This window comes from Glycomyces endophyticus, from assembly GCF_039531525.1.
Lineage (GTDB): Bacteria > Actinomycetota > Actinomycetes > Mycobacteriales > Micromonosporaceae > Glycomyces > Glycomyces endophyticus.
The window spans coordinates 113,430-169,505 of record NZ_BAAAQF010000034.1 but is presented as its reverse complement, the minus strand read 5'-3'; the positions used below and the strand labels follow the sequence as shown (position 1 = coordinate 169,505).

Genomic DNA, 56,076 nt, shown 5'->3' with positions numbered 1-56,076 from the left:
GGCCCCCGCGACCCGCGCGGGCCCTCGCGCGTGGGCCGGCCCCCGCGAATCGCCGCGGCGCCGCCGCCGCGCCGGTACCCTACGGGCTCTACCCGCCGCGCGGCCGGCGGCGGGGGAAGGAGGCCGAGCGTGCGCGAACCCGACCGCTTCGCCGAGGTCCTGACCCCCAGCGGACGCCTCCGGGGCCGCTGGCGCGGCGAACCCGGCACGCCCGGCGCCAGCGCGGCCTTCCTGGGCGTCCCCTTCGCCGAGGCCCCGACCGGCGAGCGCCGCTACGGGGCCCCGGTCCCGCAGGCCCCCTGGGACGGCGTGCGCGACGCCCTCGAACCCGGGCCCACGCCCTATCGCAAAGGGGGCACCGCGAACCTCCTCCCCGAGGCCGCCGTCCCCGGCGACGCCACGCTCAACGTCGACGTCTTCACCCCCGACCCGGGCCCCGGCGCGAACCTGCCGGTCCTGGTCTGGATCCACGGCGGCGCGTTCACCGCCGGGTCCCCGGCCTCGCCCTGGTACGACGGGGCCGCGTTCTGCCGCGACGGGGTCGTCACCGCCAACCTCTCCTACCGGCTCGGCTTCGACGGGTTCGCCCCGATCCAGGGCGCGCCCGCCAACCGCGGCGTCCTCGACTGGATCGCCGCCCTCGCATGGGTCCAGGACCACATCGCCGCGTTCGGCGGCGACCCCTCGCGGGTCACGGTCGCGGGCCAGTCCGCCGGCGGCACCGCCGTCCTCACCCTCCTCGCCTCGCCCCGCGCGAAGGGCCTGCTCGCCCGCGGCTGGGCGCTCTCGCCCGCGCCCGCGTACGGCGACCCCGCCGCGGCCGAGGCGCTCACCCGCCTCATCGCCGAACGCGCCGGGGCCCTGCCCACCCGCGAGTCGCTCACCGCCGTCGCCGAGAAGCGCCTGCTCAAGCTCCAGCGCAAGGAGATGGGCCTGAAGTCGGGGAACATCACGACGGCGATCACCGCCGCGCTCGACGAGGGCCTCCCGTACGGCCCCGTCGTCGACGGCGACCTCCTCCCCGCGGCGGTGCCCGACGCGCTCGCCGCCGGGCACGGCGCCGAGGTCCCGCTCGTGGTCGGCACCTGCGACGACGAACTCGTGCCCGCCTTCCGCAACGCGAAGCGGTTCCTGCGGTTCCTCCCCGCCCGGTTCCTGCTCGGCCGGATCGGGCTCACCGGCGCCGCCCGCCGCGCCTGGCTGGCCGACAACGCCGACGTCCGCCGCCGCGGCACCATCCCGACGCTCGCCCGGTACACCACCGACCGGGCCTTCCGGGCCGCGATCCCCGGCCTGCTCGCGGCCCGCGAGGGGGCGGCCCCGACCCGGCTGTACCGCTTCGCGTGGCGTTCGCCGGTGTACGGCGCCGCCGTCCACTGCCTCGACATCCCGTTCTTCTTCGACCACCTCGACGCCGTCGGCATCGACCGCCTCACCGGGAGCGCGCCGCCGCGGGCCCTCGCCGCCGAGGTCCACGGCGCCGCGGTCGCGTTCGCCCGCACCGGCGACCCCGGCTGGCCCGCCGCCACCGCCGCGTCGCCGCGCACCCGCGTGTTCGACACGCCGTCCGCGACGGTCCCCGACGGCTACGCGGGCGTCCGCGCCCTCCGGTAGCCGCTCAGCAGATCAGCCGCGACCGGAACGCCTCGGCCACGGCGTGCGCCCGGTCGTGGACGCCGAGCTTGCGGAACAGGCGCTTCGCGTGGCACTTGACGGTGTCCACCGACAGGAACAGCTCGGTCGCGATCTGCGCGTTCGACTTGCCGTCGCTCATCGCCCGCAGCACCTGCACCTCCCGCGGCGTCAACCGGTCTCGGCGCGGCCGCATCGCCTGGAGGGGGATCGCCGCGGCCGCCCGCACCGCCCCCGGGAACGTCAGGATGATCGACCGCGCGACCGAGGCGGTGAGCCCGTCCGGCTCCCCGTTCGGCCCGCACACCAGCGCCGCGGCCCCCGACGCCATCGCGCGCGAGGCCGTGAACGGCGAGAACGGGCCCGTCAGCACGACCTGCGTGTACCGGCTCTGCGCGTGCACGGCCCCGGCGAAGACGACCGGATCCGTCCCGGCGAAGGCGAGGTCCGCCACCACCAGGTCGGAGGGGGTGCGGCGGTGGAGCTCGAGCAGCTCTCCGGCGTCGGCGACCGTCGCGACCGACCGCCCGACGCCCATGTACTCGGCGCACGCGGCGATCCGGTCCCTGGCCTCCTCGGTCGCCAGTCCCACGATCATCGTCTTCACGGATTCCCGCCCTTCGGTGGTGCCTGCAATGGAGCGCGCCTATCACCCGGCCGGGTTGTCAATGCCCGCCGGAGCAGCGCGGACCGGCCACAGTGCGCCACGCCGTATAGATTGACGCTTGAACGCGGTCCAGGTCGTTGGCAGGCGGGACAGTGTTTCGACCGGCGCGTTGTCCTGGGAGACAGTTCGCGCGACGAGCGGGCCGGGCCCGGACTGGGGAGGTGGCGGGAATGACGGTCGATCTCATCGAGTCGACAAGCAGGACAGCGGAGAAGGTGATCGCCCGCGTCGGATCGGGCGTCGCCGGGATCGCCGACCGCATCACCGGCCGGCTCTTCGCCGAGATCCCGGTCTACGCCGCGGGCGCGGTGGGGAGCCGGGAGTTCGTGCACGCCTCCGTCGTCGCCAACGTCGAGGACGCGTTCGACCGGTTGTGCGGCCGCAAGTTCGACCTCGCGACCGCCGTCAAGACCGGCCGCGTGCGGGCCCAGCAGGGCGTCCCCCTCGCCGACCTCCTGTCCTCCTTCCGCATCGGCTACGACGAGGCCTGGAGCGCCCTCATCCAGGCCGCGCGCACCGCCCCGGCCATGCCCGCCGACGAGATCGTCGACCTGTCCCGCAACTGGTTCCACCTCCACAACCTCGTCGGCGACACCCTCATCCACGCCTACCGCGAAGAGGCCCAGCACCTCCTGCTCACCCGCGAGCGCGAACGCGCCGCGCTGGTGAGCGTCCTGCTCGCCGACAACGTCGGCCTCGCGACCGTGGTCGAGGTCGCCGAGAAGCTGCGCCTGTCCGCCGAAGGCGCCTTCGTCGTCGTCGCGGCCGCCACCGGACTCGGCCGGGACCCCATCCCGCGCGTCGACTCCCACCTCTCCGCGATCGACGTGGCCTCGGTCTGGCACCTCACCCAGGACTCCCTGGTCGGCGTCCTGTCGCTGGAGCGGGCCGCCCGGATGGGAGCCGTGCTCGACGTGCTGCGGCGCCACGCCTCCGGACCGATCGGCGTCAGCCCCGTGTTCACCCCGCTGCGGCGCGCCTCCTGGGCGCTCGGGCTCGCCCGCCTGGTGCTCCGGCGCCACCCCGGGACCAGCACCGTCGAGCAGTTCCGCGACAACCCCATGAACGTCCTCGTCGCGTCCGCCCCCGACGCCGCGCAGGAGACCTCCCGGACCATCCTCGGCGGCCTCCTCGACCTGCCCGCCGACCGCCGGGACATGCTCCTGGAGACCTTCGAGGCCTGGATCGAGTCCGGCGGCTCCGCGCAGGCCACCGGCGGCCTCCTCACCTGCCACCCCAACACCGTCCGGCACCGCCTGCGGCGCATCGAGGTCGCCACCGGGCGGAGCCTCACCCGACCGGGCGACGTCGCCGAGCTCGTCGCCGCCTGCCACGCCTGGACCCAGCTCCCCCCGCAGTCCTGGGACTGAGCCCGCCCACGGTGAACCCGCACCGGCCCCGCGCCCCGCCGCGCCGGTCCGCGGACGGAACGGACACGTGCTCTTCACCGACTCGACGGCCGTTCTTCATGCCACCTCGTACCCGGATACGCCAGTCTGATCGTGCATCCGTCCCGTGCCTGCGCACTCGCCCCTGCCGCGATCCGACCTTCGCCGTCATGCGGTCCGAGAGGAATCCATGCTGATCCTTGCCATCGTCCTCGCCGCCGTCGGCGCCTGCTGCCTGGCCGCCGCGGCCTGCCTCCAGCACGGCGCCGTCCACCGGTCGGCGACCGAGCCGGTGCTGCGGCTGCCCGCCGTCCTGACGATCCTGCGCACGCCCGCCTGGTACGTCGGGAACGGCCTCGTCGTCCTCGGCTCCGGCCTGCACATCATCGCCCTCACCCTGGCCCCGCTCGCCGTCGTGCAGCCCATCGGCATGATCGCCCTCGTCCTCACCGCGGTCCTCTCCGGGATCGCGCTCACCCGCTCCGTCGTCGCCGCGATGGCGCTCAGCGTCACCGGCATCGCCGCGCTCACCGTGTGCGCCGCCCTCGGCACCGGGACCGTCGTCCCCGCGCCCGACGTCGCCGCCGCCCACTGGGCCCTCCCCGCCGCGGCCGCACTCGCCCTCGGCGCCCGCTTCGCGAAGGGCCGCACCAGGTGCCTGCTCCTCGCCGTCGCCGCGGCCGTCCTCTTCGGATTCACCTCGGCGCTCGTCAGGGCCGCCGCCGTCGCCCCGATCGCGCCCGAACTCGTCGCCGTCGTTATCGCCGAGGCCGCCGCGGCCGCCCTCGCCGGGGCGTGGCTGGTCCACCAGGCCTACGCCGCCGGGCCCGCCGCCACGGTCGTCGGCGCCCTCACCGTCGTCGACCCCCTGGTCGCCGTCCTCATCGGCGCCTTCGCCTACGGGGAGACCGGCACCGGCACCCTCGCCGCCATGGTCGTCCCCGCGCTCGCCGCCGTCGCCGGACTCGCCGTCCTCGCTCGCGTCCTCCCGCCGCGCGACCCCGCCGCGCCCGCCCGGGAGCGCCGACCCGAAGGCCCCCTTCGCATCGCGCTCACCGCCGACACCTACTGGCCCGACGTCAACGGCGCCGCGAACTTCGCGCACCGCCTCGCCACCGGCCTCGCCGAACGCGGCCACGACGTGCACGTCGTCTGCCCCTCCACCACCGCCTCCGGACTCACCGAGACCGTCGGCGGCGTGACCGTCCACCGCATCGGCTCCACGGGCACCCCGTTCCACCCCGACTTCCGGTTCTGCTGGCCCTGGCGCGCCGACAAGGCCGTGCCCGCACTGCTCGACGCGATCGCGCCCGACGTCGTCCACACCCAGGCCCACTTCATCGTCGGCCGCGCCGCCGTCCGCGCCGCCACCGCCGCGGGCATCCCCGTCGTCGCCACCAACCACTTCATGCCCGAGAACCTCCTCGGCTTCGGACCGCTGCCGCGCTGGTCCCACCGCCTCGTCGCCGCGCTCGCCTGGCGCGACCTCGCCCGCGTCTACGGCCGGGCCACCGTCTGCACCACCCCCACCCCGCGCGCCGCGGAACTCCTGGAGCGCAACGGGCTCGACCGCCCCGTCATGGCGATCTCCTGCGGCATCGACCGGGCCCGCTACGCCGGCGACGCCGCGCGCCCCGACGCCCCGACCCTGCTCTTCGTCGGCCGGCTCGAAGCCGAGAAGAACGTCCACGAACTCCTCGAAGCCGCCGCGCTCCTGCCGCAGACCCGCGTCGAGATCGTCGGCGACGGCAGCGTCCGCCCCCGCCTGGAGGCGCTGGCCGCCGAACTCGGCGTCGCCGAGCGCGTGCGCTTCCACGGGTTCGTCGCCGACCGCGAACTGGTGCAGGCGTACCAGCGGGCCGACGTGTTCTGCATGCCCGGCACGGCCGAGCTCCAGAGCATCGCGACCATGGAGGCCATGGCCGCGGGTCGGCCGGTCGTCGCCGCCGACGCCATGGCCCTCCCGCACCTGGTGCGGCCCGGGCGCAACGGCTGGCTCTACCCGCCCGGCGACACCGCCGAGATGGCGCGGTGCATCGCGGCCGTCATCGCCGACGAGTCGACCCTCGCCGCGATGGGCAGGGCCAGCCTCGACCTGATCGCCTCCCACGACCTCGAATCGACCCTCGCCGAGTACGAGCGCGTCTACCTCGACATCGCCGCGGTCCCCGCGCCGTCGGTCAGGAACGCCGCGGTCGCCCGCTGACGCCCGGCACCCCGGCGACGGCGGCGATGTCCGCGGCGACCTGCTCCACCGTGCGGTCGCTCGTGTCCACGCACGAGTCGCCGACCCCCTCGGCCGCGAGCCGGGCGGCCTCGTCCTGCGCCTCCGCCACGGCGCGGGCGAGGTCCGCGCCCGCGAGGCCCCGCAGCGCGTCGCCCGGCAGCTCGACGCCGATACCGTTGCTGCGCATCTGAATCCGCTCGGCGAGGACGTCCGGCCGGGCGTCGAGGCGCACCACGACGGGATCGCAGTCGGGCACCGCGCCGAGGTACCCGCGCATCGCGGCCGCGCCGCCCCCGGCGCCGGACACGACGAGGCACCGCGACCCGGCGTCCCGGTGCGCCCGCCACAGCGCCCCGAGGTTGTGCGCGCGGAGGCGGTGGCCGCCGGGGTCGTCCGGCGTCTCCGGTGCGGCCCAGCCGATCTGGGCCAGATCGACATAGGACGCCCGCACGCCCGACGCGAGGAGCCGCAGGAAGACGGGGAACGCGGTGGTGGACTTGCCGACCCCGGCCGCCCCGCACACCCACACCATCGGGGCCCGTTCCTCCTCAGTGGACTCCACTGCGGGGAACGAACGTGCCGGCCACGGTCCCGGCGCCGCCCCGGGCCAGTCGCCGACGCGCTCGCGGACCAGCGCCACCACCTCGGCGACCGTGCGGCCGCCCGTGTCGACGCGGTGCGCCGTCAGCGGGTTCCGGGCCAGCTCGGCCGCGTGCGCCGCGGCCGGCTCGATCAGGTACTCGGAGTTCCCGCGCCCGAGGAGGCGCCTGCGCCGCTCCGCCGCGTCCACGGCGAGCTCCACCAGCGTCATCGCCGCGCCCGGCACCTGGCCGGCGTAGTCGGCGACCACGGCCGCGCTCCCGACTCCGCCGGAGACGACGACGCACTGCGCCCCGGCGGCCCGGAAGCCCGACCACACCGCACCGAGGCCGCGGGCCTTGACGCGCTCGTTGTCCGGGTCGCCGGCCGGGGCCGGGTAGGCCATGCCGACCTGGTCGCCGTCCACGTAAGCGGCCCGCACGCCCGCGTCGGCCAGCTGCCGGAACAGCGCCCAAGCGGTCGCGGTCTTCCCCGAACCGGCGGCGCCGACGAGCCAGAGGAGCGCGGTGGTGTCCATGCGGCGAGCCTAGATCCGCCGTCAACCGCTTTCACCGGGCCGCCCGCGGCCCCGGTCTTGCGCGAAGCGCGGACTGGGGACGGACGCCGGTGTAGCGTCCCAGCCAGGAAGTGACCGCACGGGTGGGGGAGCAGCGCATGGCAGGAAACGCACCGGTCGACCTGGTCCTGGTCGAGTTCTCCGGCGACCGGTTCGACGGGCGGGTGCTCGCCGAGCTCGAACGGCTCGCCGCCGACGGCACGATCACCGTCCTGGACGCCCTGCTCGTCTCGCGCGGGCCCGACGGCGCCGTGACCTGGATGGAGGCCGCGAACGTCGACGAGCGGCTGGCCTCCCTGGTCGGCGAGCCCTCCGGGGTCCTCGCCGCCGAGGACGCCGAGCTCATCGCCGAGGAGCTCCAGCCCGACACCGCGATCGGGATGCTCGTCTTCGAGCACACCTGGGCCGCCACGCTCGCCGAGGCCGTGCGCGGCGTCGGCGGCCGCCTCGTCGACTGGCAGCGCGTCCCGGCCACCGCACTGACCGCGCTCGCCGAGGAGGCCTCGTCATGATCCGCCGCGTGGGCAGGCCCGGCCTGCTGGGCACCATGGCCCGCACCGCCGTCATCGCCGGCACCGCCGGAGCGGTCAACCGCTCCATGAACCGCGCCGCCGACAACCGCCAGCAGACCCAGGCCGACGCCGAGGCCTACCGGCAGCAGCAGGCCGCGCCGCCTCCGGCCGCCGCACCGCAGCCGGCGGGCGGGGACGACCTGTTCGCCAAGCTCGACCGCCTCGCGCAGCTGCACGCCACCGGCGTCCTCGACGACGCCGAGTTCGCCGCGGCCAAAGCGAAGCTCCTGGCCTGAGAGGCGGCGCCGTGCGATTCCTGATCCGGACGCTCATCACCGCCGCCGCGCTCGCCCTGGCGGCGCTGATGCTGGACGGCATCCGCGTCGACGCCTCGGGGCCGGTGCGCAACACGCTCACGCTCATCGGGGTCGCGCTCGTGTTCGGCCTCGTCAACGCCACCCTCAAACCGCTGTTCCGCAAGGCGGGCGGGTGCGTCTACTGGGTGACGCTCGGCCTCGCCGCGCTGGTGGTCAACGCGCTGCTGTTCCTGCTCACCGAGTGGATCGCGGGCCTGCTGGGCCTGCCGTTCAGCATCGACGGGTTCTGGCCCGCGTTCTGGGGCGCGGTCATCGTCGGCGTCGTCTCCTGGGTCGTCGGCCTCGCCGTCCCCGACCGCGAGTCCTCCTGACCGCGCGAACCGGGCGCGGTGTCGGACCCCGGCGGTAGCATCGCGCCATGGGCGCACTTCGATACTCGATCAACACCACACTGGACGGCTGCTGCGCGCACGACGCGATGGACGGCACCGAGGAGATGCACCGCTACGCGGCCGAGGGCTTCGACCGGGTCGAGGCCCTCCTCTTCGGCCGGGTCGTCTACTCCATGATGGAGGAGGCCTGGCGCCTCCCGCCCTCGGGCGAGACCCCGGAGTGGATGCAGGACGCCGCGACGGTCGCGTTCGCCCGCCGCATCGACGCCATGCCGAAGTACGTCGTGTCGAGCACCCTCGACCGGGTCGACTGGAACGCCGAACTCGTGCACGGCGACCTCGCCGACGCCGTCCGCCGGATCAAGGCGGCGCACGAGGGCGGCGTCTACGTGGGCGGCGTGACCCTCCCGCTCGCCCTCGCCGGCCTCGGCCTCATCGACGAGTACGAGTTCATCGTGCACCCCCGCATCGCCGGCCGCGGCCCCGCGCCGTTCGCCGGACTCACCGAGCACCTCGACCTCGAACTCGTGCAGCGCAGGGAGTTCCTCTCGGGCGCGACGGCCCTGCGCTTCGTCCCCAAGCGGTGACCTGAGGCCCCCGGGGCCCGTCCCGATCGGCGCGCCCCCGCCGCGGCGGACGCTCATGCGGGGCGGTTTGCCGGTTCCGCAAGAAACCTTGCCGGATGCGGCTCCGGTGCGGGAAGGTCGGAGGACCGGCGGGAGACAGGGAGAGCGATGGACGCGCGGTTCTGGGACGACAGGTACGGCAGCCGGGAGCGGCTGTTCAGCGGCAGGCCGAACCCCGTGCTCGTGCACGAGGTCGAGGACCTCGACGCCGGCCAGGCACTCGACGTCGGCTGCGGCGAGGGCGGGGACGCGATCTGGCTGGCCGAGCGCGGCTGGCGCGTCACCGCCGTCGACCTCTCGCGGGTCGCGCTCGAACGCGCCGCCGCGGCCGGCGCCCACGTCGCCGACCGCGTCTCGTGGTCGCAGGGCGACCTCGTGACCGCCCCGCCGCCCGCGAGGGTGTTCGACCTGGTCTCGGCGCAGTACTTCCCGATCCTGCGCGCCGACGGCGAGGGCGTCGTGCGCGCGCTCCTCGACGCCGTCGCCCCCGGCGGGACGCTGCTCGTGGTCGGGCACGCCCGGCCGCCGGGCCCCGACGCGGGCGGCGACTTCGCGTTCGACGACTTCGTGCACCCCGGCGACATCGCGGCCGCGCTCGGCGACGGCTGGACCGTCGAGGCCGACGAGACCCGCCCGCGCACCACGCCGCCGCCGGAGGGCGCGCACCACACCCACGACACCGTCCTCCTGGCCCGGCGCACCGGCGCTTAGGGCCTGTCCGGTGCATCCGGACGGGCGGTGTCCGGGTCCCTAGCCCGCGAGCAGCGCTTGGAGCCGGTCGGCCGCCACGTTCGCGCCGAACACCGGCGTGCCCGGCTCCATGCGGACGCCCTCGGCGAGCGGTCCGGCGACGACCGGGTCGAAGCCGAGGGCGTCCACGAAGGACGCCGCCGCGGCCACGTCCGCGCCGTCGTCCCCGGCGACCGCGATCGCCTTGCGGCCCGGCGCGCCCGCAGGCCGCGCCTCCGCCTCGAGATCGTGGTAGCCCATGTGGTTGAACGCCTTGACCACCCGGCGCGTACCAAGGAAGCTCTGCACGGCCTCGCTCGACGACGTGCCCGGATCGAGTACGCGCTCGCGCGGGCCGTCGACCTCCCACCAGTGGTTCATGGCGTCGACGACGAGCGCGTCGCCGACCGCCGGGATCGCGCGGTACTTCCCCAGCGGCAGCGCGAGGACCACGACGTCGGCCTCGCGCGCGGCCTCGGCCGCGGTCACCGCTGCGGCGCCGGGCACGAGGACCTCGACGGTGAGCGCGATCCGGTCCGGATCGCCCGAGCCCGCCACGAGGACCCGGTACCCGGCCGCGACCGCGAGGCGCGCCAGGACGGTGCCGACCTTGCCCGCGCCGAGGACGCCGACGGTCTGCCGCGGCCCGCTCATCGGCCGTCGGCCAGCATGTCGCGCACCATCGGGACGACCTTGGCGCCGTACAGCTCCACGGCCCGCAGCCGCGCGCTCGCGGACATCGCGCCGCCCGCGGAGTAGATCATGTCGAAGCGGCCGACGTCGAGCGCGCGCACGGCGGCCGCGACCTTGCGGGCCACCGTCTCGGGCGATCCGATGTAGAGCGAGCCGTGCTCGACCTCGTGCTCGAACTCCTCGCGGCGCAGCGGCTGCCAGCCGCGGAGCTTCCCGATGCGGTCGCGGACCACCTTGTAGCCCGGGTAGAACAGCTCCCTGGCCTCCTCGTCGGTGTCGGCGACCAGGCCGGGGGAGTGGAGCCCGACGGGGTGCGCCTCGGTGCCGAGCTGGTCGGTCGCGCGCCGGTAGAGGTCGACGTACGGCGCGAAGCGCTCGGGCGCGCCGCCGATGACGGCGAGCATGAGCCGGAACCCGTACTTCGCGGTGCGGATCACCGACTGGGGGCTGCCGCCGACGCCGACCCAGGTGGGGAGGCGCCCGGACTCGGTCTTGGGGAAGACGTCCTGGTCGACCAGGGCCGCGCGCTGCGTGCCGCTCCAGGTCACGGGCTTCTCGTCGAGGAGCCGGTGGAAGAGGTCGATCTTCTCCTCGAACAGCGCGTCGTAGTCGGCCAGGTCGTAGCCGAACAGCGGGAACGACTCGGTGAACGAGCCGCGGCCGAGGATGATCTCGGCGCGCCCGTTCGAGAGCGCGTCGACGGTGGCGAAGCGCTGGAACACCCGCACCGGGTCGTCGGAGCTGAGCACGGTCACGCCGGAGGAGAGGCGGATGCGGGAGGTCCGGGTCGCGATGCCCGCCAGGACCGTCTCGGGGGAGGAGATCGCGAACTCGGGCCGGTGGTGCTCGCCGAGCGCGACCACGTCGATGCCGACCTGGTCGGCGAGGACCGCCTCGTCCACGGTGGCGCGGATGGCCTGGGCGAACGAGGTGACATTGCCCTGGTCGTCCCGGGGCAGGTCCCCGAAGCTGTCGATGCCGAACTCGATGCCGTTCACGGTGCTCTCCTCGATCGCCGGCGCGGACGCCGGGAACTGATTGACATGTCAATCGTAGGTCGAGGTGGCTGACGCGTCAACCATCCGGGGCCGAGTGCGACGAGCGGCACGTACGGGCCCGTCCCGGAGCGGATCCGCCGCCGCGCGCCGCCGCGGGGCTATGCTCGGGATGGCTGACATGACAATCAACTCGGCGCACGGGAGGCCCAGGTGAGCAACGCGGAAGCGGCGCCCCAGGAGACGCGGTGCGGGGCCTCGGCCCCCGCCGGGACCGGGATCGAGGTGCTGGAGGCGCGGGAGGTGCCGCTGGGCGGCCCGCGGGCGCTCCAGGTGCGCCGCACGCTGCCCCAGCGTGCCCGGAGCCTCATCGGCGCCTGGTGCTTCGCCGACCACTACGGCCCGGTCGAAGTGCCCCGCTCGGGCGGCATGGACGTCCCGCCGCATCCGCACACCGGCCTCCAGACCGTCTCGTGGCTCTTCGCCGGCGAGGTCGAGCACCGCGACAGCCTCGGCACCCACGCGATCGTGCGCCCCGGCGAGATGAACCTGATGACCGGCGGCCTGGGCATCGCCCACTCCGAGGTCTCCACTCCCGACACGACCGTCCTCCACGGCGTCCAGCTCTGGGTCGCCCTCCCCGAGTCCGACCGGGACGCGCCGCGCGCCTTCGAGCACCACGTGCCCGCCCCGGTCCGCGCCGGCGGCGCCGAGATCCGGGTCTTCCTCGGCTCGCTCGCCGGGTCCACCTCCCCGGTCCGCACGTTCACGCCGCTGCTGGGCGCCCAGATCGACCTCGACCCGCACGCGAGCGCCACCCTCGCCGTCGACCCGGCCTTCGAGCACGGCCTGCTCGTCGACACCGGCGACCTCAGCCTCGACGGGACCGCGCTCCGCCCGGCCGAACTCGGCTACGCGCCCACCGGATCCGACACGCTGACGCTCGTCAACGACTCCGGCGCGGCGGCGCGCGCGATCCTGCTCGGCGGGCCGCCGTTCGAGGAGGCGATCGTCATGTGGTGGAACTTCATCGGCCGCAGCCACGACGACATCGTGCGGGCCCGCGAGGACTGGGAGGCCGCCGCCGACCGCTTCGGCGCCGTCGAGGGCTACCCCGGCCGCCGCCTGCCCGCGCCGGCCCTGCCCAACGCCGTCATCATGCCCCGCCGCAACCCGCGGTGACTACGTCCGGCGCGCCGCGAGGTGGTCGCGGAGCGTCTCGGCGACGTCCCGCGCCGCGGCGAGCTGCGCCGGTGTGAGCGCGTCGAGGAAGAGCTCGCGGATGGCGTGGAAGTGCGGGACGCTCGACCGCCGCAGCGCGTCGCGCCCCTCGTCGGTGAGCACGGCCTCCGCCCCGCGGTTGTCGCCCGCCGCGGCCTCGCGGCGGATCAGTCCGCGCTTCTCCATGCGCCCCAGATGATGCGAGAGCCGGCTGCGCTCCCAGCAGATCGCCTCGGCGAGATGCGAGGACCGCATCCGCCGCCCCGGCGCCTCGCTCAGCTCCAGCAGCACCCGGTAGTCGCCGGTCGAGATCCCGCTGTCGGCCTGGAGCCGCCCGCCCAGCGCCGAGCGCAGGTCCTCGGTCGTCTCGATGAACACGCGCCAGCTGTCGAGCTCGGTGCGGGTGAGCGCGGTGCGACCCTTGCGCTGCGGCATCGTGACCTCCTCGGGAATGTAGCTGACGCGTCAATCATAGCCGCGCGCGCCGATCCGGATCGCGGCCCGGCTCATCCGGCGCGTACGAGCCCGCACTCGTAGGCGAGGATCACCGCCTGCACCCGGTCCCGCAGGCCGAGCTTGGTGAAGACGCGGCCGACGTGCCCTTTCACCGTGCCCTCGGCGAGGAAGAGGCGGGCGGCGATCTCGGCGTTGGACAGGCCGCGGGCGACCAGTTCGAGCACCTCGCGCTCGCGCGCGGTCAGGACCCGGAGGTCGTCCCCGGTCCGGGGGAGCGGGTCGCCCGCCGCGCCGATGTGGCGCTCGATGAGCCGCCGGGTGACCGGCGGCGCGACGATGGCGTCGCCCCGGGCCACGGCCCGGATGCCGGACAGCAGGTCGGCGGTGAGCGCGTCCTTGAGCAGGAAGCCGCTCGCGCCCGCGCGGAGCGAGGCGTACACGTACTCGTCGAGGTCGAACGTGGTCAGGATGAGGATGCGCGGCCCGTCCGGGAGCAGCGCGCGGAGGCGGACGGTGGCCTCCAGGCCGTCGACGCCGGGCATCCGGACGTCCATGAGGATTACGTCGGGCGCGGTCTCGACCGCGAGGGCGACCGCGGCGGCGCCGTCGTCCGCTTCGCCGACCACGTCCATGTCGTCGGCGGCCTCCAGGATCATCCGCAGCCCCTCGCGCAGGAGGGCCTGGTCGTCGGCCAGCAGGACCCGGATCACGGCGACTCCTCGAGCGGGAAGCGGGCGCTCACGGCGAAACCGCCCGGGACCGGCCCCGCGGTCACCTCGCCGCCGAGCGCCGCCGCGCGCTCGCGCATGCCCCGCATGCCGTTCCCGCCGTCGGCCGAGACCGGCCCGCCGACGCCGTCGTCGACCACCTCGATCGTCAATCCCTCATGGCCGCAGTCGATCTCGACCGACACTCCGGCCCCGGGGCCCGCGTGCTTCATGCTGTTGGTCAGCGCCTCCTGCACGACCCGGTACGCGGCGGCGCCGACGTCCCCGGGTACCGACCGAGTCCCTCTGGTGCGCAACCGGACCGGCGTGCCCGCGTCCCGGACCCGCTCGACCAGGGCGGGCAGGTCCGCCAGGCCCGGCACCGGGTCGTCCGGGTCCGGCTCGGCCAGCACCTGCCGGATGTCGGCCAGCGATGCGCGGCCGGTCGCGGCGATGGTGTCGAGTGCGGCGAGCGTGGCCTCGGGCCGCTTGCCGAACGCGGCCGCACCGCCCTGCGCCTGCATCACGATGACGGCCAGGCCGTGCGCGACCACGTCGTGCAGCTCCCTGGTGATCCGCGCCCGCTCCTGCGCCACCGCCAGTGCGGCCCGCTGCTCGCGCTCGCGCTCCAGACCGCGTTCGCGGTCCCTGACCTGGGCGAGGTACGCGCGCCGACTGCGGACGCCCCACCCGACCGCCCACGCCACGACCAGGCAGGCCCCGAGCACGGGGACGCCGCCCCAGTCGGTCGGCCCCAGTTCGGCGTCCGGTGCCTGCTCGCGGCCGCCCGCGCCGAACGGCCAGCCCGCGTACGTCCAGCCGTTCGCCTTCCCGTCGAGCGCGGTGTATAGCGACCATGCGACGGCCGGCGCCGACAGGGCGCCGAGGAGCGCGAGCGAGGTGCTCGGGCGCAGACGCGCTGCGGCCGTGTAGAGGACGATCGGCACGGCGGCGGCGACCGGCAGCGGCTCCAGGGCCAGCGCCATCTGCGCCGCGGCGACCGCCGCCGCGACCGCGAGCGCCGGGACCGTCCGGATGCGCCTGACCGCGACGGCGGCGGCGGCGATCGCGACCAGCGTCCACTGCGCCGCCGGCTCCCGGAGCCAGACGGCCTGGGGGAGCAGGCCGCTGTGCGCGGATGCGGCGGCGGTGTCGATCACCGCCCCGGTGGCGGCGAGCAGCACGGCGGCCAGGGCGGCGTCCCGGAGGACCGGCCGCCGCAGGGCGGCGCGCAGCGCGGAGGGGTGGTGTGCCATGTCAGACGCCATCTTAGGTGCCGAGGCCGCGGCGCGGAACCCGACTGGAGTCAGGTTCGCGACCATGACTCCAGGCAGGCGCGCGTTCGCCTCCGCGCTGCGCACACTGGGCCGATGAAGTATCCGTTCCGCGGCCCCCGCCGCGTCCCGCTCCTCCTGCTGCTCGCGATGTCCTTGGCGCTCAGCGGGTGCGCCCTGTTCAGCGACCGCGAACCGCTGGAGTGGACGCAGGTCGTGCCGGAGGGCGACTGCCGGTGCGCCGACGGCAGCCCCTTCGCGTTCTGGGAGCGCCGCGCCGACACCACGAAGGTGGTGCTCTTCCTCAACGGCGGCGGCGTGTGCTGGACGGCCGCGACCTGCGCGTTCACCGGCGAACGCGGGGAGAGCGACGCATACACCTGGAGCGTGCAGGGCGTCGAGCCGGAGAACCGGAGCGGCATGTTCGACACCACCAGGGGCGACAACCCGTTCGCGGACTTCTCCTTCGTGTACGTGCCCGCCTGCACGGGGGACGCGCACCTCGGCGACGCGGTGCGGGAGTACGCGCCGGGCCTGACGGTCGCGCACCGCGGCGCCGCCAACGGCGCGGCCGCGCTCGCGCACCTCGCCGCGCAGTACCCGGACGCCGAGGAGGTCGTGGTCGTCGGCAAGACCGCGGGCTCGGTCGCGGCCCCGGTCTACGGCGGCCTCGTCGCCGACCTGCTGCCCGACGCCGAGGTGACGGTGTTCGGCGCCCAGTCCGGGGCCTGGCCCGACCACCCGGGCTTCAACACCGAGGTCCTTGACACCGCCTGGGGCGCTTACGATGCGGCGCCCGCCTGGGCGACGGACGGCCTCACCGCCGACGAGTGGGGCGTCCCGCAGCTCTGGGTCCGGGCCGGCCTGCACCGGCCCGACCTCGTCCTGGGCCGCTTCGACTTCGCGTACGACCCCAACGCCACCTCCGAACTCACCGAGTGGCTCGCGGACCCGCCGGACCTCCTCGCCGAGATCGACCGCAACGAGGCCTTCATCGAGGGTGAAGGGGTGCCCCTGCACAGCTTCACCGCGCCCGGCGCCGACCACCAGATCTTCGAGCCCGACAAGTTCTACGACCTCGAGGTCGAGGGCGTCGGCCTTGCCGAGTGGGTCGAGGCCCTGGTCGGGGACGATCCCCCGGCCGACGTCCACTGCAGCGAGTGCAGCGGGTGACCGGGCGCCGGTGAGGCAGGCCCCACCACCGAACCGGCAGGCAGCGTCAGTGCGGTCGGGCGGGATCCTCCATAGCGTCAGGGGCATGAACCACACCCCTTCATCCGCGGCCGGCGTCCTCGCCGGCCGCGCCGCCGACGCCGGACTGGCGCTCACGCACGGCGGGCGCCGGTGGCACCGGCCGCTCGTCGCCCTCGCGGTCTTCGGCGGCGCGGTCGCCCTGTGCTCGCTCGCCGCCATGCCCTTCGACGACCGGACGCTCCTGGGCGACAGCGTCTGGTCCAAGCCCTTCAAGTTCGGCTTCGCGTTCTTCGCGTACGGGCTCAGCCTCGCGTGGCTCCTGTCGCACATGACGAAGCTGCGCCGCACCGGCTGGGTCGTCGGCACCGTGTTCGCGGTCGTCAGCGCCGTCGACTTCGCGGTCGTCGTCGCCGCGGCCGCGGCGGGCACCTTCAGCCACTTCAACGACACCGACACCGTGTTGAACCAGGTCGTCCAGCTCGCGTTCGACTTCGTGCCGCTCCTGTTCCTCACGAACGCCGCGATCGCGGTCCTGGTCCTGTTCCAGCGCATCGGCGACCGCGCGGTGACCGCCGTGATCCGCTGGGGCCTCGCGCTGTCGAGCCTCGGCATGTTCGCCGCGTTCTTCATCCTCGCCGTCGCCGAGCAGCACGACCGCACCCGCACCGACGCGAACGGCGACACGATCCCGCTCAGCGGCGGCCACGGCGTCGGCGACCCCGACGGCAACGGCATGGTTCTCACCGGCTGGTCCACCACCGGCGGCGACCTGCGCGTCTCCCACTTCATCGGCCTCCACGGCATCCAGGTCCTCATCGGCCTGGCGATGCTCCTGAGCCTCCTCGCCGCGCGCCGCGCCTGGCTGCGCGACGACCGGGTCCGCGGCGCGATCGTCCGGTGGGCCGCCGTCGGCTACCTCGGGGTCTTCGCGATCACGGTGTGGCAGGCCGTCCGCGGCCAGGCCTTCACCGCCCCCGACGCCGCCTCGCTCGCCGCCTACGCCGCCGCCGTGCTCACCGCGGCCGCGGGCGTCGCGGTCACCGCGGCCCGGGCCCGCCGGAGGGCTTCGACCGCGGCCGCCTAGCGCCCGCGTGCTAGCGTTGCGGCGATCGCGACCCGACCGCAGGAGGTGAGACCCATGACCGCAGTGTCCGCAATGGGTGCTCCCCTGCACGTCACGATCCCGCGACCGAGCTAGTCGCCAGGAGCGCCCCCCGCAACCCGCGAAAGGCGACTCCCATGAACGAATCCTCACCGCTCCACGCCGTACCGGCGGCCTCCGGCCCGCCGCTCGACGCCACCGCGCGCGTGCCCTCCGGCACGCGCGCGCTCGTCCTCGGCGGCGGCGGATCGGCCGGCAACGCCTGGCTGATCGGCGTCGTCGCCGGCCTGGCCGAGGCCGGGCTCGACGTCACCGGCGCCGACCTCGTCGTCGGCACCTCCGCCGGCGCCACGGCCGCCACCCAGATCACCGGCGCGAACCCCGCCGACCTGCTCACCGCCACCCTCGCCCCACCCCCGCCGCGACCCGGCCCGGCCGCCGACCGGATCGCGGCCGCCGTGGCCGCGCACATGGACCGCATGCGCCGCCTCATCGCCGCCGCGACCGGCCCCGACGACCTGCGCCGCGCACTGGCCGCGGCGGCGATGGACCTGGACGCCGGCGCCGACGGCACCAGGTCCGCCCAGTGGCGCGCCACCGTCGCCGCCCGGCTGCCCGCACCGGACTGGCCCGACCGGGCCGTGCTCCTCACCGCCGTCGACGCCCGCACCGGCGAACCGGTCGTCCTCGACCGCCGCAGCGGCGTCGACCTCGCCGACGCCGTCGCCGCCAGCTGCTCCAGCGGCCCGCCCCACCGCGTCGGCGGCCACCGGTTCATCGACGGCGGCTTCCGCCGCAACGACAACGCCGACCTCGCCGCCGGCTGCGAGCGCGTCCTCGTCCTCTCGCCCCTCGGCGGCACGACCCTGACGCCGCCGGCATGGGGCATGCACCTCGCCGCGCAGACCGACGAGCTCCGCGCCGCCGGCAGCCGCGTCGCCACCGTCCTCCCCGACGACGACGCCCGCGCCGCCTTCGGCGACAGCCTCATGGACCCCGCGGCCCGCCCGCCCTCCGCCCGCGCCGGCCACCGCCAGGGCCTCGCCCTCGCCGAGCACCTCGCCGAACTCTGGCGATGACCGCGACCGGGGCCGCCGCGAGGCGGCCCCGAACAGCGGCCTGACCGGTTCCGTTCCGTGACGGTCCGGTGCCGACGATTGAAGGGCCGATCGACCGACCCCGCAGAGGTGCACCATGACCTACCCCCTCACTCCGAGCGCGCCGCCGCTCCCGCTCATCGCGTCAACGGTCCGCGTGCTGCTCTGGGTCCAGTTCGCACTGTCGCTCCCGTACTGCGGGCTGGCGTTCACACTGGGCTTCTTCGCCGACTCCTACTACGTCGAACCCGCGGCGCCGCGAGGCGCCGACGGCGACCTCCCCACCGGCATGCTGCTGCTGTTCCCGCTGGTGCTCCTGGCCGCGGCACCGCAGCTGGCCGTCCTGGCGGCCAACCTGGCCCCCGCCCGCACCGCCTGGCGCAGGTGGGCCTACGGCACGCTGGCCGCACCGCTGCCGATCCTCGCCGCGCTCGTGTCCCCGCTGGTCCGCGACGGCCGCGTGCACGAGGGCACGCTCATGTTCACGGTCTGCGCCGCGGTCTGCTACGCGCTGCTGCCGATCGCCACGATCACATGCCTCTCGATCGCGGCCCGCCACGGCCGGACGAGCGCCGCGTGAGTCCGACTGCCGTGCCGGTCGCGTGCCCGCGAGCTCACCGCTCGGCGAGCCCGCGCGCAGAGCGGTCGCTGCGTGGCCGTGTTCAGCGCTCGTCGTCGCGCTCGGCCACTGCCAGGCGGCCGAGCCGGTCGAGGGACTCGCGGTTCCGAGGCGCGATCAGGCGGTCCTGCGCCCGTACGGGGAGCAGCGCGAGTGGGCCGGCGGTCGCGAGCTCGCGCATGGTGATCGCGGTGCCGCCCTCGACGGCGGTCAGATCGAACCTGACACGGGCCGTGCCGAGCGGCCACATGCGGGCGTCGAGCACCAGCAGGCGCGGTGGCCGGACTTCGACCACGCGGGTCGTGTCCTCGATGAGCAGTGGCCACGGCCCGACGCTGTGGTGGAGTCGGGCGCCTCGCGCGGGCCAGTCCTCGTCGGCGTCGCGGATGCGGGACGCGCCCACGACCCAGGACGCGTAGCTCCAGCCGTCGGCGAGGACCGCGAAGACGTCGTCGATGGGGGCGCGCACCGCGGCGGTGACGCCGCGGACCCGGTTCACGCCGCACTCCGCTCGTAGAGCCAGCGGTGGGCCCGGTCGACACCGGCGCGGTACCAGCTTCCGGCGAGGCCGTTGCGCACCAGGGCGGCGCGGGCCGCGTTCGCGCCCGGGGCGCCGTGGACGGCGCCGCCGGGATGCGCCGCCGCGCTCGCCAGGTAGAGGCGGTCCAAGGGCGTGTCGGCCCGGCCGAGGCCCGGGACGGGTCGGAAGACGAGCTGCTGGTGGATCGCGGCCGTGCCGCCGTTGATGGCGCCCTGGTCGAGGTTCCGGTCGCGGTCCTGGAGTTCGCGCGGACCGGAGACGTGGCGGCCGACGACGCGGTCGCGGAAGCCGGGTGCCTGCCGCTCGACGGCCTCCTCGATCCGGTCGACGCGCCGCCGGGCCTGATCGGCGCTCCAGTCGAGACCGCGCGGCAGCCGCGTGTACGCCCACAGCGTCTCGGTGCCCGCGGGCGACCGGGTCGGGTCGGTGGTCGTCATCTGCCCGGCGAGGAGCAGCGGCCGCTCGGGGTCGAGCCCGGCCGCCAGCGCCAGGCCGTGTCGCGAGAGGTCGTCGAGGTCCGCGCCGAGGTGCACCGTCCCCGCCCCGGCGACCTCCGCGGCCTTCCACGGCACCGGCCCGTCGAGGGCCCAGTCGACTTTGAGCGTCGCGGCGTCCCACTCGAACGCGTCGAGGTCGGCGGCGAAGCGGCGCGGGAGGTGCTCGACGCCCACGAGGTCCCGGTAGAGCTGCGGCGCACCGGTGTCGGCGAGGACGGCGCGCCTGGCGCGGATCGGCGTGCCCTCGCCGTCGCGCACGCCCACCGCGACGCCGCGCGCATGGAGGACCTTCGACGCGGGCCTGCCGCAGTGGATCCGCCCGCCCTTCGACGCGAGCCGCGCGACCAGGGCCGCCGTCAGGCTTCCGGCGCCCCCTTCGGGGACGGGGAAGCCCGCGTCCTGGCCGACCATCGACAGCAGCCACCCGAACAGGGCTCCGGCGGACTGGTCGGGGCCGAGGCCGCTGTGCATCGCGTTGCCCGCGAACAGGAGTCGGGCGCCCTCGCCCGCGAAGCGCTCCTCCGCGAGGCGTCGGGACGTCGTCACCGCGGTCCTGGCGAACCGGAGCGCGTCGCCGGGGCCGAGGGCCCGCAGCAGCCGCGTGGACGCGCGGACCGGCGGGAACGGGCGCAGCAGCGCGTCGACCAGCGGCTCGCGCACGCGCCGCCACAGCGCGAACTCCGCGCGCCAGGCGTCGCCGTCGCCCGGTGCGAACGCGTCGAGGGAGGCGGCGGTGCGGTCGAGGTCCCGCGACAGGACCGCGGCGCGGCCGTCGGGCAGCACGTGCGCGAGCACGTCCGGCGCGCTCCGCCACCTCAGCCCGAACGACTCCAGGCGCAGCCCGGCGATCACCGGTGAGATCGCGCCCAGCGGGTAGAAGGCGCTGCACACGTCGGCGCGGAAGCCCGGCGCGGCGAGCTCGGCGGTGCGGACCGCCCCGCCCGGTTCGGCCTCGGTCTCCAGGACCAGCACGTCCCAGCCCGCATCGGCCAGTAGGTTCGCGGCCACGAGCCCGTTCGGGCCGGCCCCGATCACGACCGCGTCGACGGTCTCGACTTCTCCCACGGTGCGATCCCCCTGTCTCGACGTGCCCGGATACCCGGGCGCGCGGCATCGATGCGCCCGGCCGCCCGCGAGTGCGGGCATAGGGGATTTTTCCTCATCTTGCAGGTGAACGGCGCATTTCGTGGATACCGTGAAACCGAATGACAGGTCCGAAACGGAGGCAGGACGATGGCACAGACGGAGAGACGAGCGGCATGGGCGGCCGGGGGCACGACGTTCGCCGCCTGCCTGATGGTCATGGTCGGCGTCTGGCAGGTGATCATGGGCATCGCCGCGGTCGCCGCGGACGACATCTTCGTGACCACCCCGAACTACGTGCTCCAACTCGACCTCACCGCCTGGGGCTGGACCCACCTGATCCTCGGCGCGCTCGCGGCCGTGACCGGTGCGTTCATCTTCACCGGGCGGGCGTGGGCCCGCTGGGCCGGCATCATGCTCGCGGTCCTCTCGGCGACCGCGCAGTTCTTCTGGATGCCCTACCAGCCGCTGTGGGCGATGGTCGTGATCGCGATCGACGTGTTCGTCATCTGGTCCCTGGCGGCGTCCAGCACCGCGGCCGAGGCCGAGTACGACGGCTACCGGGCGTCCGAGGCCCCGGACTGGTCCACCAAGGACACCCAGCCGGGGGAGCCGTTCGCGAACCCGAGCCGCACCATGTACGACCGCCAGACCGAGGCGCCCGCGGCCGCCGACGCCGAGGCCGCCGCCCGCAGGGAGGCGCGCCCGCCGGCCGAGTGACCGGCCCGCCGCGACACCGTCGCCCCGCGACCCAACCGGCCGCGGGGCGCCGTTTCGCGGTATTTCGGTCGCAGCGGCATCGATCCACTGGAAATCCGTACGAAATACTGGTAAACCAAGACGCGAGTCGGGCGAACCCCGAACGACGCAGGAGGCGGCACCGGATCCTCGGTATAGAGACATCTACATAATTTCGGAGCGTGCGACGGCCCGGCCGCGCGCCCCGGCTCCCCGACAACCCCTCGGCCCAGGGGCCGAAGACTCGGAGGACGACATGACCATCCCCGACACCACCAGAACCAGGCCCAGCTGGCGGTCCATCCTCGTCTGGACGGCGATCTCCATCGCCGGCGCCGTCGCCTGGGGCATCATCGCCCTGGTCCGCGGCGAGGAGATCTCCGCGTTCTGGCTCGTCGTGGCGGCCCTCGGCACCTACGCCATCGGCTACCGCTTCTACGCCCGCTTCATCGCCCGCAGGGTCCTGCAGGTCGACGACACCCGCGCCACCCCCGCCGAACGGCTCGACGACGGCGTCGACTACCAGCCCACCGACCGCCGCGTCCTCCTCGGCCACCACTTCGCCGCCATCGCCGGCGCCGGACCGCTCGTCGGCCCCGTGCTCGCCGCCCAGATGGGCTACCTCCCCGGCACCATGTGGATCATCATCGGCGTCGTCTTCGCCGGCGCCGTCCAGGACATGGTCGTCCTCTTCATCTCCATGCGCCGCAACGGCAGAAGCCTCGGCCAGCTCGCCCGCGACGAGATCGGCCCGATCGGCGGCGTCGCCGCCCTCGTCGGCGTCTTCTCCATCATGATCATCCTCCTCGCGGTCCTCGCGCTCGTCGTCGTCAACGCGCTCGCCGAATCCCCGTGGGGCACCTTCTCCATCGCCATGACCATCCCGATCGCCCTCCTCATGGGCTTCTACCTGCGCACCCTGCGACCGGGCCGGGTCATCGAGACCAGCCTCATCGGCGTCGCCCTGCTCATCCTCGCCATCGTCGCCGGCGGCTGGGTCCAGGCCTCGTCCTGGGCCGACGCGTTCACGCTCAGCCCCCAGACGCTCGTCTTCTGCCTGGTGGCCTACGGCTTCGTCGCCGCGGTCCTGCCGGTGTGGATGCTCCTAGCGCCGCGCGACTACCTCTCCACGTTCATGAAGATCGGCACCATCGGCCTCCTCGCGATCGGGGTGCTCATCGTCGCCCCGACCCTCCAGACCGAGGCCGTCACCCAGTTCGCCCTCGACGGCACCGGACCGGTCTTCGCCGGCTCCCTCTTCCCGTTCGTGTTCATCACCATCGCCTGCGGCGCCCTCTCCGGATTCCACGCGCTCATCGCCTCCGGCACCACGCCGAAGATGATCCAGAAGGAGTCGCAGGTCCGCATGATCGGCTACGGCGCCATGCTCATGGAGTCGTTCGTCGCCATCATGGCCCTCATCGCCGCGTGCATCCTCGACCCCGGCCTGTACTACGCCATGAACGCCCCGGCAGGGGTGCTCGGCACCACCGTCGAGTCCGCGTCCACCGCCGTGGCCAACCTCGGGTTCACCATCAGCCCGCAGGACCTCCAGGCGGCCGCCGACGCCGTCGGCGAGGAGTCCCTCGTCGCCCGCACCGGCGGCGCGCCGACCCTCGCGGTCGGCATGTCCGAGATCCTCTCCTCCGTCTTCGGCGGCGACGGGCTCAAGGCCTTCTGGTACCACTTCGCGATCATGTTCGAGGCCCTCTTCATCCTGACCACCGTGGACGCCGGGACCCGCGTCGGGCGCTTCATGCTCCAGGACACCCTCGGCAACGTCTGGAAGCCCCTCGGCCGCGTCGGCTGGAAGCCCGGCATCTGGGCGACCAGCGCGATCGTGGTCGCCGCGTGGGGGTACTTCCTCTACGCCGGCGTCAACGACCCGCTCGGCGGCATCAACCAGCTCTTCCCGCTGTTCGGCATCGCCAACCAGCTCCTCGCCGCCATCGCCCTCACCGTCGCCACCACGGTGCTCGTCAAGACCGGACGCCTCAGATGGGCCTGGGTGACGGCCGCGCCGCTCGCCTGGACCGCCGTGGTCACGCTGACCGCCAGCTGGCAGAAGGTCTTCTCCGACGACCCGCGGATCGGGTTCTTCGCACAGCGCGAGCGGTACGCCGACGCGCTGGCGAACGGCGAGGTCCTCGCCCCCGCGAAGGACCTCGACCAGATGCGGACCGTGGTCGTCAACTCCACGGTCGACGGCGTCCTGGCCGCGTTCTTCGCGCTGCTCGTCGTCATCGTCATCCTCAACGCGGCGTGGGTCTGCTGGCGCGCGGTCCGCGCCCCCGAGCCGCTGCCGACGACCGAGGCCCCGTACGTGGAGTCGAAGCTGCTGGTCTCGGCCGGCGCCGCCCGCTCCGCCCCGGAGCCCGCCGGCCCGCCGGCCCCGGACGACCGTCCGTGACCCCGCGCCGCCTCTTCGGCCTCGTCCGGTGGTACCTGCGGGAACTCACCGGCGAGGCCGCCTACGACCGCTACCTGGAGCGGCACCGCCTCGCCCACCCGGGGTCGCCGGTCCTGCCGCGCCGCGAGTTCGAACGCCGCCGCACCGACCGGGGCGACGCGCATCCGGGGGCGCGCTGCTGCTGACGCCCGGTCGGCACGATCTGGCGGCTGCGTCCGCAGCGCCTAGGGCCTGCCGGCGGTGCGGAGCTCGGGGTTCGGGGACTCGAGGAGGTTGCGCAGGACGACGGCCGCGCCGCCGAGGGCCGCGGCCTGCGCGACGTCGTCGGCGAGCTCGACCTCGACGGTGTGGACGTGCCGCATGAACACCGAGCGGTTGAGCCACTCCTCGAGGACGTCGCGGTACGCCTGCCCCGACTCGGCGAAGGCCTGCCCGGCGAGGACCACCCGGCCCACGTCGAACATGTTGACCAGGGTGACGGTCCCGACCGCGAGGCGCTGCGCCGAGTCCGCGATGAGCGCGGCCGCGTCGGCGTCGCCCTCGCGGGCGCCGCGGCCGATCAGGTTGAAGTCGGTGAGGGTGTCGGCGCCGAGCCCGAGGCGGGCGGCGAGCGCCGGGTTCTCAAGGGCCCGTTCGACGACCGGCCGCGGGCCGGCGACGGGGTCGAGGCAGCCGCGGTTGCCGCAGGAGCAGTCCTCGCCGAGGGCGTCGACCGAGATGTGGCCGAGCTCGACGCCGTTGGAGGTCACGCCCCGGTAGGGGTGGCCGTCGAGGATGACGCCGCCGCCGATGCCGCCGGACATGAACACGACCGCGAAGCTCGACCCGGACCCGGCCAGGGTCTGCACGCCGAGCCCCGCCGCCGTCGCGTCGTTCTCCAGGGCCACCGGCAGACCGGTCGCCTCCGCGAGCGTCTCGGCGAGCGGGTAGCCGGTCCACTCGGGAGTCGGGTGGGGCGTGATGACCACGCCGGCCTCGCGGTCCTGCGGCCCGTAGGTGGCGAGGCCGATGCCGAGGACCTTGTCGCGGGGCACGGCCGCGTCCCCGAGCATGTCCCGCACGTGCCCGGCGAGGTCGGCCACGACCGAGGCCAGGGCCCGCTTGCCCGCGCCGGGCATGTCGTGGCGGACCACGACCCGCCCTGCCAGGTCGACGACGACGCCGACGGCCGCGAACTGGTCGAGCTGGACGCCGACCATGTAGCAGGCGTCCTCCCTGATGCCGATGAGCCGCCGCGGGGTGCCGCGGTTGGCCTGGACGGTGCCGACCTCGTGGACCAGGCCCAGGGCCGTGAGCTTGCGGACCGCGTGAGTCATGGTCGCCGGGGTCATGCCCGTGGTGTCGGCGAGCTCCACCCGGCTGACGGCACCGCGCTCGCGGATGATGTCGAGCACGACCGCCAGGGTGGGCAGCCGCGTGTCGGCGCCGAACGAGCGCAATGCGGACTCCTTACTCGGGGCGGGCGGGCAGGTATCACCTTACTGGACACGCCCGTCCGGTGACCGGGCGAAATCGGCCGAGTCCACGGGGGTCGGCGGCCGCCCGCCCCGATCCGGCGGGCGGCCCGGGGCGTCAGACCGCGGTGGCGTGGAGCAGGAGCGCCTGGACCGGCCACAGGACCGGCAGCTGGAGTCCCGCCTCGGCCAGGACCCGCCCGGAGAGGACGGTCTCGCCGCCGTCGAGCCAGCCCGGGTGCACCCAGCCCCAGCGCGCGGCGCCGATCTCGTCGCGCATCCGGACCCGGTAGCGCCGTTCGGGATCGAGCCCCGGCAGGCACAGCCGCTCGGCGAGCGCGTCCTCCAGCGACGCCACCGTGGCGACGGTGAAGACCGCTTCTGACCGGTCGGGGGCGACGACGCCGCGGACCCGCAGCGCGGGGTCGAGCACGTCGGGGCGCACGACCGTACCGGAGTGCAGCAGCCCCCGCAGCTCCTTGTACAGCGCGGCGAACGCGGTGACCTGCGCGGTCTCCTCCTCGTTGCAGGACAGCAGGTCCCATTCGAAGCCCGAGGAGCCCTGGAGCGAGGTCGCGATCCGGTACGGCAGGGGCGTGGCCCGGCCCGAGGAGTGCGCGGGGGAGGGGCCGACGTGCGCGCCGATGAGCTCGGGCGGGAGGACGAGCTCGGTCCAGCGCTGGATGTCCTGGCGTTCGACCGGGTCGTTGGAGTCGGAGGCCCAGACGCGGTCGGTGTGGGCGAGGATGCCGAGGTCGGTGCGGGCGCCGCCGGAGGAGCACGACTCGATCTCGAGGCCGGGGTGGTCGGCCTTGAGGCGGGCGATCAGCCGGTACGCGGCGAGGGTCTGCTCGTGCGTGCCGGGCCGGCCCTCGTGGACGGCCTCGACGAGGTCGCGGTTGTGGTCCCACTTGATGAAGTCGATGCCGAGGTCCCGCACCAGGGCCGACATCTGCGACCTGACGTGCTCGAACGCGTCGTGGTTCGCGAGGTCGAGCACGTACTGGGTCCGGAACGACAGTCCCGCGGGCGAGGGCACGGACGCGGGGCTCGCCAGCAGCCACTCGGGGTGGGCGCGGGCGAGGTCGGAGTCGAGGTTGACCATCTCGGGCTCGAACCACAGTCCGAACTGCATGCCGAGGTCGTGGACGAGGCCGGCGAGCGGTTCGAGGCCGTCGGGCCAGACCGAGCGGTCGACGGTCCAGTCGCCGAGGCCGGCGGTGTCGTCGCGGCGGGCGGGGAACCAGCCGTCGTCGAGGACGAAGCGCTCCACGCCGACTTCGGCGGCCTTGCGCGCCAAAGCCTCCAGCCGCGACCGGTCGTGGTCGAAGTAGACCGCCTCCCAGGTGTTGAGGACCAGCGGGCGCGGCGTCGACGGGTGCTGCGGGCGGGCGCGCATCCAGGTGTGGAACCGGTCGGCGACGCCGTCGAGGCCGGCCGCGGACCACGCGAAGTACGCGGTCGGCGTGCGGTACGACTCGCCCGCCGCGAGGCGGATCTCGCCGGGCCGGACCAGCTCCCCGGCGCCGATGGCGGTGAGGTGCTCGTTGACGCGGTCGACGCGGTGGCGCACGTCGGCGCTCCAGCCCAGGTGCACGGCCCACACCGCGCCGTCGCGGTTGCGCGGGGTCCCCTTGGACGCCAAAGTGACCCACGGGGCGTCGTGCCCGCCGCGGCCGCGCCGCGACTCGCGCACGGTGGTGCCGCGCGGCATCGGCGTCGTCAGCGGGGACTTCTCGCGGGTCCAGCGGCCCGCGAACTGCGTCAGGCTGTCGGCGGCCTTCGGCACCGGGAGGGTCGCCTCCAGCCAGGCCACGTCCAGGTCGCCGCCGCCGGTGTTGGCGACCTCGTGGTCGAGGAGGACCAGGCCGCCCGCGCCGATCGCGATCGCGGTGCGCAGGACCAGACCGGAGTCCGCGTCGGTGGCGGTGAGCCGCAGTTCGGTGCCGCTCTCGTGCTCGACCTCGGTGGTCCAGCGGGGGAAGACGGGGCGGCCGTCGCGGGTGGCGAGGAGGCCGGGGCGGCCGGACCAGCCGTCGGCGTCCTGGGGGACGAGCGGCAGGCGCCAGGCGGCGTCGAGGGTGCCGGGCGCGGTCTGGCGGCTGGTGGCGCGGTCGAGGGCCGCGAGGTCGTCCGGGCCGAGGTCGCCGAGGTCGGCGCCCCAGTGCAGCACGGCGGGCAGTCCCGCCTCCGGGTGGGCGAGGACCAGCGACACGCCGTCGCGGCGCAGGACGGTCCAGGATCGTGTGTTCACAGTGCTCCTTCGGTGGCGGTCGCCAGTGGGTCGGTTCGGGCGGGCGGGCTCGGCGGTGCGCCGATGTGCACGGTGCGGAGCACGTGCAGGGCGCCGCCGAGCGCGGCGGCGGAGCCGGCGTCGGAGGACACCAGCACCTTGGGGCGGATGAGCGCGCGGCTGAGCGCCAGCCGCTCCAGCTCGGCCGCGACGTGGTCGCGGTACAGGTTCCCGGCGACGGTGAACGCCGGGCCCGCGAGGACGACGGTGTCGAGGTCGAACAGGTTCACCAGTGTGACGGCGGCCTGGCCGATCCAGCGCGCGGACTGCTCCAGCATCGCGGCGGCGACGCGGTCGCCCGCGCGCCAGGCCCGCGCGATCCGGTCGAAGTCGGCGAGCGCGCCGTCCCGGGCGCCGGTCACGGCGAAGCGCCGGGCGAGGTCGGCGTCGGCGAGGACCCGCGCGACCACGGCCTGGGGCGCGGCCTCGGCCTGCGCGCATCCGGAGCCGCCGCAGACGCACGGCGTGCTGCCGCCGGCGAGGGCCACGTGCCCGATCTCGACGGCGTTGGAGGCGCGCCCGCGGTAGACCTCGCCGTCGACGATGACGCCGCCGCCTATCCCCGAGGACATGTAGACCAGGCCGAACGTGTCGGTCTCGGGCGCGCCGGCCCAGAGCTCGCCGACCGCGGCGGCGGTGGCGTCGTTCTCCAGCAGCACCGGCAGGTCCAGGCGCGCGGCGAGCGTCGCGGTGAGCGGGTACTCCAGCCAGTCGGGGCCGGGCTGGGCGGTCAGCAGGATGCCCCGGTCGAGGTCCTGGGGCCCGTGGGTCACCAGGCCGACGCCGAGGACGCGGGAGCGGGGGACGCCGGCGCGGTCGAGCAGCGCGTCCACGTGGCCGGCGAGGACCGCGACGGTCTCGTCGGGGCCGGCGCCGCCGGTGCCGGGGAGGTTCGCGGTCGCGGTGCGGCCGCCGGCGAAGTCGAGGACCTCGATCGTGGTGGTGGTGCGGTCGAGCTGGATGCCGACGGCGTGCCAGGCGCCGGCGACGAGCTGGAGGAGGCGGCGCGGCTGGCCGCGGCCGGGTTGCGGGTCGCGGCCGACCTCGCGGACGAGGCCGTCGGCGATGAGCGGTCGCACGGTGTTGGTGATGGTCGCGGGGGTCAGTCCGGTGCGCTCGGCGAGCTCGACGCGGCTGAAGGTGCCCTCGACCCGGAGCAGGTCGAGGACGCGTCTGGCCGCGCCGGCGCGGGCCCCGGCAGGGGTGGGCATCGAGCGGCCTCCTCGCGAAACTTCATCCGTTCTTATTCTTGACACGTTAAATTTAACAGGTTAATAATTGCCCCGACGCCCAAGCGGGCGCATCCCCTCCAGTTCCGCGGGCGACGGCGCCCCGGACTCGAAAGGACGACGATGTCACCCAAGAACGGATTGCGGCGCCGCGCCGCGGCCGCCCTCGCGGGCGCGGCCGTGCTCGGCATGGCGCTGAGCGCGTGCGGCGGGGCCTCCGGCGGTTCCGGCTCCAGCGACACGCTCGTGGTCTACACCGGCCAGGCCGGCGACTACCAGATCAACTTCAACCCCTTCTCGCCCACCAAGATCGGCGGCATGGGGACGATCTACGAGTCCCTCTTCTTCTACAACAAGGCCCAGGTCCAGGACCCGGTCCCGCTGCTGGGCACCGAGGAGGCGTGGAACGAGGACGGCACCGTCCTGTCGATCACGCTCCGCGAGGGCGTCGAGTGGACCGACGGCGAGGCGTTCACCGCCGACGACGTGGTCTTCACCTTCGACATGCTCAAGGCCACCCCCGCCATCAACGGCGGCGGCTACGACGGCACCGCCGCGGCGGTCGACGACACGCACGTGACCCTCACCTTCGCGACGCCGATGTTCACCAAGTCCCCCGACCTGCTGAGCACCCCGATCGTGCCCGAGCACCTGTGGTCGGAGATCGACCCGACGGCCGACGTCGTCGAGAAGCCGGTCGGCACGGGCGCGTTCACGCTCAAGGAGTTCAAGCCGCAGGCCTACACGCTCGCGTCCAACCCCGACTACTGGGGCGGCGAGCCGAAGGTCAAGGAGATCCGCTACCTGTCGCTCTCGGGCAACCAGGCCGGCGCCGACGCGATCGCGGCCGGGACCATCGACTGGCAGACCGGGCCCATCCCGGACATCCAGAACACGAACAAGAACTTCCCGAACTACGACGCGTACACGCAGTGGCAGAACCAGATGGTCCTCGGCACCTGCTCCAACCCGGACCTCGGCTGCGAAGGGCCGCAGACCGACCCGGCCGTGCGCAAGGCCCTCTACTACGCGATGGACCGCGACCAGCTGAACTCGCTGGCGTTCATGGACACCGCCAATGACGTCTCCCCGGTGTTCACCCTGACCCCGAGCCAGGACGGGTTCGTCTCGGCCGCGATCGAGGAGCCCGTCGCCCCGTCGACCGCGCAGGCCGACACCGCCACCCAGACCCTCGAGGCCGCCGGCTGGACCAAGGGCTCGGACGGCATCTACGAGAAGGACGGCGAGCGCCTCTCGCTCACCGTCGAGGTCGTGACCGGCTGGACCGACTACATCACCGCCGTCGACACCATCGCCTCCCAGGCCAAGACCGCGGGCATCGAGATCACCGCCGCCCAGTCGTCCTGGAACGAGTGGACCGACAAGCGCCTCAAGGGCGAGTTCCAGCTCGCGATCGACTCCCTGTGGCAGGGCCCCACGGCCGACCCGTACTACCTGTACAACTACTTCTTCGTCTCCACCGCGACCGCGCAGGTCGGCGAGTCGGCGGGCAACAACTACGCGCGCTTCAGCGACCCCGACGTGGACGAGGCCCTCGCCACGCTCTCGTCGCTGCCGCTGGACGACGTGGCCGCCCGCCAGCCGTACTTCGACACCATCCAGGCCGCGATCTGGGAGGACATGCCGTACGTGCCGATCATGACCGGCGGCACCACCAGCGTGTGGAACACGGCCGAGTTCACCGGCTGGCCCTCCGACGAGGACCTCTACGCGTTCCCGGCGGTCTGGTCCGCCTGGGACTGCGCCGAGATCTTCAAGCACCTCGAACCGAAGGGCTAGCGGGCCTTCGCCCCCGAGGAGGAGTCGAGACACAGTGAACTATTTCCTGCGCAAACTGAGCTTCTACGCCGTCGCCCTGTGGGCGGCGCTGACGCTGAACTTCGCCATCCCGCGCCTGCTGCCGGGCAACCCCGTCGACATCCTGCTGGCCAAGCTCCAGCAGCGAGGCGAGACGGTGACCCCGGAGACGCGGAAGGCGTACGCGCTCCTCCTCGGGGGCGACAGCTCGGACCCCCTGTGGGTCCAGTACTGGGACTACCTGAAGAACCTCGTCCACGGGGACCTCGGCGTCTCGGTCAGCTACTACCCGGCCAAGGTCAGCGACGTGATCCTCACGTCGCTGCCCTGGACGGTGGTGCTGGTCGGGATCGCCACGATCCTCGCGGCCGTCCTCGGCGTCCTGCTCGGGGCGGTCGTGGGCTGGAAGCCCGGCACGTGGCTGGACTCGCTCGTCCCCTCCACCACGCTCCTGGCCGCCGTCCCGTACTTCTGGCTCGCCCTCATCCTGGCGTACGTCCTGGCCCGCGTCCTGGGCTGGTTCCCGCTCCAGGGCGGCTACGACGTCGTCCTCACCCCCGGCTGGAACGCCGAGTTCATCGGCTCCGCGATCCAGTACGGGTTCCTGCCGGCCCTCACGATCGTCCTCGCCTCCATCGGCGGCTGGGTCCTGGGCATGCGCAACATGATGGTCTCCACCCTCTCCGAGGACTACATCCTCACCGCCGAGGCCAAGGGCCTGTCGCCGCGGAAGATCCTGCGGTCCTACGCCTCCCGCAACGCCGTGCTGCCCTCGGTCGCCGGCTTCGCCATCTCGCTCGGCTTCGTCGTCTCCGGCTCGGTCATCACCGAGCAGGTGTTCTCCTACCCCGGCATCGGGGGGCGCCTCCTCGGCGCGGTCACCAACAACGACTACGCCCTGATGCAGGGCGTCTTCCTGTTCATCACCCTCGCCGTGTTGGGCGCGAACCTCCTGGTCGACCTGCTCTACGGCCTGATCGACCCCCGCACCCGGGCGCGGGCGTAAGGAGCGGCGACATGACGAACCTCAAGCCCGCCAACACCACCCCCGTCGCCGACGCCGGAGGAGGCGACCCCGCGGCCCCCGCCGGGCGCGCCCGCGCCGGCTGGCGCTCCCTCCTGCCGACCATGACCCCCTGGCTCGCGATCGGCCTCGTCCTCGTCGTCGGCATCACCCTGTTCGGCGTCCTCGGGCCGCTCTTCGTGGGCGACCCGCGGCAGATCCGCGACCAGGGCCTGACCCCGCCGTCCGCGGAGTTCTGGCTCGGCACCACCCAGACCGGCCAGGACGTCCTCGCGCAGCTCGCCTACGCGACCCGCGGCTCCCTCCAGATCGGACTCCTCGTCGGCGTCCTCGCCACCGTGCTCTCCGCCTTCTTCGGCATCTACGGCGCCTACCGCGGCAAGTTCCTCGACGACGCGTTCTCCCTGTTCACCAACGTCTTCCTGGTCATCCCGGGCCTGCCGCTGGTCATCGTCATCTCCGGGTTCGTGCCCCGCGAGAGCCGCGGACTGTGGACCATCGCCGTCGTCCTCGCCGTCACCGGCTGGGCCGCCTCCGCGCGCGTCCTCCACGCCCAGACCCTCTCGGTGCGCCAGCGCGACTACGTGGCCGCCTCCCAGGTCTCGGGCGAGCGCCCCTGGCGCGTCATCGTCGTCGAGATCCTCCCGAACCTGCTGCCGGTCATCGCCTCGCAGTTCGTCTTCGCGGTCATCGCCGCGATCCTCGGCGAGGCCGGCCTCTCCTACATCGGGCTCGGCGCCTCCAACTCCGCGACCCTGGGCACCATGCTCTTCTACGCCCAGAACGGGTTCGCGCTCTCACTCGGCGCCTGGTGGTGGTTCGTGCCGCCGGGCCTCATGATCGCCCTGTTCGGCATGGGCCTGTCCCTCGTCAACTTCTCCATCGACGAGGTCATCAACCCCAAGCTCAAGAACCTGCGCCAGCACCGCAAGCGCGCCCGCCGCGCCCTCCGCCTCGAACGCGACCTCGCACGCCGCGCCAGCTTGGAGACCGACCGGTGACCACCACCACCGCGCCCCCCGTGCTCACCGTCGAGGACCTCACCGTCGTGTACGAGGTCGAGGAGCCCGTCACCGCCGTGCGCGGCGCCGACCTCACCCTCCACCGCGGCGAGATCCTCGGCCTCGCCGGCGAGTCCGGCTGCGGCAAGACCACCCTCGCCTACGCCGTCAACCGGCTCCACCGCCCGCCGGCCCGCATCGCCTCGGGCCGCATCACCTTCCACGACCGCTCCGGCGAGGACGTCGACATCCTCGCCCTGGAGGACCGCGAGCTCCGCGCCTTCCGCTGGGACAAGCTCTCCATGGTCTTCCAGGGCGCGATGAACGCCCTCAACCCGGTCGGCACCGTCCGCGCCCAGCTCCGCGACACCCTCCTCGCCCACCGGCCCCGCATGTCCCGCAAGGAGGTCCGCGAGCGCTCCGAGGACGTGCTCCGCCGCGTCGGCGTCGACCCCCGCCGCCTCGGCTCCTACCCGCACGAGCTCTCCGGCGGCATGCGCCAGCGCGTCATGATCGCCATGGCCATGCTCCTGGAACCGCAGATCATGATCATGGACGAGCCGACCACCGCGCTCGACGTGGTCGTCCAGCGCGACATCCTCCGCGAGATCGTGCGCCTGCGCGACGAACTCGACTTCGCCGTCGTCTTCATCACCCACGACCTGCCGCTGCTCCTGGAGATCAGCGACCGCATCGCCGTCATGCTCGAAGGCGAGATCGTCGAACTCGACACCGCCGAGGGCCTCTACCGCGACGCCAAGCACCCGTACACCAAGAAGCTCCTGGGCTCCTTCCCGAGCCTCTCGGGCGAGCGCGGCGCCTTCATCCGCACCGGCGTCGACGAGACCGAGACCGCCGCCGCCGGAGCATCCACCGAGGAGCGAGCATGACCAGCGTCCACGTCGCCGACCTGGTGAAGGACTACACGATCCGCAACGGCCTCAAGCGCACCCGGCTGCGCGCGGTCGACCACGTCAGCCTCGACCTTACCCCCGGGCGCACCGTCGCCCTCGTCGGCGAGTCCGGCTCCGGGAAGTCCACCATCGCGAAGATCCTCACCCGCATGGAGACCCCCACCTCCGGCACGGTCGACGTCAAGCGCGACGACGGCACCGCCGTCGAACGGGCCGCCTACCGCCGCGAGGTCCAGATGGTCTTCCAGGACCCCTTCGCCTCCCTCAACCCGTTCCACTCCATCGAGCACCACATCGCCCGGCCCCTGCGCATCCACGGCCGCACCGCCGCGGGCGAGGAGACCCGGGCGCGCGTGCTGGAGATGCTCGAACGCGTCAACCTCACCCCCGCCGCGACCATCGCGCCCCGGCGCCCCCACGAGCTCTCCGGCGGGCAGCGCCAGCGCGTCGCCATCGCCCGCGCGCTCGCCCCCGGCGCCAAGGTCCTCATCGCCGACGAACCGGTGTCCATGCTGGACGTCTCGATCCGCCTCGGCGTGCTCAACCTCCTCGGCCGCCTCCAGCGCGAGGACGACCTCGCCGTCCTGTACATCACCCACGACCTCGCCACCGCCCGCCACTTCTCCGACGAGATCACCGTGCTCTACCGCGGCCGCGTGGTCGAGCGCGGACCCGCCGACGCGGTCATCCTCGACCCGCACCACGCGTACACCAAGCTCCTCGCCGCCGCCGCGCCCGACCCCGAGCGCCTCGGCCGCGTCACCGCCTCCGATCCGGTCGACCGGGACGCCATCGACAACAGCGCCTGCTACGACCACTTCGCCGGCGAATGGCGCGAGGCCGGCGTCCCCGCCGCGAAGGCGCAGACCGTCACCCCCACCTGACACCGCCCGGGACCGGCGCTCCCGCGCGACCGCACCAACCTTTGAGGACCCACATGACCTACCTTCCCGCGACGTTCCGTCCGCTCCACGAGGGCTGGACCCTGACCGCCGCCGACCTCCCCGCGGACGCGCCCGTCGACGCGGCGGCGCTGGCCGCCGGCGTCCCGGCCGCCGTGCCGGGCGAGGCGCACCTGGACCTGCGCCGCGCCGGGCTCATCGCCGACCCGTTCGACGGCGACAACGAGGCCGCGCAGCAGTGGATCGGCGACACGTCATGGCGGTTCGAGGCCGCGTTCACGTGGACGGCGGACGGGTCCGAGCGCCACGACCTCGTGGCCCTCGGCCTCGACACCGTCGCGACCGTGTCGCTCAACGGCACCGAGGTGGGCCGCACGCAGAACCAGTTCCGCTCCTACCGGTGGGACGTGCGCGAGCTGCTGCGCGAGGGCGAGAACCGCCTCGCGGTGGTCTTCGCCGCCCCGGTCCCCGAGGCCGCGGCGCGGGCCGAGCGCGACGGCGCGCTGCCGCGCACCAACCACCACGACTACAACCAGCTCCGCAAGATGGCCTGCTCCTTCGGGTGGGACTGGGGCGTCGACGTCGCGGGCGCCGGGATCTGGAAGCCGATCGGCCTCGACTCGTGGTCCGGCGTCCGCGTCACCGGGGTGCGCCCCCTGGTCGACGTCGTGGCGAACGCGGGCGGCGGCCACGACGGCGTCCTGACCGCGCACGTCGACGTCGAGCGCGCCGCCGGGACCGGCCCGGTGCCCGTCGAGGTCGCCGTGACCGGCCCCGACGGCGAGGTGCTGCGCGCCGATGCGACCGTCGCCGACGGCAAATCCTCCACTGTGGTCACCCTGACGGTGCCGGACGTGCGCCGCTGGTGGCCCGTCGGCCACGGCGACCAGCCCCTCTACGCCGTCGCGGTCACCGCCGGCGAGGGCGACTGGCACGGCCGCGTCGGCTTCCGCACCGTCGCGCTCGACACCGCGCCCGACGCCGCCGGGGCCCCGTTCGAGATCAGCGTCAACGGCGAGCGCGTCCTGGTGCGCGGCGCCAACTGGATCCCCGACCACGCCTTCCTCACCGAGATCGACCGCGACCGGTACACCAGGCGCGTGGACGACGCCCTGGACGCCAACGTCAACCTGCTGCGCGTGTGGGGCGGCGGGATCTACGAGTCCGACGACCTCTACGACCTCGCCGACGAGCGCGGCCTGCTCATGTGGCAGGACTTCCTGTTCGCCTGCGCCGCCTACAGCGAGGAGGACCCGCTGCGGTCCGAGGTCGAGGCCGAGGTCCGCGAGAACGTGGCCCGCCTCAGCCCGCACCCGTCGCTGATCCTGTGGAACGGCAACAACGAGAACACCTGGGGCTCGGTCGACTGGTCCTGGGCGCACCGCCTCGGCGGCCGCGGCTGGGGCGACGCGTACTACACCGAGCTGCTCCCGGCGGTCCTGTCCGAACTGGACCCGACCCGGCCGTACTCGCCCGCGAGCCCGCACTCGTTCGGCGACTACCGCCACCCCAACGACGAGCGCTACGGCACGATGCACATCTGGGACGTGTGGAACCGGGTCGACTACCGCGTCTACGCCGACTACCGGCCCCGCTTCGTCTCCGAGTTCGGCTTCCAAGCCCCGCCCGCCTGGTCGACCCTCACCGGGGTCGTCCACGACGAGCCGCTGGACCCCTTCGGCCACCAGATGCTGGTGCACCAGAAGGCGAACCTCGGCAACGCCAAGCTCCAGCGCGGCTGGCAGGGCCACCTGCCCGACCCGAAGTCCATCGAGGACTGGCACTGGACCACGCAGCTGAACCAGGCGCACGCGATCCGGTTCGGCGTCGAGCACTTCCGCTCGCTCACGCCCCACAACACCGGCACGATCCTGTGGCAGCTCAACGACAACTGGCCCGTGGTCTCCTGGGCCGCGGTCGACTTCGCCGAGCACCGCAAGCCGCTGTGGCACGCCCTGCGCGACATGTACGCCCCGCGCCTGGCGACCCTCCAGCCGCGGCCGTCCGAGCGGGCGCTCGCCGAGGCCTGGGAGGGCCTGCCGCCCGAGCTCGACGCGCTCGCGCTGGTCCTGGTCAACGACACCGGCGAGGACTACGAGGGCGCGTTCACCCTGGTGCGCGAGGCCTTCGACGGCACCGTCCTCGCCAAGGCCGCCGTGCGCGCCGCGGTGCCCGCCCGCGGCGCGGCCACCGTCACCGTCCCGGACGAGGTGGCCGCGTTCGGCGACCCGACCGCGGAGTTCGTGGCCGCCGTCGCCGACGACGGCGCCTTCGCAACGGCGTACGGGTACGGGGCCGAGGTGGCCGACCAGCGGCTCGACCCGAGCCCGCTGCGCGTCGAGGCCGTCGCGGCCCAGGGCGCCGTGGAGCTGCGCCTGACCGCGACCTCCCTGGCGCGTGACGTGTACTGCCACGCCGACACCGCGGACCCGCGCGCCCGGGCCGACCGGGGCATGATCACGCTGCGCGCGGGGGAGTCGGCCGTCATCCGCGTCGCGACCCCCGCCGGGGCCGCCCCGGACGCGTTCGCCGCCGCCCTGCGCTGCGCGAACGACCTGCTCTAGTACGACGATCCGCCGCCCGGCCCGCGAGGCCGGGCGGCGCCGCGAGGAGACGCGACATGGCACTGCGATGGTCCACACCGGACTTCGACCTCGAGTTCGCCACGGACGACGGCGCACCGGTGACCCTCCGGTCTCTCACCGCCGCCGGAGCGCCGCCCGGCCCGCCCGCGACCACGCCGCCCCTCGTGGAGGTCCAGGCGCTCGGCCACGGCCGCTTCCCCGGCAGCCACCGCTACAGCGCCACCGCCGTCGGCGCGCGCCTGCGCTACACCGGGCACGACCTCGCCGGCGGCGAGCTCCGCCTCCACCAGGCCGACCCGGTCACCGGCCTCCACGCCACCAGCGTCTTCACGCCCTCGGACCGCGCCGTGCGCACCTGGACCGTCCTGCGCGCCGGCGACCGGCCCGTCGTGGTCCAGGCCGTGACCTCGCTCGTCCTCGGCACGTTCGTCAACGCCCGCACCGCGATCGACGACCTCGACGTCCTGTGGGGCGACAACGACTGGGTCGCCGAGTCCCGCTGGCACCGCGCCCCGCTGCGCGAGGTCGGCCTCCCCGCCATGGACCCCGCGGTCCACCACCACATGAACCGCGCCCGCATGGCCGTGACCACCCGCAGCTCCTGGTCCACAGGGGAGCGGCTGCCGACCGGCCTCGTCGTCCGCCGCGGCGGCGGCGCCGGGCTCGCCTTCCAGATCGAGCACAACGGCGCATGGCACTGGGAGCTCGGCGAGGACCGCACCGGCGCGTCGCTCGCGCTCCTGGGCCCCACCGACGCCGAGCACCAGTGGAGCGCCGAGCTCGCCCCCGGCGAGTCGTTCACCTCCGTGCCCGTCGCCGTCACCGTCGCCGAGGACGCCGACGACCCGGTCGCCGCCGCCCTCGCCAACCTCACCGCCCACCGCCGCGCCCTCACCGCCGGGGGCACCGCCGGCCTCGACGGCCCGCTGCCGGTGGTCTTCAACGACTACATGAACACCCTCATGGGCGACCCCACCGCCGCGAAGATCCTCCCGCTCGCCGAAGCCGCGGCCCGCGCCGGCGCGGACTACTACTGCATCGACGCCGGGTGGTACGACGACCACGCCGGCGGCTGGTGGGACGCGGTGGGGGAGTGGGAGCCCAGCCGCTCGCGCTTCCCCGACGGCCTCGACGCCGTCCTGGCCGCGATCCGCGGACTCGGCATGGTGCCCGGGATCTGGCTCGAACCCGAGGTCGTCGGCGTCCGCTCGGCGCTCGCCGACACCCTGCCCGCCGACGCGTTCTTCCAGCGCGGCGGCCACCGCGTGGTCGAGCACGGCCGCTACCAGCTCGACCTGCGCCACCCGGCCGCCCGCGCGCACCTCGACGCCGTGGTCGACCGCCTGGTCGGCATGGGCGTCGGCTTCTTCAAGCTCGACTACAACATCATGCCCGGACCCGGGACCGACACCGGCGGCCTCGCCCCCGGCGCGGGCCTGCTCGGGCACTGCCGCGCCTACCTCGACTGGCTCGACGCCGTCCTCGCCCGCCACCCCGGCCTTTTGATCGAGAACTGCGCCTCCGGCGGCATGCGGGCCGACTACGCCACCCTCTCCCGGCTCCACCTCCAGTCCACATCGGACCAGCAAGATCCGGTCCTGTACCCCGCCATCGCCGCCGCCACGCCCGCCTCGATCCTCCCCGAGCAGGCCGGCCACTGGGGCTACGCCCAGCCCGAGATGAGCGCCGAGGAGTCGGCCTTCACCCTCGTCGCCGGGCTCACCGGCCGCCTCTACCTGAGCGGCCACCTCGCCCGCATGGACGCCGAGCAGCTCGCGCTCGTCGCCACCGCCGTCGCCGCCCACCGGGAACTCCTGCCGCACACCAGGACCGCCGTGTCGTCCTGGCCGCTCGGCCTCGACCACCGCGGCCCCTGGCAGGCCTTCGCCCTGCACACCGAGACCGCCGCGGTCCTCACCGTCTGGCGCCTCCCCGGCGCCCCCGGCGCGCTCGAACTCGCCCTGCCCGCCCTCCGCGGCGAGCACGTCACCTGCGACCAGGTCTTCCCCGCCCCCGGCACCCCCGGCATGGGCGAGTGGAGCCACGCCTGGAACGCCGCCGACGGCGTGCTCCGCATCGCGACCGACGTCCCCGCGCCCACCGCCCGCGTCCTGCGGCTGACCAAGGAGCGGCGCTAGCCGCGCCGCGGCCCGCGACGTACCCTCGACCGCACCGGCAACCGCTCGCCCCAACGAACATCGAGGTTCGACTTGATCATCGACAGCGCCGAAGTCATCGTCACCAGCCCGGACCGGAACTTCGTCACCCTCAAGCTGACCACCGACGACGGCCTCACCGGGCTCGGCGACGCGACCCTGAACGGCCGCGAACTGGCCGTCGTCGCCTACCTCACCGAGCACGTCGTCCCGCTGCTCCTCGGCCGCGACGCCCACCGCATCGAGGACACCTGGCAGTTCCTCTACCGCTCCGCGTACTGGCGGCGCGGCCCGGTCACCATGGCCGCCGTCGCGGCGGTCGACACGGCCCTGTGGGACATCAAGGGCAAGGCCGCCGGCATGCCGGTCTACCAGCTCCTCGGCGGCGCCTCCCGCACCGGGCTCCTCACCTACGGCCACGCCTCCGGCAAGGACCTCCCCGAACTCTTCGACTCCATACGCGCCCACCAGGAGCAGGGCTACCGCGCGATCCGCGTCCAGACCGGCGTCCCGGGCCTGAAGTCGATCTACGGCATCGCCTCCAACGCCACCTACGAGGCCATGGACGGCGTCCGCTACGACCACGAGCCCGCCCAGCGCGGCGCCCGCCCCGCCGAGGAGGACTGGGACACCCGCTCCTACCTGCGCCACGTGCCCGCCGTCTTCGAAGCCGTCCGGGCCGAGTTCGGACCCGAGCTGCCGCTCCTGCACGACGCCCACCACCGCCTCACCCCGATCCAGGCCGCGCAGCTCGGCAAGTCCCTCGAGCCGTACGACCTGTTCTGGCTCGAGGACGTCACCCCCGCCGAGAACCAGGAGGCCCTGCGCCTGGTCCGGCAGCACACCACCACGCCCCTCGCGATCGGCGAGATCTTCAACACCGTGTGGGACTACCAGCAGATCATCCGCGAGCAGCTCATCGACTACGTGCGCTCGGCGGTCACCCACACCGGCGGCATCTCGCACCTCAAGAAGGTCCTCGACTACGCCGCGCAGTACCAGATCAAGTCCGGCATGCACGGCCCCACCGACATCAGCCCCGTCGGCATGGCCGCCGCCATGCACCTGGGCCTGTCGATCCACAACTTCGGCATCCAGGAGTACATGCGGCACGGCGCCAGGACCGACGAGGTCTTCCGCCAGTCCTTCACCTGGACCGACGGGTACCTGCACCCCGGCGACGCGCCCGGCCTCGGGGTCGAGCTCGACCCCGACGAGGCCGGCAAGTACCCGTACGTGCAGGCCTACCTGCCGTTCAACCGCCTCCACGACGGCACCGTCCACGACTGGTGACCGGCGCCCCCGGTCACGGCCGCAGCCCGTCCAGCACGTCGTCCGCCGGGCAGCGGCCCCGGTCCACGTAGCGGTCCCGGAACGCCGCGAGCACCGACTGCAACCGCAGGGGCGTGCCGTTGCGCCGCAACGCCTCCGACGCCGCCGTGAAGCACGCCAGCGCCGTCTTGTGGAGGACCGGGTCGTCCAGGCCGATGCGGGCGGCCCGCTCCCACACCGGCTCCGGCGGCTGCGGACGGTCCCCGCACAGCGCCGAGGTCGCCTCGAAGGCGGCCTCGGCCGCGACCGGGTCGTCCACCAGCGTCGTCGCCACGACCGCCGGGACGATCCAGCCGTCGCCGTGCTGCTGGTCGATCATCCGCAGCTCCAGCCAGCCGCGCGGCCGCACCTGCGGGAAGAGCGTGCTCAAGTGGTACTCGACGTCCTCCAGCGTCGGCCGCGCCCCGTCCACGCCGTCCCTGATCCACGACCGCAGCGTCAGCCCCGGCGGCGCCGACCACGACCCCGGCGGATCGCACCGCACGCACATGACCTCGGCGTCCAGCGCGTACCGCGCGAAGTCCGCGCGCAGGTCGCCCGACTCGGAGATCGGCCGGCCCCACCCGGGGAGCTTCGACCACAGCGCCTGCCGCATCGACTTCCACCCGCTCGCGCGCCCCTCCAGCACCGGCGAGTTCGCGAACGCGGCCACCAGCACCGGGCCCAGCCGGTGCACCAGGTCCCAGCGCCCGCGGAGCCCCGTGATCCCCGGACCGTCCTCGCCCGCATCGAGATTGACCTGGATCGACGCCGTGCCGCACATGACCCGCCGGCCCCACGGGCCCGTCCGGTCGTAGTACGCCTCCATCGCCCGGTACCGCTGGTCGTCCACGAACCGCACCGGATCGCGCACCCCGTCGAACCCGCCCCCGCGCACCGACTGCCCCCGCTCCGCGAGCGCCGCCTCCAGCGCGGCCTGGTCCGCCTCCACCGCCGCGACGCACGCGGCCAGGTCCTCCGCCGGAGGCGAGCTCAACTCGACCTGGCCGCCCGCCTCCCTGGTCACCAGCCCGCCGAACGGCAGGTCCCAGCCGGTCTCCAGATCGCCCCGCGGCTCGACCAGCCACTCCAGCTCCACTCCGACGCGCCGGGCCGGGCCGGTCGTGAACCCCGTCCTGCCGATGAACTCCGCCGCTTCGTCTTCGGTCAACGCCGCCATGCCGTCTGCCTTTCGCTCCATGCCCGGTGACGAGCAAGCTCCGCGCGGACCTGGGCCCACCCGGAGGTCTCGGAGTGTGCCCAGAACCGAAGTCCATTAAGCAACGGTCGGGTGCGGTCTGGGAAGACCCTCGCGGTGCCGTTCTGCGCCCGCGCGCCGCCGGGACCCCGGGGAGGCGGGGCCGCACTAGGCTGGGCGGTCGACGCCGAGCCCGCGGCAGGGGAGCGGCCCGCCTGGAAGGACCCTCATGAGCGACTCCGGAACCGCTTTGATCGCGCTGGCGCTGATCCTGATCGTCGGCGCGGTGGCGGCCGTGGCGGGTGCGCTGCGCTCCAACCGGAACCGCGCCTCGATCGCCGCGTCGGCGCCGCTCGGGCCCGCGCGGCCGGGCGAGTGGTCGCTGGTGCTCGACGCGACCGGCGCCCGGCAGGTCCACGTCGTCAAGGAGATCCGGGCCATCACCGGGCTGGGGCTCCTTGAAGCGAAGCAGCTGACCGACCGCACCCCCTCGACCGTGCTCGCCGGCGTCGACCACGCCTCGGCCAGCGCCGCCTACCGGATGCTGGCCGCGGTCGGCGCGACCGTCCGGATCACCGAGACCGGCACCCCGGAGTCCGCCCCGCCGGCCGAGGGCCGGTTCAACGTCGTCCTCGACGGCGCGGGCCCCAAGAAGATCCAGGTCATCAAGGAGATCCGGGCGCTCACCAGCGTCGGCCTCGCCGAGGCGAAGCAGCTCTCCGAGCGCACGCCGTCGACGATCCTCTCGGGGGTCGGCCAGGAGGCCGCGGCCGCCGCGAAGGCCCGCCTGAGCGGCGCCGGCGCCGCCGTCCGGATCATCGGCTCCTGACCGGAGGCGGCGCCCGCGCGCCGGTGTCCTAGCCGGTCTCCTCGACCAGGCCGATGATGACCCCTGCGGGGCCGCGGACGTTGAGGTACCGGTACTGATCGCCGAAGCGCGCCGTCCCGCCGAGGGGCTCGGCCCCGTGGGCGCGGAGTCGCGCGGCGGTGTCGTCGACCGAGTCGACGACGAACGTGAGCCGGGGGATGCCCGGGACGTGCAGCGCCGGCCTCGGCGCGGGGCCGCCGTCGTCGGGGGAGTGGAACACCGAGAGCTCGACCCGGCCGGCGCCGTCGGGCGACTTCACGAAGGCGACGTCGGAGACGACGCCCTCGAGCCCGATGAGCAGGTCCACCTCGGGGCCCTGGACCGTGGTCTCCCCTTCGAGCTCCATGCCCAGCTCCAGGAAGAACGCGATCGCCGCGGGCAGGTCCTCCACGACGATGCCGACGTGGTCCATGCGTTTGAGCGCCATCTCGGTTCACCTCCGTCCTTCCGCGTCCGCGGACTCGTAGTAGCGGCGGGCGCTGCTGCCCACCCGGCTCAGGTCGGTGCCGTACACATGCAATGAGATCGCGGTCTCGGCGCCGGTGTTGCGGATCAGGTGGATGTCCCCGGGCGGGGCGAAGCCGGTGACCTCGCCGACGCGGTTGTCGCCGGCGCCGATCGGGCGCAGGTCCGCGTCGAAGCGCTCCTCGTGCTCGACGCCCTGGAGGACGCCGACCACGCACCAGGTGACGTGGTCGTGGATGCGGGTGGTCTGGCCCGGCCGCCAGATCACGGCGGTCACGGAGAAGCTCCCGTCGGGCTCGGCGTGCAGGAGGTGCCCGACCGGGCCGTCGGGGTCGCCGAGCCGCTGCTCGGGCGTGAGGACCTCGGGTCCGGGCAGGCGGCCGCGGAGCGCGTCCGCGACGAGTTCGGCGGCCGCGGCCCAGTCGGGCCGGCTGCGGAGCGCGGTGCGGACCGCGCCGGTGACACCGGCGAGCGCGGGTGTCGCGATGATCGTGGTGGTCATGGGGACAGCCTCCCCCCGAACGACCCATCAGTCCAATGCCGGATTCGTTGGTGACCGATAGATATCATCGATACATGCTCGATCTCCAGCGGCTCCGCGTCCTGGCGGCGGTCGCCGCGCACGGATCGGTCACCCAGGCCGCGAAGCACCTCCACTACGCGCAGCCCTCCGTCAGCCACCACCTCTCCCGGCTGGAGGCCGAGACCGGGGCGCGGCTGGTCCAGCGCGTCGGGCGCGGCATCCGGCTCACCCCCGAAGGCGAGATGCTGGCGCGGCGCGCCGTCGAGATCCTCGGCCGCGCGGACGCGGCCGAGGCCGAACTGGAGGCCATGATCGGCCTCCGCACCGGCCGGGTCCGGGTCGCCGGGTTCCAGTCGGTGCTGAGCACCCTCGTCCCCGAGGCGGCGGCCGCGATGCGCCGCGACCACCCGGGCATCCGGCTCCAGCTGGTCGACGCGCACCCCGCGGCCGGGCTCGCGATGCTCCGCGCCGGCGAGGTCGACGCCGCCTTCGTCTTCCGCTACGACGACGAGCTGCCCGGCGACGTGCGCGGCGTCCACCTCTTCGACGACCCGATGTACCTGCTCAGCTCCCGCGAGGGCGAGACCCTGCTCGACCACCGCGAGTCCTCCTGGATCGCCGGGTGCGTGCGCTGCCGCCAGGAGCTCCTCGAACTGTGCGAGGCCACCGGGTTCACGCCCGAGATCGCCTACACCAGCGACGAGATCATCGTCCAGCAGGCGCTGGTCGCGGCCGGCCTGGGCGTGACCACCATCCCGGGGCTCGCGCTGCGCACCCACCGCCGCGGCGACGTCGCGGCCACCCGGATCGACCGCCACCGCCGCATCCACCTCGCGACCTACGGCGAACCGCCCGACCCGCCCGCGACCGCGGCGTTCATCACCGCGCTGCGCGCGGCGGCCCGGCCGTACGCCTGACACCGCCTACGCGTGCTGGACGCGGTCGAGCGTCGCCGAAACCGGTCAGGTCCGGGGCGGCCCGGTCGAGCCCCGGGGCGAGAGCTCGGCGGGGCGGCACCGGACCGCGGCGTGCCGCTCCGGCTCGGCCCCGATGACGGCGAGGAGCGCCTGGGCGCACTGGGCGCCGTACGCGGTGATGTCCCGGGTGAGGGAGGTCAGCGCGGGGTGGGTGAGGCGGCACAGCGGCGAGTCGTCCCACGCCACGATGGACAGCCCCCCGGGGACGGCGATGCCGAGCTCGTGGGCGACGCCGAGGCCCGCGACGGCCATGACGTCGTTGTCGAACACGATCGCGGTGGGTCGGCCGGGCGCGGTGAGGAGCCGCCGCGTGACGCGCGCGCTCTCCTCCCCGGTGTAGTCGCAGTGGACCGTGGTCACGGACGCGAAGCCGAGCCCGGCGGCGGTCTCGGCGTACGCCCGGTCCCGGATCGCGGTGTGCAGCAGGTGGGGGAGCCCGGCGACGCGGGCGATGCGGCGGTGCCCCAGCGCGTGCAGGTATTCGAGCACGTCGCGGCACGGCTCGGCGTCGTCGTGCCAGACCGCGGGCAGCCGCGCGCCCTGGACCGGGCCGCCGACGGCGACGGCGGGCAGGCCCAGGTCGGCGACGCGGTCCAGGCGCGGGTCGTCGACCCCGATGTCGCACAGGAGGATGCCGTCGACGCGCCGCTCCGCCCACCAGCGCCGGTACACCTCCAGCTCGGCGTCGAGGGAGTCGACGATCTGGAGCGTCAGGCCGAAGGACGCGGCCGAGAGCGTGGCCTCGATGCCGGAGATGAGCTCCATGAAGTACGGCTCGATCCCGAGGGTCCGGGCCGAGCGCCGCAGGGCGATGCCCACCGCCTGCGCCGACGCCACCGAGAGGGACCGGGCCGCGCGGTTGCGGACGAACCCCATCTCGGCGGCGATGGCGAGGATCCTGGCGCGGGTGGCGTCGGAGACGCCGGGGCGGCCGTTGAGCGCGTACGAGACCGCGCCCTTCGACACGCCCGCGGCGGCGGCGATGTCCGCGATGGTGAACCGCCTTGCCATGGGTCTCCTCACGGGCTCAGGCGTGCGCCGCGACCCAGTGGTGCTCGTCGACCTCGGTCAGCGGCGGCGGCGGGAGTTCGCGGTCGCCGTCGGGCTCCAGCTTCTCGGGCACGGCCTCGCTGTCGGACCACTTGCGGTGCAGCTGCGGCACGGACGCGAGGAGGTTCCGCGAGTACGGGTGCCGCGGGTCGGTGAACACCTTGCCGGTCGCCCCGCACTCCACCACCGCGCCGTGGCGCATGATGACCACGCGCTCGCTGATGTAGTTCGCCAGCGAGAGGTCGTGCGTGATGAACAGGACGCCGAGGCCGCGCTCCTTCAGCTCGCCGAGCAGGTTGAGCACGTCGATGCGGGTCGAGGCGTCGAGCATGGAGATGATCTCGTCGGCGACGAGGACCTTGATGTCGAGCAGCAGGGCCCGGGCTATGAGCATCCGCTGGAGCTGCCCGCCGCTGAGCTGGTGGGGGTACTTGCCGAGCACGGCGCCTGGGTCGAGGCGCACCCCTTGGAGGACGTCCTCGACGCGGGCGGTCCACTCGGCGCGCTTGACGCCGGGGAAGTAGGACTCGCGGACGGTCTCGAAGATTCTGTCGGCCTTGAAGATCGGGTTGTAGCTGCTGAACGGGTCCTGGAAGACGCCCTGCACCCGCCGGTAGTAGGCCTTCCGGGCGGCGTGGCCCTTGGCCGCGACGTCCTCGCCGTCGAGCAGGATCCGACCGCGGGTGACGGAGGTGAGCTGGAGGACCATCTTGCCGATGGTGGTCTTGCCGCTGCCGGACTCGCCGACGACGGAGAGGACCTCGCCGGGGGCGATGTCGACGCTGACGTCGCGGACGGCGGTCAGGCGCTTGGAGCCGAGCGCCCCGACCCGGTACGACTTCCACACGTGCTTGAGTTCGAGCATCTCAGTTCGCCTTCCAGCAGGAGACCTCGTGGCCGGCCTCGACGGCGACCTTCGGGGGCTCGGCCTCGCACTCCTCGGACGCGAGCGGGCACCGGGCGCGGAACCGGCACCCGGTGGGCGGGTTCAGCAGGTGCGGGGGCTTGCCGGGGATGCTCTGGAGCCGCTCGTCGCCGTATTCGAGCCCCACCTCTGGCAGGGCGCCGATGAGCGCGCGCGTGTAGGGGTGCTTGGGGGACTTGATGATCGTCTCGGCGGGGGCCTTCTCGACGATCTGGCCGGCGTACATGACCATGATGGTGTCGGCGATCTGGTACACCAGGGACAGGTCGTGGGTGACCACGATCATCGACTTGACGAAGCCCATGTCGCGGAAGCGGACCAGCGTCTCGGCGACGGCCTTCTGGTTGGTGACGTCGAGCGCGGAGGTGACCTCGTCGGCGATGAGCAGGCTCGGGTCGAGGAGGGTCGACAGGACCATGACCACGCGCTGCTTCATGCCGCCGGACAGCTCGATCGGGTAGTTGTCGAGCACCCGCTCGGAGAGGCCGACGAGGGCGAGGCGGCGCACGAGCTCGTCCTTGAACTCGCGGTACGACTTGCCTCGCGCGCGCAGCAGCTCGGCGGTCATCTTCCCGATCTTGCGGGTCGGGTTGAGCGCGCTCATGGAGTACTGCGGGATGATCGAGACGGCGTTCCAGCGGCGCGAGTTCATCGCCTTGTCGTCGCCGATGGGCAGCTCGTCGCCGTCGAGGACGGCCGTGCCGGCGACGTGCCGCATCCGGCCGTCGAGGCGGATGAGGCTCTTGCCGAGGGTGGTCTTCCCGCAGCCGGACTCGCCGGCGAGGCCGACGATCTCGCCGTCCGCGAGGGAGAACGAGACGCCGTCGAGGGCCTTCACGTCGCCCTTGAGGGTGCGGTAGTGGACCTTCAGGCCCTCCACTTCCAGGGTCACGGCTACATCTCCCTCAGCTTGGGGTTGAAGACCTCGTCGAGGCCGACGTTGGTGATGTACAGCGCCCCGACGATCAGGGTGATCGCGAGGCCGGGCGGGACGAACCACCACCACATGCCGAGGTGGAGGGAGCTCCACGCCATCGACTGCTGCATCATGGTGCCGAGCGAGACGGCGTTGGCGGGCCCGAGGCCGATGAAGTCGAGCATGGCGGCGAACAGGATCGCGCCGCCGAAGAGCAGGATCATCGACATGAGCAGGTAGGACGCCATGTTCGGCATGATCTCGCGGACGATGATCTGCGAGGAGCGCTTGCCGGTGAGGCGGGCGAGGTCCACGTAGTCGCGGTTCGCGAGCGTGAACGTCTGCGCGCGCACGGCCCTGGCCACCCACGGCCAGGAGAAGACGCCGATGATGACGGCCTGCGAGACGACGCCGCGGACCTCCAGGTAGGAGCTGATGACGATGAGGACCGCCAGCGCCGGGAGGACCAGGACCACGTTGGTGATCATGTTGAGGACCTCGTCGACGAGGCCGCCGCGGTAGCCGGCGGTGAAGCCGACCGCGAGGCCGATGACGAACGAGATGCCGCCGCCGAGGGTCCCGACCAGGTACGAGGACCGGAGGCCGTGCACGAACTGCGTGAACACGTCCTGTCCGAAGTAGGTGGTGCCGAACCAGTACTCCCCGGAGGGCGCCTCGGACTTGGGGCCGACGTATTCGTTGGGGGAGTCGGAGAGGAAGAACGGCCCGAAGAGGCCGAGCAGGAGCAGCGCGAGCACGATCGAGAGGCCGACGGCGACCTTGGGGTTGCGCAGGGCGAAGTACAGGTGCTCGTTGCGGCGCCCGACCGGTTCGGTCGCGAGGACGACTTCGGCGCTCATGACTGGCCTCCTTCGAGTCCGAGGCGGGTGCGGGGGTCGACCAGGACGTACACGACGTCGGCCAGGAAGTTGAAGACGAGGACGCCGATGACGATGAACAGCAGGATGCCCTGGAGCAGGAAGAAGTCCTGGCTGCTGATGGCGTTGAGCAGGAGGCTGCCCAGGCCCGGGTAGGCGAACACGACCTCGGTGACCAGCGCCCCGCCGACGACCACGCCCAGTTGCAGCGCGAGGCCGGTGATCTGGGGCAGGACGGCGTTGCGGAACGCGTAGCGGCGCACGAGCCGGTTCGGCGCCCCGAGGGCCTGGAGGTAGTTCGAGTAGTCCGACTCGAGCTCGTAGATGACCAGGTTCCGCATCCCGATGGCCCAGCCGCCGAGGGCGACCACGAACAGCGACAGGAACGGCAGGAACCAGTGGTGGAGCAGGTCCACGATGAACGTCCAGGTGAACGCCGGGGTGAGCGCGAAGCTGTAGCCGCCGGCGACGGGGAACCAGCCGAGGATGATGCCGCCGACCCAGGCGAGGAGGATCGCCAGCCACATGTACGGCACCGCGGTGAGGACGTACCCGATCGGCAGGGCCCCGTTGTCGAGGAGCTTGTTGCGGGCGGCCATGGCGCCCAGCGCGTTGCCGGCGAACCAGCTGAGCAGGATCGACGGCAGCAGCAGCGCGAGCGTGTACGGCAGGGCGTCGGCGACCACGCTCGCGACCGGCGAGGGGAACGCGAAGACGCTGACGCCGAGGTCGCCGCGGAACAGCGCGCCCCAGTAGTTGAGGTACTGCTGCCACAGCGGCACGTCGAGGCCGAACAGCTCGTTGAAGTACCCGCGCATGGCCTCGGAGGACTCGAGGTTGGCGACGGAGTTGCGGGTGAGCATCCGCGCCACCGGGTCGCCGGGCATCATCCGCGGCACGGCGAAGTTGATCGAGACGGCGATGACGAACGTCAGTCCGTAGATGAGCAGTTTGCGCCGGAAGTAGCGGCCCATGGGAACTCCTGGTGACGGGTCGGGCGGGGCCGGGACCGGCCCCGCCCCGCGGGTCTACTCGGCGAGCTTGAGCTCGGTCAGCATGTAGATCGCACCCATGTTCCAGAGGCTGTTCCACATGGACGGGAACACCTGCGGGCCCCCTCCGGCGTCCGAGGGCCAGTTGGTCCAGACGCTGTTGTTGACCTGGGACCAGGCGCCGTTGTACCAGACCGGGATGGCCGGCATGTCCACCAGCGCGTGCCGCTGGAGTGCCGAGAGGATCTCCTGGTAGCGCGGGTCCTCGGCGGCGGTGCCGGCGAGCTCCTCGGTGAGGGCCCACGCCTCCTCGTTGGTCCAGCGCGAGAAGTTCGCCGTCGACTGGCTGTCGAGGACGGGGAGCTGGAACAGGTACCGGTAGTGGGTCCACGGCGTGTGGCTGGTGCCGCTCCAGTTGTTGAGCATGAGCTGGAAGTCGCCGGTGGTGCGGGCGTCGTCCACGGCGCCGGCGTCGAGGAACTCCTCGACGACGTTGATGCCCGCGGCGCGGAGGTCCGCGGCCATGCTGCGGGCGGCCTCCTCCCAGTCGGTCCAGCCGGTGGGGACGTTGAGCTTGAACTCGATCGGGTCCCCGCCCTTGGTCTCCACGAAGCCGTCGCCGTCGGCGTCGGCGTACCCGGCGGCGGCGAGGATCGAGGCGGCCTCGCTGGTGCTGAACGAGAACCCGACCTCGCCGATGACGGCCTGGTCGAGGTACTTGTCCCAGATGGGCAGCAGCCCGGTGGGGTTGGCGGCGGCGACGAGCCCGGAGTACACCGAGTCGACGATCTTGCCGGTGTCGATCGCGAAGGCCATGGCGCGGCGGAACTCGGGGTCGTCCAGAGGTTCGATCGTGGTGTTGGGGATGAGCATCGCGGTGTTCGCCGAGAGCATGTACGGCGGCCCGTCGAAGTAGGTGCTCAGGTCGGGGTTGGACGCGATGAGGTCCTGGATGCCGGGCAGGAAGTTGTTGGAGATGTCGAGTTCGCCCTGCGCCATGAGGTTGAGGGTGACCTCGTTGGAGGTGTTGACGATGTCGACGATGAACTTGGGCGCGACCTCCAGGCCGAGCGCCTCGGTGGCCCACCAGTCGTCGCGCTTGGCCCAGGCGAGCCGGTCCTGGTCGAAGCTGTGGACGGTGTAGGGGCCGGAGACGACGGGGCTCTCGTTCGCGCCGGTGAGGATCTCCTCCTCCGACAGCGCCGAGAACACGTGCTGGGGCACGATCTGCTCGGCCCACAGGAAGTTGTTCCACTCCTGGTGGCGCGCTTCGGTGAAGGTGAAGACCGCGGTGACGTCGTCGACGGCCTCGACGGAGGCGAGCCAGTTCCAGATGTTGGCGTAGGGCACCGCCTCGATCTGGCCGAGCTCGGCGGTGTACTTGACGTCCTCGGCGGTGAGCGCCTCGCCGTCGGACCATTTGATGCCGGCCCGGAGCTTGAGCGTGTACACGAGCTCCTCGGTCCACTCGCCGGACTCGGCGAGCCAGGGCGTGAGCTCGGTGGTGTTGGGGTCGAAGAGGAACAGGGTCTCGTAGCCGAGGCCGTTGAGGCCGGTGACCTCGCCGGGGTTGACCGTGTTCCAGTCGGCCGGCGGGCCCCAGGCGGTGCCGGTCGAGTAGAGGGTCTGGTTGCGGGGGAACTGGTCCATCGAGAGCTCCGAGGGGTCCTCGTCGCCGGTGCTCTCGTCGGTGCACGCCGTGGCCGCGAAGGCGGTGCCCGCGGCGATGGTGAAGATTGTGCGCCTTCTGATCATCTTCTGCTCCGCTTCGATTCGAGGGATGGAGGGACCCGGTCGGACGCTGGCGCGACGACGCGGTCGACGGTGTGAGGAGCGCAACTTAACCGGGTCAGTGATGGCACTGAATCATGAGCGTCAATGCGTGTCAAGAGAGGAAGGCGAAATCCCAGGCACCCGGCCCGCCCGATCAAGTGCTTTTCTCACATGTTGAGACATGTCGATGCGCTGCGGCCCCTATAGCCGGTCGACATCGAGGTCACGGGCGGAATGCGCAGTGTCGCAAGTTGATTGCAAACATTCCTTGGATATTGACGAGTCTAGATTCATGAGGTATGGTGCACGGGGCTTACTCGGTTCAGCTATCGATCGGCGTGTCGCCACGCCTGCTCCCTGATGCCGGAATCGCACCCATTGTGGACCGCATGTTCGGAAACGGCTGACTTCGCCCGCCATCCTGTTCTACGTTCGGAGCGGACCGGTCGTCCCGACACGGGGGCCGGCCGCGACGGCGGCGACCGTCTCCGTCCACATGCGACCGAAGGAGTCCCGGTGAACCGTATGGCCATGTTCGGAGCGGGCTCGATGCTGCTCGCAGGCACCCTCGCCGCCCTGCCGGGGGCCGCCGGCGCCCAGGGCCCGGAGGAGAAGACCCTCCTCGTCCAGGAGTCCTTCACCGGCGCGAGCCTCGACGACCCCGCGTTCCAGTCCCTCAACGTCTGCCTGACCGCCAACACCGTCGTCGGCGACGAGGACGAGTTCGACTCCTGCTCCGACGAGGCCGAGGGCCCCACCCCCGCCTCCGGGAAGGACCCCGGCTACCTCCAGCTCACCGACGCCGCGCTCTACGACTACGGCGGCATGGTCTACAACAAGCCCCTGGAGAACAAGGGCGGCATCGAGATCACCTTCGCGCAGTACCAGTACGGCGGCACCGGCGCCGACGGCATCTCGTTCTTCCTCGTCGAGGGCGACACCGACCTCACCCAGGTCGGCGCCTACGGCGGCAGCCTCGGCTACGCCCAGTTCGACCGCGCCAACGTCCAGCGCCACGGCGTCGACGGCGGCTACCTCGGACTCGGCCTCGACGCGTGGGGCAACTTCTCGGCCGACACCGAGGGCCGCGGCCGCGGCTGCCCCGAGCAGTACCGCGCCCCCGAGTACCTGCGCGAGTGGGGCGACCGCGCCCCCGACAACGTCGCGCTCCGCGGGCCCGGCCAGGGCCTCGACGGCTACTGCCTGCTCGCGACCACGGCCATCGACGAGCAGATCGGCTCCGACCACGACGGCGACATCTACGGCACGGACTTCCCCGAGAAGCTGAACACCGACACCCTCGAGGAGGCCAAGCGCCTCGTCAAGCTGAAGGTCTCCGACGACGAGCACCCGACGGTCACCGTGGACATCGACTTCCAGGACGGCAACGGCTGGAAGCGCGTCCTGGAGTCGCAGGTGCCCTTCAAGGCGCCCGAGACCTTCAAGTTCGGGTTCGCGGCCTCCTCCGGATACGCCACGAACGTCCACCTCATCCGCCACCTCCGCGTGGAGACCTTCGAGTAGACCGCACGCACGCCGGGCCGCGCCGTTCGGCGCGGCCCGGCGCGCTGTCGTCCTTCGACACCGGTGGCCTGCGTCCCGCGGGCCCCGGCCGGGGACCCCGCGATTCGGCGGGTCGGCATACGATCGTCCCGAATCGAACGCGCCCAGGGAGGACCGATGTCCGAAGCGAACGACTACGCCGCGCGCCTGGCCGAGGCCCGGGCCGCGCTGGCGGAGGCGACCGCCGCGCCGCAGGAGCACCAGGCGGTGCCGGTGACCGCGGAGTCCGGGGGCGGCCGCGTCCGCGTGACCCTCGGCCCGGACGGCCGCGTCGAGCTCATCGAGGTGGACCCCAAGGGGTTCAAGGAGGGCTCGGACTTCATCGCCGAGCACGTGCGGCTGGCGCTCAACGAGGCGCTGGACCGGCGCGCGGCGATGACCGGGACGGGCGAGCGCGTCCCCGACCTCGCGGCGGTCGACCAGTCCATCGAGGAGATCCAGGACGCCGCGGTGCCGCAGTTCCAGGCCATGAGCGCGTCGATCACGCAGGTGCTGGCCAAGCTCAACGGGAACCGCTGACACCGCCGAGGTGGTGTGCGGCGACATGAAATCCGCTCCGGTATGGTTGCGGTTCGGGAGGTCGGAATGTTCGGGGAAGACCGGATTGCGGAGCAGCTCTCGCACGTGCGCGAGCGCCTCGCGCAGCGCGCCGAGTCGCCAGGGGCCCAAGCGGAACCGATCTTGACGGAGGCCTCAGACGGCCGCATCAAGGTGACGCTGGGGACCGACGGCCGCTTCGAGCGGATCAAGATGACGCTCAGCGCCCTCAAGGACGGCCCCGAGGCGCTCGTGCAGCAGCTGACGCTCGCCGTCAACGACGCGCTCGACCAGCGCGCGGCCCAGACCGGGCCCACCGGGCCCGCGCCCGACATGGCCGCGATGAACGAGGAGGTCGCCCGCATGCAGGACGCGTCGGTGCGGCAGTTCCAGGACATGAGCGCGTCGATCTCCGACCTCATGACCAAGCTCTACGGAGGACGGTGACGATGTCCGAGGGCTTCGAGGTCTCGCCCGAGACCATCCGCAAGTCGGCCGACGAGCTCGACGCCGCGCGCGACGACGTGCAGGCGCTCTTCGACCAGTTCACGGCCGCGGTCGAGCAGTACGCCGACGCGTTCGGCGGCGACCTGATCGGCACCGCCGGCGGCCTCGGCCACGGCGCGGTCATGGACGCGGCCACCGAGTGCTTCACCACCAACATCGAGGACCTCACGTCCCTGTCGCAGGCGCTCCGCGAGATGGCCGACGACCACGAGACCGGCGACGACGAGATCGCCGCGGTCTTCGCGAAGTTCCAGGGCGACCTCGGCGCCTGACCCAGTTCCGCCCTCCCCCAAGGAGTCCCCGCACATGGGCCTGCAACTGCCCTCTCCGCTCATCGAACTGCTCGGCATGCTCGGCTACGAGTGGCCCGAGTCCGACGAGGAGTCCCTGTTCAAGCTCGCGGGGGAGTGGACCGGCATGGCCGACCAGCTCGCCCCGCGCATCGAGTCGCTCCAGAACGCCGCCCGCACCCTCCTGGAGAACAACTCCGGGGCGCACATCGACGCCTTCCAGGCCGAGTGGGAGGGCCAGGAGTCCTCCACCTCGAACCTCGCCGACGCCGGCGACCCGGCGAACAAGCTCAACATCGGGCTCACGGTGATGGCCGCGATCGTGCTGGCGCTGAAGATCCAGGTGATCGTGCAGCTGGCGATCCTCGCGTTCCAGATCGCGCAGGCCATCGCCTTCGCGGCGGTGACCTTCGGGGCGTCGCTCGCGCAGATCCCGATCTTCAAGACCATCACCGGCGTCATCATCGACCAGCTCATGGGCATGGCGATCACCCGAGTGCTCAATGGCTAGGGGAGGCGGCGACCGGAACATGCCGGACGGCGCCTCGCGCCTGCTGTCCGAGATGCTCAACGACCCCAGGGCCTTCGCCAAGGCGATGAACAAGAACCGCAAGGGCGGCGGCGGCAAGGGCGGCGGAGGCGGCGGCTCCAAGCCCCCGGACCTCGATCCCCCCATCAAGCGCGCGCCCGACCGGATGGACCCGAGCGGCGACGCCGAGGCCGACCGCAGGCGCCTGCGCCAGGCCCTGCACGACAAGATCGACGAGGTCTCCGACGAGCGGGACCCCTCGACCCACTGGTCCGGCAACCGGCGCCGCCCCTGCATGAGCGCCGTGTGGGACCGGGAGTCCGGCAAGGTCTTCTACAACCACAACTCGAAGGAGGCGATCGACCCCGATCGCCTGCACCCCAAGCTCCGCGAGCGCTACGACAACTACAAGGACGGCAACTGGAACCGGTACGAGGCCGACCAGGACAAGCACGGCGAGCCGGGCAAGCACTCCGAGAGCCGGGCGACCAACCAGGCGCTCAAGGAAGCCGAGATGGACTACCTCAAGGGCGAGCGCAAGGACCGCCCGAAGCTCGAGGACTTCATGGTCGAGAACGCCGCCCCGAACAACAAGAAGCCGATGCCGTGCTGCCCCCAGTGCACCCAGATGGTCGACGGCGTGGACGGCGCCGACCGCGGCTGGGACAAGAACCCCGACGGCAGCAAGAAGCACCGGACCGAAGGCTGGACCGGCGAATGACGCGGACCGACGACGCTAAGGTGTGCCAGTGAAACCGAGTTACGACCCCGTCGGGTCGGCCGTGCCCGAAGCGACCCTCGACATCGACGACGACCAGGAGTACTGGCTCGGCTCCGAGCGGTTCACCGGCTTCCTCGGCGAGACCCTCCCCAGCGGCAACTACGAGTTCGCGAGCTACCGCGAGGGCGTCCTCGACGGCCCCAGCGGCGAGCTCTCGCCCGACGGCGACCTGATCCTCGAGGAGTGGTACCGCAGGAACTTCCTCCACGGCATCACCAGGACGTTCCGGCACGACGGGACGCTGGCGACCGCCGTCGGGTACGAGTACGCGTACAAGCTCTGGACCGTGCGGTTCGACTTCGACGGGCGCACCGTCCTGTCGACCGAGGGCGCGGCGCTCTCCG

54 protein-coding genes (1 of these 54 cut by a window edge) are annotated in these 56,076 nt (G+C 73.2%); 33 read left to right on the top strand and 21 right to left on the bottom strand.

Annotated features, from left to right (window positions below; translation table 11 throughout):
• The first annotated feature begins 129 nt into the window (after positions 1-129).
• The gene (locus ABD419_RS24645) at positions 130-1,614 is read left to right on the top strand and encodes a carboxylesterase/lipase family protein (protein ID WP_344492692.1); all 1,485 of its coding nucleotides are present in this window, start codon (positions 130-132) and stop codon (positions 1,612-1,614) included.
• A 4-nt stretch (positions 1,615-1,618) separates the two neighbouring features.
• Here ABD419_RS24645 and ABD419_RS24640 read toward each other — a convergent pair whose 3' ends face one another.
• Positions 1,619-2,239, bottom strand: coding sequence for a helix-turn-helix transcriptional regulator (locus ABD419_RS24640; RefSeq protein WP_344492690.1), 621 nt, complete (start codon positions 2,237-2,239; stop codon positions 1,619-1,621).
• Between the two features lie 230 nt (positions 2,240-2,469).
• Between ABD419_RS24640 and ABD419_RS24635 the strand changes: the two genes are divergently transcribed.
• Together ABD419_RS24635 and ABD419_RS24630 are read left to right on the top strand one after the other, a co-directional pair.
• The gene (locus tag ABD419_RS24635) at positions 2,470-3,669 is read left to right on the top strand and encodes a PucR family transcriptional regulator (RefSeq protein WP_344492688.1); all 1,200 of its coding nucleotides are present in this window, start codon (positions 2,470-2,472) and stop codon (positions 3,667-3,669) included.
• 208 nt (positions 3,670-3,877) lie between these two features.
• Entirely contained in the window at positions 3,878-5,893 is a 2,016-nt protein-coding gene (locus ABD419_RS24630) for a glycosyltransferase (RefSeq protein ID WP_344492685.1), read from the top strand.
• Here ABD419_RS24630 and ABD419_RS24625 read toward each other — a convergent pair.
• The gene (locus ABD419_RS24625; protein WP_344492683.1) at positions 5,868-7,031 is read right to left on the bottom strand and encodes an adenylyl-sulfate kinase; all 1,164 of its coding nucleotides are present in this window, start codon (positions 7,029-7,031) and stop codon (positions 5,868-5,870) included. The genes ABD419_RS24630 and ABD419_RS24625 overlap by 26 nt on opposite strands.
• A 137-nt stretch (positions 7,032-7,168) precedes the next feature.
• On the opposite strand from ABD419_RS24625, the gene ABD419_RS24620 reads away from it, so the two are divergent.
• From ABD419_RS24620 to ABD419_RS24600, 5 genes are all read left to right on the top strand, one after another.
• Positions 7,169-7,582 carry a DUF6325 family protein gene (locus ABD419_RS24620; RefSeq protein WP_344492681.1) on the top strand — a complete coding sequence of 138 codons (414 nt, stop codon included), beginning with the start codon at positions 7,169-7,171 and terminating at the stop codon, positions 7,580-7,582.
• Positions 7,579-7,878 (top strand): SHOCT domain-containing protein, encoded by a 300-nt coding sequence (locus ABD419_RS24615; RefSeq protein ID WP_344492679.1) that lies wholly within the window; start codon positions 7,579-7,581, stop codon positions 7,876-7,878. Before ABD419_RS24620 ends, ABD419_RS24615 begins: the two co-directional genes overlap by 4 nt.
• A gap of 11 nt (positions 7,879-7,889) precedes the next feature.
• Entirely contained in the window at positions 7,890-8,270 is a 381-nt protein-coding gene (locus ABD419_RS24610) for a phage holin family protein (RefSeq protein ID WP_344492677.1), read from the top strand.
• A gap of 47 nt (positions 8,271-8,317) precedes the next feature.
• The gene (locus ABD419_RS24605) at positions 8,318-8,878 is read left to right on the top strand and encodes a dihydrofolate reductase family protein (RefSeq protein ID WP_344492674.1); all 561 of its coding nucleotides are present in this window, start codon (positions 8,318-8,320) and stop codon (positions 8,876-8,878) included.
• Positions 8,879-9,025: 147 nt separating this feature from the next.
• A complete protein-coding gene (locus ABD419_RS24600; protein WP_344492671.1) occupies positions 9,026-9,628 on the top strand; it encodes a class I SAM-dependent methyltransferase in 603 nt (200 codons plus the stop codon).
• Positions 9,629-9,667: 39 nt separating this feature from the next.
• Here the strand turns inward: ABD419_RS24600 and ABD419_RS24595 are convergent, their stop codons facing one another.
• Both ABD419_RS24595 and ABD419_RS24590 read right to left on the bottom strand, forming a co-directional pair.
• The gene (locus ABD419_RS24595) at positions 9,668-10,300 is read right to left on the bottom strand and encodes an NADPH-dependent F420 reductase (RefSeq protein WP_344492668.1); all 633 of its coding nucleotides are present in this window, start codon (positions 10,298-10,300) and stop codon (positions 9,668-9,670) included.
• A complete protein-coding gene (locus ABD419_RS24590; protein WP_344492666.1) occupies positions 10,297-11,337 on the bottom strand; it encodes an LLM class flavin-dependent oxidoreductase in 1,041 nt (346 codons plus the stop codon). The genes ABD419_RS24595 and ABD419_RS24590 overlap by 4 nt, the downstream gene beginning before the upstream one ends.
• Before the next feature lie 210 nt (positions 11,338-11,547).
• On the opposite strand from ABD419_RS24590, the gene ABD419_RS24585 reads away from it, so the two are divergent.
• The gene (locus tag ABD419_RS24585) at positions 11,548-12,516 is read left to right on the top strand and encodes a pirin family protein (protein WP_344492663.1); all 969 of its coding nucleotides are present in this window, start codon (positions 11,548-11,550) and stop codon (positions 12,514-12,516) included.
• On the opposite strand, the gene ABD419_RS24580 is transcribed toward ABD419_RS24585, so the two are convergent.
• The 3 genes from ABD419_RS24580 to ABD419_RS24570 all read right to left on the bottom strand — a co-directional run bounded on the left by ABD419_RS24580 (position 12,517) and on the right by ABD419_RS24570 (position 14,974).
• Positions 12,517-12,990: a MarR family winged helix-turn-helix transcriptional regulator gene (locus ABD419_RS24580; protein ID WP_344492660.1), complete on the bottom strand. Its 474-nt coding sequence runs from the start codon at positions 12,988-12,990 to the stop codon at positions 12,517-12,519.
• A gap of 71 nt (positions 12,991-13,061) precedes the next feature.
• Positions 13,062-13,721: a response regulator gene (locus tag ABD419_RS24575; RefSeq protein ID WP_344492658.1), complete on the bottom strand. Its 660-nt coding sequence runs from the start codon at positions 13,719-13,721 to the stop codon at positions 13,062-13,064.
• The gene (locus ABD419_RS24570) at positions 13,718-14,974 is read right to left on the bottom strand and encodes a sensor histidine kinase (protein WP_344492656.1); all 1,257 of its coding nucleotides are present in this window, start codon (positions 14,972-14,974) and stop codon (positions 13,718-13,720) included. The genes ABD419_RS24575 and ABD419_RS24570 overlap by 4 nt, the downstream gene beginning before the upstream one ends.
• Positions 14,975-15,088: 114 nt before the next feature.
• Between ABD419_RS24570 and ABD419_RS24565 the strand changes: the two genes are divergently transcribed.
• From ABD419_RS24565 to ABD419_RS24550, 4 genes are all read left to right on the top strand, one after another.
• A complete protein-coding gene (locus tag ABD419_RS24565; protein WP_344492655.1) occupies positions 15,089-16,165 on the top strand; it encodes a pectin acetylesterase-family hydrolase in 1,077 nt (358 codons plus the stop codon).
• Between the two features lie 85 nt (positions 16,166-16,250).
• Positions 16,251-17,270, top strand: coding sequence for a hypothetical protein (locus ABD419_RS24560; protein ID WP_344492654.1), 1,020 nt, complete (start codon positions 16,251-16,253; stop codon positions 17,268-17,270).
• A 155-nt stretch (positions 17,271-17,425) separates the two neighbouring features.
• Positions 17,426-18,367 (top strand): patatin-like phospholipase family protein, encoded by a 942-nt coding sequence (locus ABD419_RS24555; protein WP_344492652.1) that lies wholly within the window; start codon positions 17,426-17,428, stop codon positions 18,365-18,367.
• Positions 18,368-18,482: 115 nt separating this feature from the next.
• Positions 18,483-18,965 carry a hypothetical protein gene (locus ABD419_RS24550; protein ID WP_344492650.1) on the top strand — a complete coding sequence of 161 codons (483 nt, stop codon included), beginning with the start codon at positions 18,483-18,485 and terminating at the stop codon, positions 18,963-18,965.
• Between the two features lie 82 nt (positions 18,966-19,047).
• On the opposite strand, the gene ABD419_RS24545 is transcribed toward ABD419_RS24550, so the two are convergent.
• Both ABD419_RS24545 and ABD419_RS24540 read right to left on the bottom strand, forming a co-directional pair.
• Positions 19,048-19,503 carry an SRPBCC family protein gene (locus tag ABD419_RS24545; protein WP_344492647.1) on the bottom strand — a complete coding sequence of 152 codons (456 nt, stop codon included), beginning with the start codon at positions 19,501-19,503 and terminating at the stop codon, positions 19,048-19,050.
• On the bottom strand, positions 19,500-21,188 hold the full coding sequence (locus tag ABD419_RS24540; RefSeq protein ID WP_425556192.1) for a phytoene desaturase family protein: 1,689 nt from the start codon (positions 21,186-21,188) through the stop codon (positions 19,500-19,502). Before ABD419_RS24540 ends, ABD419_RS24545 begins: the two co-directional genes overlap by 4 nt.
• 87 nt (positions 21,189-21,275) lie before the next feature.
• Between ABD419_RS24540 and ABD419_RS24535 the strand changes: the two genes are divergently transcribed.
• The 3 genes from ABD419_RS24535 (at position 21,276) to ABD419_RS24525 (ending at position 24,458) form a co-directional block, all read left to right on the top strand.
• Positions 21,276-21,845, top strand: a complete 570-nt coding sequence (locus ABD419_RS24535; RefSeq protein ID WP_344492641.1) for a DUF7144 family membrane protein — start codon at positions 21,276-21,278, stop codon at positions 21,843-21,845.
• A 274-nt stretch (positions 21,846-22,119) separates the two neighbouring features.
• On the top strand, positions 22,120-24,273 hold the full coding sequence (locus ABD419_RS24530; RefSeq protein WP_344492638.1) for a carbon starvation CstA family protein: 2,154 nt from the start codon (positions 22,120-22,122) through the stop codon (positions 24,271-24,273).
• Complete coding sequence (locus ABD419_RS24525) at positions 24,270-24,458, top strand: YbdD/YjiX family protein (RefSeq protein WP_344492635.1); 189 nt, start codon at positions 24,270-24,272, stop codon at positions 24,456-24,458. The genes ABD419_RS24530 and ABD419_RS24525 overlap by 4 nt, the downstream gene beginning before the upstream one ends.
• A gap of 39 nt (positions 24,459-24,497) precedes the next feature.
• Here ABD419_RS24525 and ABD419_RS24520 read toward each other — a convergent pair whose 3' ends face one another.
• The 3 genes from ABD419_RS24520 to ABD419_RS24510 form a co-directional block, all read right to left on the bottom strand.
• Positions 24,498-25,712, bottom strand: a complete 1,215-nt coding sequence (locus ABD419_RS24520; protein WP_344492632.1) for an ROK family transcriptional regulator — start codon at positions 25,710-25,712, stop codon at positions 24,498-24,500.
• A 133-nt stretch (positions 25,713-25,845) separates the two neighbouring features.
• A complete protein-coding gene (locus ABD419_RS24515) occupies positions 25,846-27,981 on the bottom strand; it encodes an alpha-galactosidase (protein ID WP_344492629.1) in 2,136 nt (711 codons plus the stop codon).
• Complete coding sequence (locus tag ABD419_RS24510) at positions 27,978-29,231, bottom strand: ROK family transcriptional regulator (protein ID WP_344492626.1); 1,254 nt, start codon at positions 29,229-29,231, stop codon at positions 27,978-27,980. Before ABD419_RS24510 ends, ABD419_RS24515 begins: the two co-directional genes overlap by 4 nt.
• Positions 29,232-29,372: 141 nt before the next feature.
• On the opposite strand from ABD419_RS24510, the gene ABD419_RS24505 reads away from it, so the two are divergent.
• The 8 genes from ABD419_RS24505 (at position 29,373) to manD (ending at position 40,942) form a co-directional block, all read left to right on the top strand.
• Positions 29,373-31,049 carry an ABC transporter substrate-binding protein gene (locus tag ABD419_RS24505; RefSeq protein WP_344492623.1) on the top strand — a complete coding sequence of 559 codons (1,677 nt, stop codon included), beginning with the start codon at positions 29,373-29,375 and terminating at the stop codon, positions 31,047-31,049.
• A 34-nt stretch (positions 31,050-31,083) separates the two neighbouring features.
• Positions 31,084-32,073: an ABC transporter permease gene (locus tag ABD419_RS24500; protein WP_344492620.1), complete on the top strand. Its 990-nt coding sequence runs from the start codon at positions 31,084-31,086 to the stop codon at positions 32,071-32,073.
• An 11-nt stretch (positions 32,074-32,084) separates the two neighbouring features.
• Positions 32,085-33,092 carry an ABC transporter permease gene (locus ABD419_RS24495; protein WP_344492618.1) on the top strand — a complete coding sequence of 336 codons (1,008 nt, stop codon included), beginning with the start codon at positions 32,085-32,087 and terminating at the stop codon, positions 33,090-33,092.
• The gene (locus tag ABD419_RS24490; RefSeq protein WP_344492616.1) at positions 33,089-33,982 is read left to right on the top strand and encodes an ABC transporter ATP-binding protein; all 894 of its coding nucleotides are present in this window, start codon (positions 33,089-33,091) and stop codon (positions 33,980-33,982) included. The genes ABD419_RS24495 and ABD419_RS24490 overlap by 4 nt, the downstream gene beginning before the upstream one ends.
• Positions 33,979-34,890, top strand: a complete 912-nt coding sequence (locus ABD419_RS24485; protein ID WP_344492614.1) for an ABC transporter ATP-binding protein — start codon at positions 33,979-33,981, stop codon at positions 34,888-34,890. The genes ABD419_RS24490 and ABD419_RS24485 overlap by 4 nt, the downstream gene beginning before the upstream one ends.
• Before the next feature lie 53 nt (positions 34,891-34,943).
• Positions 34,944-37,472, top strand: a complete 2,529-nt coding sequence (locus ABD419_RS24480; RefSeq protein ID WP_344492611.1) for a glycoside hydrolase family 2 protein — start codon at positions 34,944-34,946, stop codon at positions 37,470-37,472.
• Between the two features lie 56 nt (positions 37,473-37,528).
• Positions 37,529-39,631, top strand: a complete 2,103-nt coding sequence (locus ABD419_RS24475; protein WP_344492608.1) for a glycoside hydrolase family 36 protein — start codon at positions 37,529-37,531, stop codon at positions 39,629-39,631.
• A 72-nt stretch (positions 39,632-39,703) separates the two neighbouring features.
• Positions 39,704-40,942, top strand: coding sequence for a D-mannonate dehydratase ManD (manD, locus tag ABD419_RS24470; protein WP_344492605.1), 1,239 nt, complete (start codon positions 39,704-39,706; stop codon positions 40,940-40,942).
• A 13-nt stretch (positions 40,943-40,955) separates the two neighbouring features.
• Here manD and ABD419_RS24465 read toward each other — a convergent pair whose 3' ends face one another.
• Positions 40,956-42,140 carry a glutamate-cysteine ligase family protein gene (locus tag ABD419_RS24465; protein ID WP_344492603.1) on the bottom strand — a complete coding sequence of 395 codons (1,185 nt, stop codon included), beginning with the start codon at positions 42,138-42,140 and terminating at the stop codon, positions 40,956-40,958.
• A 247-nt stretch (positions 42,141-42,387) separates the two neighbouring features.
• On the opposite strand from ABD419_RS24465, the gene ABD419_RS24460 reads away from it, so the two are divergent.
• Positions 42,388-42,987 (top strand): ribosomal protein L7/L12, encoded by a 600-nt coding sequence (locus tag ABD419_RS24460; RefSeq protein ID WP_344492600.1) that lies wholly within the window; start codon positions 42,388-42,390, stop codon positions 42,985-42,987.
• A 28-nt stretch (positions 42,988-43,015) separates the two neighbouring features.
• Here the strand turns inward: ABD419_RS24460 and ABD419_RS24455 are convergent, their stop codons facing one another.
• Both ABD419_RS24455 and ABD419_RS24450 read right to left on the bottom strand, forming a co-directional pair.
• Positions 43,016-43,453, bottom strand: a complete 438-nt coding sequence (locus ABD419_RS24455; protein WP_344492598.1) for a VOC family protein — start codon at positions 43,451-43,453, stop codon at positions 43,016-43,018.
• A gap of 6 nt (positions 43,454-43,459) precedes the next feature.
• Positions 43,460-43,993, bottom strand: coding sequence for a cysteine dioxygenase family protein (locus tag ABD419_RS24450; protein WP_344492596.1), 534 nt, complete (start codon positions 43,991-43,993; stop codon positions 43,460-43,462).
• Positions 43,994-44,067: 74 nt separating this feature from the next.
• Between ABD419_RS24450 and ABD419_RS24445 the strand changes: the two genes are divergently transcribed.
• Entirely contained in the window at positions 44,068-44,931 is an 864-nt protein-coding gene (locus ABD419_RS24445; RefSeq protein ID WP_344492594.1) for a LysR family transcriptional regulator, read from the top strand.
• A 45-nt stretch (positions 44,932-44,976) separates the two neighbouring features.
• On the opposite strand, the gene ABD419_RS24440 is transcribed toward ABD419_RS24445, so the two are convergent.
• The 6 genes from ABD419_RS24440 to ABD419_RS24415 are packed head-to-tail and all read right to left on the bottom strand — an operon-like array spanning position 44,977 to position 51,507.
• Positions 44,977-46,002, bottom strand: coding sequence for a LacI family DNA-binding transcriptional regulator (locus ABD419_RS24440; RefSeq protein WP_344492592.1), 1,026 nt, complete (start codon positions 46,000-46,002; stop codon positions 44,977-44,979).
• Positions 46,003-46,018: 16 nt separating this feature from the next.
• Positions 46,019-46,906: an ABC transporter ATP-binding protein gene (locus ABD419_RS24435; protein ID WP_344492589.1), complete on the bottom strand. Its 888-nt coding sequence runs from the start codon at positions 46,904-46,906 to the stop codon at positions 46,019-46,021.
• Between the two features lies 1 nt (position 46,907).
• Positions 46,908-47,858 carry an ABC transporter ATP-binding protein gene (locus ABD419_RS24430; protein WP_344492586.1) on the bottom strand — a complete coding sequence of 317 codons (951 nt, stop codon included), beginning with the start codon at positions 47,856-47,858 and terminating at the stop codon, positions 46,908-46,910.
• A gap of 2 nt (positions 47,859-47,860) precedes the next feature.
• Positions 47,861-48,742: an ABC transporter permease gene (locus ABD419_RS24425; RefSeq protein ID WP_344492583.1), complete on the bottom strand. Its 882-nt coding sequence runs from the start codon at positions 48,740-48,742 to the stop codon at positions 47,861-47,863.
• On the bottom strand, positions 48,739-49,734 hold the full coding sequence (locus ABD419_RS24420) for an ABC transporter permease (protein WP_344492580.1): 996 nt from the start codon (positions 49,732-49,734) through the stop codon (positions 48,739-48,741). The genes ABD419_RS24425 and ABD419_RS24420 overlap by 4 nt, the downstream gene beginning before the upstream one ends.
• Before the next feature lie 54 nt (positions 49,735-49,788).
• Complete coding sequence (locus tag ABD419_RS24415; protein WP_344492577.1) at positions 49,789-51,507, bottom strand: ABC transporter substrate-binding protein; 1,719 nt, start codon at positions 51,505-51,507, stop codon at positions 49,789-49,791.
• Between the two features lie 543 nt (positions 51,508-52,050).
• Here ABD419_RS24415 and ABD419_RS24410 point away from each other — a divergent pair.
• The 7 genes from ABD419_RS24410 to ABD419_RS24380 all read left to right on the top strand — a co-directional run.
• The gene (locus ABD419_RS24410; protein ID WP_344492574.1) at positions 52,051-53,049 is read left to right on the top strand and encodes an L-type lectin family protein; all 999 of its coding nucleotides are present in this window, start codon (positions 52,051-52,053) and stop codon (positions 53,047-53,049) included.
• Positions 53,050-53,205: 156 nt separating this feature from the next.
• Complete coding sequence (locus ABD419_RS24405) at positions 53,206-53,607, top strand: YbaB/EbfC family nucleoid-associated protein (protein WP_344492571.1); 402 nt, start codon at positions 53,206-53,208, stop codon at positions 53,605-53,607.
• Between the two features lie 66 nt (positions 53,608-53,673).
• The gene (locus ABD419_RS24400; RefSeq protein WP_344492568.1) at positions 53,674-54,072 is read left to right on the top strand and encodes a hypothetical protein; all 399 of its coding nucleotides are present in this window, start codon (positions 53,674-53,676) and stop codon (positions 54,070-54,072) included.
• A 2-nt stretch (positions 54,073-54,074) separates the two neighbouring features.
• On the top strand, positions 54,075-54,404 hold the full coding sequence (locus tag ABD419_RS24395) for a WXG100 family type VII secretion target (RefSeq protein ID WP_344492566.1): 330 nt from the start codon (positions 54,075-54,077) through the stop codon (positions 54,402-54,404).
• A gap of 34 nt (positions 54,405-54,438) precedes the next feature.
• Complete coding sequence (locus ABD419_RS24390) at positions 54,439-54,933, top strand: WXG100-like domain-containing protein (RefSeq protein WP_344492564.1); 495 nt, start codon at positions 54,439-54,441, stop codon at positions 54,931-54,933.
• On the top strand, positions 54,926-55,672 hold the full coding sequence (locus ABD419_RS24385; protein ID WP_344492561.1) for a YwqJ-related putative deaminase: 747 nt from the start codon (positions 54,926-54,928) through the stop codon (positions 55,670-55,672). Before ABD419_RS24390 ends, ABD419_RS24385 begins: the two co-directional genes overlap by 8 nt.
• Before the next feature lie 28 nt (positions 55,673-55,700).
• Positions 55,701-56,076, top strand: the 5' portion of a protein-coding gene (locus tag ABD419_RS24380; RefSeq protein ID WP_344492558.1) for a toxin-antitoxin system YwqK family antitoxin. 95 nt of this gene lie beyond the right edge of the window; 376 of the gene's 471 nt are visible here — the first part of the coding sequence; its start codon is at positions 55,701-55,703; its stop codon lies beyond the right edge, outside the window.

Coding starts and splice junctions, on each gene's coding strand:
- ABD419_RS24635 (WP_344492688.1), top strand. CDS start 2,470: ATGACGGTCGATCTCATCGAGTCGACAAGCAGGACAGCGGAGAAGGTG.
- ABD419_RS24630 (WP_344492685.1), top strand. CDS start 3,878: ATGCTGATCCTTGCCATCGTCCTCGCCGCCGTCGGCGCCTGCTGCCTG.
- ABD419_RS24625 (WP_344492683.1), bottom strand. CDS start 7,031: ATGGACACCACCGCGCTCCTCTGGCTCGTCGGCGCCGCCGGTTCGGGG.
- ABD419_RS24620 (WP_344492681.1), top strand. CDS start 7,169: ATGGCAGGAAACGCACCGGTCGACCTGGTCCTGGTCGAGTTCTCCGGC.
- ABD419_RS24615 (WP_344492679.1), top strand. CDS start 7,579: ATGATCCGCCGCGTGGGCAGGCCCGGCCTGCTGGGCACCATGGCCCGC.
- ABD419_RS24605 (WP_344492674.1), top strand. CDS start 8,318: ATGGGCGCACTTCGATACTCGATCAACACCACACTGGACGGCTGCTGC.
- ABD419_RS24600 (WP_344492671.1), top strand. CDS start 9,026: ATGGACGCGCGGTTCTGGGACGACAGGTACGGCAGCCGGGAGCGGCTG.
- ABD419_RS24595 (WP_344492668.1), bottom strand. CDS start 10,300: ATGAGCGGGCCGCGGCAGACCGTCGGCGTCCTCGGCGCGGGCAAGGTC.
- ABD419_RS24580 (WP_344492660.1), bottom strand. CDS start 12,990: ATGCCGCAGCGCAAGGGTCGCACCGCGCTCACCCGCACCGAGCTCGAC.
- ABD419_RS24570 (WP_344492656.1), bottom strand. CDS start 14,974: ATGGCACACCACCCCTCCGCGCTGCGCGCCGCCCTGCGGCGGCCGGTC.
- ABD419_RS24565 (WP_344492655.1), top strand. CDS start 15,089: ATGAAGTATCCGTTCCGCGGCCCCCGCCGCGTCCCGCTCCTCCTGCTG.
- ABD419_RS24560 (WP_344492654.1), top strand. CDS start 16,251: ATGAACCACACCCCTTCATCCGCGGCCGGCGTCCTCGCCGGCCGCGCC.
- ABD419_RS24555 (WP_344492652.1), top strand. CDS start 17,426: ATGAACGAATCCTCACCGCTCCACGCCGTACCGGCGGCCTCCGGCCCG.
- ABD419_RS24550 (WP_344492650.1), top strand. CDS start 18,483: ATGACCTACCCCCTCACTCCGAGCGCGCCGCCGCTCCCGCTCATCGCG.
- ABD419_RS24540 (WP_425556192.1), bottom strand. CDS start 21,188: ATGCCCGCACTCGCGGGCGGCCGGGCGCATCGATGCCGCGCGCCCGGG.
- ABD419_RS24535 (WP_344492641.1), top strand. CDS start 21,276: ATGGCACAGACGGAGAGACGAGCGGCATGGGCGGCCGGGGGCACGACG.
- ABD419_RS24530 (WP_344492638.1), top strand. CDS start 22,120: ATGACCATCCCCGACACCACCAGAACCAGGCCCAGCTGGCGGTCCATC.
- ABD419_RS24510 (WP_344492626.1), bottom strand. CDS start 29,231: ATGCCCACCCCTGCCGGGGCCCGCGCCGGCGCGGCCAGACGCGTCCTC.
- ABD419_RS24505 (WP_344492623.1), top strand. CDS start 29,373: ATGTCACCCAAGAACGGATTGCGGCGCCGCGCCGCGGCCGCCCTCGCG.
- ABD419_RS24495 (WP_344492618.1), top strand. CDS start 32,085: ATGACGAACCTCAAGCCCGCCAACACCACCCCCGTCGCCGACGCCGGA.
- ABD419_RS24485 (WP_344492614.1), top strand. CDS start 33,979: ATGACCAGCGTCCACGTCGCCGACCTGGTGAAGGACTACACGATCCGC.
- ABD419_RS24480 (WP_344492611.1), top strand. CDS start 34,944: ATGACCTACCTTCCCGCGACGTTCCGTCCGCTCCACGAGGGCTGGACC.
- ABD419_RS24475 (WP_344492608.1), top strand. CDS start 37,529: ATGGCACTGCGATGGTCCACACCGGACTTCGACCTCGAGTTCGCCACG.
- ABD419_RS24465 (WP_344492603.1), bottom strand. CDS start 42,140: ATGGCGGCGTTGACCGAAGACGAAGCGGCGGAGTTCATCGGCAGGACG.
- ABD419_RS24460 (WP_344492600.1), top strand. CDS start 42,388: ATGAGCGACTCCGGAACCGCTTTGATCGCGCTGGCGCTGATCCTGATC.
- ABD419_RS24455 (WP_344492598.1), bottom strand. CDS start 43,453: ATGGCGCTCAAACGCATGGACCACGTCGGCATCGTCGTGGAGGACCTG.
- ABD419_RS24450 (WP_344492596.1), bottom strand. CDS start 43,993: ATGACCACCACGATCATCGCGACACCCGCGCTCGCCGGTGTCACCGGC.
- ABD419_RS24445 (WP_344492594.1), top strand. CDS start 44,068: ATGCTCGATCTCCAGCGGCTCCGCGTCCTGGCGGCGGTCGCCGCGCAC.
- ABD419_RS24440 (WP_344492592.1), bottom strand. CDS start 46,002: ATGGCAAGGCGGTTCACCATCGCGGACATCGCCGCCGCCGCGGGCGTG.
- ABD419_RS24435 (WP_344492589.1), bottom strand. CDS start 46,906: ATGCTCGAACTCAAGCACGTGTGGAAGTCGTACCGGGTCGGGGCGCTC.
- ABD419_RS24425 (WP_344492583.1), bottom strand. CDS start 48,742: ATGAGCGCCGAAGTCGTCCTCGCGACCGAACCGGTCGGGCGCCGCAAC.
- ABD419_RS24420 (WP_344492580.1), bottom strand. CDS start 49,734: ATGGGCCGCTACTTCCGGCGCAAACTGCTCATCTACGGACTGACGTTC.
- ABD419_RS24415 (WP_344492577.1), bottom strand. CDS start 51,507: ATGATCAGAAGGCGCACAATCTTCACCATCGCCGCGGGCACCGCCTTC.
- ABD419_RS24410 (WP_344492574.1), top strand. CDS start 52,051: ATGGCCATGTTCGGAGCGGGCTCGATGCTGCTCGCAGGCACCCTCGCC.
- ABD419_RS24405 (WP_344492571.1), top strand. CDS start 53,206: ATGTCCGAAGCGAACGACTACGCCGCGCGCCTGGCCGAGGCCCGGGCC.
- ABD419_RS24400 (WP_344492568.1), top strand. CDS start 53,674: ATGTTCGGGGAAGACCGGATTGCGGAGCAGCTCTCGCACGTGCGCGAG.
- ABD419_RS24395 (WP_344492566.1), top strand. CDS start 54,075: ATGTCCGAGGGCTTCGAGGTCTCGCCCGAGACCATCCGCAAGTCGGCC.
- ABD419_RS24390 (WP_344492564.1), top strand. CDS start 54,439: ATGGGCCTGCAACTGCCCTCTCCGCTCATCGAACTGCTCGGCATGCTC.
- ABD419_RS24385 (WP_344492561.1), top strand. CDS start 54,926: ATGGCTAGGGGAGGCGGCGACCGGAACATGCCGGACGGCGCCTCGCGC.